General features: G+C 72.0%; 53 protein-coding genes and 1 pseudogene (1 of these 54 running past the window's edge). 19 read left to right on the top strand and 35 right to left on the bottom strand.

Translation table 11 applies throughout. From position 1 onward, the window contains the following. The 11 genes from ACIBUY_RS25840 to ACIBUY_RS25790 all read right to left on the bottom strand — a co-directional run. Positions 1–738, bottom strand: partial view of a phosphatidylinositol-specific phospholipase C/glycerophosphodiester phosphodiesterase family protein gene (locus ACIBUY_RS25840; RefSeq protein ID WP_399153856.1) — the 5' portion only. Its footprint begins 120 nt before the window's first position; only the first 738 of its 858 coding nucleotides appear in the window; it begins with the start codon at positions 736–738; its stop codon lies off the left edge, out of view. Between the two features lie 247 nt (positions 739–985). Next, positions 986–1357, bottom strand: a complete 372-nt coding sequence (locus ACIBUY_RS25835) for a VOC family protein (RefSeq protein ID WP_365575683.1) — start codon at positions 1355–1357, stop codon at positions 986–988. A 13-nt stretch (positions 1358–1370) separates the two neighbouring features. After that, positions 1371–2075, bottom strand: a complete 705-nt coding sequence (locus tag ACIBUY_RS25830) for an ATP-binding cassette domain-containing protein (RefSeq protein WP_365575685.1) — start codon at positions 2073–2075, stop codon at positions 1371–1373. Then, positions 2068–2979: an ABC transporter ATP-binding protein gene (locus ACIBUY_RS25825; protein WP_399154039.1), complete on the bottom strand. Its 912-nt coding sequence runs from the start codon at positions 2977–2979 to the stop codon at positions 2068–2070. Before ACIBUY_RS25825 ends, ACIBUY_RS25830 begins: the two co-directional genes overlap by 8 nt. Before the next feature lie 41 nt (positions 2980–3020). Beyond that, on the bottom strand, positions 3021–3893 hold the full coding sequence (locus tag ACIBUY_RS25820) for an ABC transporter permease (RefSeq protein WP_365575687.1): 873 nt from the start codon (positions 3891–3893) through the stop codon (positions 3021–3023). Further along, positions 3886–4878, bottom strand: a complete 993-nt coding sequence (locus tag ACIBUY_RS25815) for an ABC transporter permease (protein WP_399153855.1) — start codon at positions 4876–4878, stop codon at positions 3886–3888. Before ACIBUY_RS25815 ends, ACIBUY_RS25820 begins: the two co-directional genes overlap by 8 nt. Continuing rightward, a complete protein-coding gene (locus tag ACIBUY_RS25810; protein ID WP_399153854.1) occupies positions 4875–6458 on the bottom strand; it encodes an ABC transporter substrate-binding protein in 1584 nt (527 codons plus the stop codon). The genes ACIBUY_RS25815 and ACIBUY_RS25810 overlap by 4 nt, the downstream gene beginning before the upstream one ends. A gap of 97 nt (positions 6459–6555) precedes the next feature. Next, positions 6556–7650 carry an acyl-CoA dehydrogenase family protein gene (locus tag ACIBUY_RS25805; RefSeq protein WP_399153853.1) on the bottom strand — a complete coding sequence of 365 codons (1095 nt, stop codon included), beginning with the start codon at positions 7648–7650 and terminating at the stop codon, positions 6556–6558. Next, the gene (locus ACIBUY_RS25800) at positions 7647–8831 is read right to left on the bottom strand and encodes an acyl-CoA dehydrogenase family protein (RefSeq protein ID WP_399153852.1); all 1185 of its coding nucleotides are present in this window, start codon (positions 8829–8831) and stop codon (positions 7647–7649) included. Before ACIBUY_RS25800 ends, ACIBUY_RS25805 begins: the two co-directional genes overlap by 4 nt. Beyond that, positions 8828–9814 carry an NADPH:quinone oxidoreductase family protein gene (locus tag ACIBUY_RS25795; protein ID WP_399153851.1) on the bottom strand — a complete coding sequence of 329 codons (987 nt, stop codon included), beginning with the start codon at positions 9812–9814 and terminating at the stop codon, positions 8828–8830. Before ACIBUY_RS25795 ends, ACIBUY_RS25800 begins: the two co-directional genes overlap by 4 nt. A 97-nt stretch (positions 9815–9911) precedes the next feature. Next, positions 9912–10544: a helix-turn-helix domain-containing protein gene (locus ACIBUY_RS25790; protein WP_399153850.1), complete on the bottom strand. Its 633-nt coding sequence runs from the start codon at positions 10542–10544 to the stop codon at positions 9912–9914. A 138-nt stretch (positions 10545–10682) separates the two neighbouring features. On the opposite strand from ACIBUY_RS25790, the gene ACIBUY_RS25785 reads away from it, so the two are divergent. The 3 genes from ACIBUY_RS25785 to ACIBUY_RS25775 all read left to right on the top strand — a co-directional run bounded on the left by ACIBUY_RS25785 (position 10683) and on the right by ACIBUY_RS25775 (position 13607). Continuing rightward, positions 10683–11705 (top strand): NAD(P)/FAD-dependent oxidoreductase, encoded by a 1023-nt coding sequence (locus tag ACIBUY_RS25785; RefSeq protein ID WP_399153849.1) that lies wholly within the window; start codon positions 10683–10685, stop codon positions 11703–11705. A gap of 51 nt (positions 11706–11756) precedes the next feature. Then, the gene (locus ACIBUY_RS25780; RefSeq protein ID WP_365575701.1) at positions 11757–12668 is read left to right on the top strand and encodes an SDR family oxidoreductase; all 912 of its coding nucleotides are present in this window, start codon (positions 11757–11759) and stop codon (positions 12666–12668) included. Positions 12669–12767: 99 nt separating this feature from the next. Then, the gene (locus ACIBUY_RS25775; RefSeq protein ID WP_399153848.1) at positions 12768–13607 is read left to right on the top strand and encodes a hypothetical protein; all 840 of its coding nucleotides are present in this window, start codon (positions 12768–12770) and stop codon (positions 13605–13607) included. Between the two features lie 15 nt (positions 13608–13622). Here ACIBUY_RS25775 and ACIBUY_RS25770 read toward each other — a convergent pair whose 3' ends face one another. After that, complete coding sequence (locus ACIBUY_RS25770; protein WP_399153847.1) at positions 13623–14462, bottom strand: enoyl-CoA hydratase/isomerase family protein; 840 nt, start codon at positions 14460–14462, stop codon at positions 13623–13625. Between the two features lie 135 nt (positions 14463–14597). Here ACIBUY_RS25770 and ACIBUY_RS25765 point away from each other — a divergent pair, with 135 nt between their 5' ends. Both ACIBUY_RS25765 and ACIBUY_RS25760 read left to right on the top strand, forming a co-directional pair. Continuing rightward, the gene (locus tag ACIBUY_RS25765; protein WP_399153846.1) at positions 14598–15182 is read left to right on the top strand and encodes a TetR/AcrR family transcriptional regulator; all 585 of its coding nucleotides are present in this window, start codon (positions 14598–14600) and stop codon (positions 15180–15182) included. After that, a complete protein-coding gene (locus tag ACIBUY_RS25760; protein WP_399153845.1) occupies positions 15179–16648 on the top strand; it encodes an MFS transporter in 1470 nt (489 codons plus the stop codon). Before ACIBUY_RS25765 ends, ACIBUY_RS25760 begins: the two co-directional genes overlap by 4 nt. Here the strand turns inward: ACIBUY_RS25760 and hemC are convergent. The 4 genes from hemC to ACIBUY_RS25740 form a co-directional block, all read right to left on the bottom strand. Further along, on the bottom strand, positions 16536–17468 hold the full coding sequence (gene hemC, locus ACIBUY_RS25755; RefSeq protein ID WP_365575710.1) for a hydroxymethylbilane synthase: 933 nt from the start codon (positions 17466–17468) through the stop codon (positions 16536–16538). The genes ACIBUY_RS25760 and hemC overlap by 113 nt on opposite strands. 27 nt (positions 17469–17495) lie before the next feature. After that, positions 17496–18248 (bottom strand): PIG-L deacetylase family protein, encoded by a 753-nt coding sequence (locus tag ACIBUY_RS25750; protein ID WP_399153844.1) that lies wholly within the window; start codon positions 18246–18248, stop codon positions 17496–17498. 195 nt (positions 18249–18443) lie between these two features. Then, positions 18444–19748, bottom strand: a complete 1305-nt coding sequence (locus ACIBUY_RS25745; protein WP_399153843.1) for an alpha/beta fold hydrolase — start codon at positions 19746–19748, stop codon at positions 18444–18446. Between the two features lie 164 nt (positions 19749–19912). Next, on the bottom strand, positions 19913–20941 hold the full coding sequence (locus ACIBUY_RS25740) for a LacI family DNA-binding transcriptional regulator (RefSeq protein WP_365575716.1): 1029 nt from the start codon (positions 20939–20941) through the stop codon (positions 19913–19915). Positions 20942–21266: 325 nt separating this feature from the next. On the opposite strand from ACIBUY_RS25740, the gene ACIBUY_RS25735 reads away from it, so the two are divergent. Then, positions 21267–24356 carry a family 78 glycoside hydrolase catalytic domain gene (locus ACIBUY_RS25735; protein WP_399153842.1) on the top strand — a complete coding sequence of 1030 codons (3090 nt, stop codon included), beginning with the start codon at positions 21267–21269 and terminating at the stop codon, positions 24354–24356. Between the two features lie 41 nt (positions 24357–24397). Here the strand turns inward: ACIBUY_RS25735 and ACIBUY_RS25730 are convergent, their stop codons facing one another. From ACIBUY_RS25730 to ACIBUY_RS25705, 6 genes are read right to left on the bottom strand one after another with little or no spacing between them, the layout of a single operon-like run. Further along, on the bottom strand, positions 24398–25423 hold the full coding sequence (locus ACIBUY_RS25730) for a LacI family DNA-binding transcriptional regulator (RefSeq protein WP_399153841.1): 1026 nt from the start codon (positions 25421–25423) through the stop codon (positions 24398–24400). Then, entirely contained in the window at positions 25416–25736 is a 321-nt protein-coding gene (locus ACIBUY_RS25725) for an L-rhamnose mutarotase (RefSeq protein WP_365575777.1), read from the bottom strand. The genes ACIBUY_RS25730 and ACIBUY_RS25725 overlap by 8 nt, the downstream gene beginning before the upstream one ends. A 33-nt stretch (positions 25737–25769) precedes the next feature. Next, on the bottom strand, positions 25770–26855 hold the full coding sequence (gene rhaS / locus ACIBUY_RS25720) for a rhamnose ABC transporter substrate-binding protein (RefSeq protein WP_365575722.1): 1086 nt from the start codon (positions 26853–26855) through the stop codon (positions 25770–25772). Between the two features lie 44 nt (positions 26856–26899). Beyond that, entirely contained in the window at positions 26900–27952 is a 1053-nt protein-coding gene (locus ACIBUY_RS25715) for an ABC transporter permease (protein ID WP_399153840.1), read from the bottom strand. Beyond that, the gene (locus ACIBUY_RS25710; protein ID WP_365575726.1) at positions 27945–29000 is read right to left on the bottom strand and encodes an ABC transporter permease; all 1056 of its coding nucleotides are present in this window, start codon (positions 28998–29000) and stop codon (positions 27945–27947) included. The genes ACIBUY_RS25715 and ACIBUY_RS25710 overlap by 8 nt, the downstream gene beginning before the upstream one ends. After that, entirely contained in the window at positions 28997–30508 is a 1512-nt protein-coding gene (locus tag ACIBUY_RS25705; protein WP_399153839.1) for a sugar ABC transporter ATP-binding protein, read from the bottom strand. The genes ACIBUY_RS25710 and ACIBUY_RS25705 overlap by 4 nt, the downstream gene beginning before the upstream one ends. 303 nt (positions 30509–30811) lie before the next feature. On the opposite strand from ACIBUY_RS25705, the gene rhaI reads away from it, so the two are divergent. The 7 genes from rhaI (at position 30812) to ACIBUY_RS25670 (ending at position 39905) form a co-directional block, all read left to right on the top strand. After that, entirely contained in the window at positions 30812–31987 is a 1176-nt protein-coding gene (gene rhaI, locus ACIBUY_RS25700) for an L-rhamnose isomerase (RefSeq protein ID WP_365575730.1), read from the top strand. 55 nt (positions 31988–32042) lie between these two features. Then, the gene (locus ACIBUY_RS25695; protein WP_399153838.1) at positions 32043–34088 is read left to right on the top strand and encodes a bifunctional aldolase/short-chain dehydrogenase; all 2046 of its coding nucleotides are present in this window, start codon (positions 32043–32045) and stop codon (positions 34086–34088) included. A gap of 214 nt (positions 34089–34302) precedes the next feature. After that, complete coding sequence (locus ACIBUY_RS25690) at positions 34303–35745, top strand: rhamnulokinase family protein (protein ID WP_399153837.1); 1443 nt, start codon at positions 34303–34305, stop codon at positions 35743–35745. A 72-nt stretch (positions 35746–35817) separates the two neighbouring features. Beyond that, a complete protein-coding gene (locus ACIBUY_RS25685; RefSeq protein ID WP_399154038.1) occupies positions 35818–36591 on the top strand; it encodes a (Fe-S)-binding protein in 774 nt (257 codons plus the stop codon). Beyond that, positions 36588–38066: a LutB/LldF family L-lactate oxidation iron-sulfur protein gene (locus tag ACIBUY_RS25680; protein ID WP_399153836.1), complete on the top strand. Its 1479-nt coding sequence runs from the start codon at positions 36588–36590 to the stop codon at positions 38064–38066. The genes ACIBUY_RS25685 and ACIBUY_RS25680 overlap by 4 nt, the downstream gene beginning before the upstream one ends. Next, positions 38063–38719 carry a lactate utilization protein C gene (locus ACIBUY_RS25675; protein WP_399153835.1) on the top strand — a complete coding sequence of 219 codons (657 nt, stop codon included), beginning with the start codon at positions 38063–38065 and terminating at the stop codon, positions 38717–38719. Before ACIBUY_RS25680 ends, ACIBUY_RS25675 begins: the two co-directional genes overlap by 4 nt. A 22-nt stretch (positions 38720–38741) precedes the next feature. Further along, positions 38742–39905, top strand: a complete 1164-nt coding sequence (locus tag ACIBUY_RS25670; protein ID WP_365575739.1) for a betaine/proline/choline family ABC transporter ATP-binding protein — start codon at positions 38742–38744, stop codon at positions 39903–39905. 27 nt (positions 39906–39932) lie between these two features. On the opposite strand, the gene ACIBUY_RS25665 is transcribed toward ACIBUY_RS25670, so the two are convergent. The 4 genes from ACIBUY_RS25665 to ACIBUY_RS25650 form a co-directional block, all read right to left on the bottom strand. Beyond that, on the bottom strand, positions 39933–41126 hold the full coding sequence (locus ACIBUY_RS25665; RefSeq protein ID WP_399153834.1) for an NAD(P)/FAD-dependent oxidoreductase: 1194 nt from the start codon (positions 41124–41126) through the stop codon (positions 39933–39935). 84 nt (positions 41127–41210) lie between these two features. Continuing rightward, on the bottom strand, positions 41211–42161 hold the full coding sequence (locus ACIBUY_RS25660) for an ABC transporter substrate-binding protein (protein WP_399153833.1): 951 nt from the start codon (positions 42159–42161) through the stop codon (positions 41211–41213). Next, positions 42158–42832: an ABC transporter permease subunit gene (locus ACIBUY_RS25655; protein ID WP_365575745.1), complete on the bottom strand. Its 675-nt coding sequence runs from the start codon at positions 42830–42832 to the stop codon at positions 42158–42160. Before ACIBUY_RS25655 ends, ACIBUY_RS25660 begins: the two co-directional genes overlap by 4 nt. After that, positions 42829–43533: an ABC transporter permease gene (locus tag ACIBUY_RS25650; RefSeq protein ID WP_399153832.1), complete on the bottom strand. Its 705-nt coding sequence runs from the start codon at positions 43531–43533 to the stop codon at positions 42829–42831. Before ACIBUY_RS25650 ends, ACIBUY_RS25655 begins: the two co-directional genes overlap by 4 nt. 145 nt (positions 43534–43678) lie before the next feature. Here ACIBUY_RS25650 and ACIBUY_RS25645 point away from each other — a divergent pair, with 145 nt between their 5' ends. Then, entirely contained in the window at positions 43679–44644 is a 966-nt protein-coding gene (locus ACIBUY_RS25645) for a pirin family protein (RefSeq protein WP_399153831.1), read from the top strand. A gap of 70 nt (positions 44645–44714) precedes the next feature. Here ACIBUY_RS25645 and ACIBUY_RS25640 read toward each other — a convergent pair whose 3' ends face one another. Then, positions 44715–44954 (bottom strand): hypothetical protein, encoded by a 240-nt coding sequence (locus ACIBUY_RS25640; RefSeq protein ID WP_399153830.1) that lies wholly within the window; start codon positions 44952–44954, stop codon positions 44715–44717. 151 nt (positions 44955–45105) lie between these two features. Between ACIBUY_RS25640 and ACIBUY_RS25635 the strand changes: the two genes are divergently transcribed. Together ACIBUY_RS25635 and ACIBUY_RS25630 are read left to right on the top strand one after the other, a co-directional pair. Then, positions 45106–45288: a hypothetical protein gene (locus ACIBUY_RS25635; protein ID WP_365575751.1), complete on the top strand. Its 183-nt coding sequence runs from the start codon at positions 45106–45108 to the stop codon at positions 45286–45288. Between the two features lie 609 nt (positions 45289–45897). Then, complete coding sequence (locus tag ACIBUY_RS25630; RefSeq protein ID WP_365575753.1) at positions 45898–46287, top strand: STAS domain-containing protein; 390 nt, start codon at positions 45898–45900, stop codon at positions 46285–46287. Positions 46288–46432: 145 nt separating this feature from the next. Here ACIBUY_RS25630 and ACIBUY_RS25625 read toward each other — a convergent pair whose 3' ends face one another. Next, positions 46433–47293, bottom strand: coding sequence for a DUF1206 domain-containing protein (locus ACIBUY_RS25625; protein WP_399153829.1), 861 nt, complete (start codon positions 47291–47293; stop codon positions 46433–46435). 103 nt (positions 47294–47396) lie between these two features. On the opposite strand from ACIBUY_RS25625, the gene ACIBUY_RS25620 reads away from it, so the two are divergent. The 3 genes from ACIBUY_RS25620 (at position 47397) to ACIBUY_RS25610 (ending at position 51032) form a co-directional block, all read left to right on the top strand. Continuing rightward, on the top strand, positions 47397–48767 hold the full coding sequence (locus ACIBUY_RS25620) for a diacylglycerol/lipid kinase family protein (RefSeq protein ID WP_399153828.1): 1371 nt from the start codon (positions 47397–47399) through the stop codon (positions 48765–48767). 196 nt (positions 48768–48963) lie between these two features. Then, positions 48964–49566: a hypothetical protein gene (locus tag ACIBUY_RS25615; RefSeq protein ID WP_399153827.1), complete on the top strand. Its 603-nt coding sequence runs from the start codon at positions 48964–48966 to the stop codon at positions 49564–49566. Between the two features lie 35 nt (positions 49567–49601). After that, positions 49602–51032 (top strand): PP2C family protein-serine/threonine phosphatase, encoded by a 1431-nt coding sequence (locus ACIBUY_RS25610; RefSeq protein ID WP_399153826.1) that lies wholly within the window; start codon positions 49602–49604, stop codon positions 51030–51032. 143 nt (positions 51033–51175) lie between these two features. Here ACIBUY_RS25610 and ACIBUY_RS25605 read toward each other — a convergent pair whose 3' ends face one another. The 7 genes and pseudogenes from ACIBUY_RS25605 to ACIBUY_RS25575 all read right to left on the bottom strand — a co-directional run bounded on the left by ACIBUY_RS25605 (position 51176) and on the right by ACIBUY_RS25575 (position 55377). Continuing rightward, entirely contained in the window at positions 51176–51520 is a 345-nt protein-coding gene (locus tag ACIBUY_RS25605) for an ANTAR domain-containing protein (protein WP_365575763.1), read from the bottom strand. 108 nt (positions 51521–51628) lie between these two features. Then, positions 51629–51772 (bottom strand): annotated as a pseudogene (locus tag ACIBUY_RS25600) (PRC-barrel domain containing protein); the annotation flags it as partial. After that, positions 51769–52173: an ANTAR domain-containing protein gene (locus tag ACIBUY_RS25595; protein ID WP_365575765.1), complete on the bottom strand. Its 405-nt coding sequence runs from the start codon at positions 52171–52173 to the stop codon at positions 51769–51771. The gene ACIBUY_RS25595 and the pseudogene ACIBUY_RS25600, both read right to left, overlap by 4 nt. A 77-nt stretch (positions 52174–52250) precedes the next feature. Further along, positions 52251–52529, bottom strand: a complete 279-nt coding sequence (locus ACIBUY_RS25590) for a hypothetical protein (RefSeq protein ID WP_365575767.1) — start codon at positions 52527–52529, stop codon at positions 52251–52253. 529 nt (positions 52530–53058) lie between these two features. Further along, complete coding sequence (locus tag ACIBUY_RS25585; protein ID WP_399153825.1) at positions 53059–53592, bottom strand: flavodoxin domain-containing protein; 534 nt, start codon at positions 53590–53592, stop codon at positions 53059–53061. A 30-nt stretch (positions 53593–53622) separates the two neighbouring features. Further along, positions 53623–54636: a type I glyceraldehyde-3-phosphate dehydrogenase gene (gene gap, locus ACIBUY_RS25580; protein WP_365580915.1), complete on the bottom strand. Its 1014-nt coding sequence runs from the start codon at positions 54634–54636 to the stop codon at positions 53623–53625. 114 nt (positions 54637–54750) lie between these two features. Beyond that, positions 54751–55377 (bottom strand): hypothetical protein, encoded by a 627-nt coding sequence (locus tag ACIBUY_RS25575; RefSeq protein ID WP_399153824.1) that lies wholly within the window; start codon positions 55375–55377, stop codon positions 54751–54753. Positions 55378–55693: the final 316 nt, after the last annotated feature.

Genomic DNA, 55693 nt, shown 5'->3' with positions numbered 1-55693 from the left:
CGGCGTGGCCCAGAACCGTACCTGCTGACCGCGCGCGTGCGCCGCGGAGACGATGCCGCGCAGCTTGTCGCGCTCGGCCGCGGGGATCGCTCCTGCGCCCTGCCAGGTGAAGTTGAGGGTCCAGTTGTCGCTGATGAGCGGGACGAACGAGGCGGGGGCCGCGGTGCCCAGGTCGGTCAGCCGCCCGTCGTAGAAGGCGCTGCGGGTGCGCTGCGCCTCCATCGGGGTGCGGGCCGCGCGGTCGCCGGAGACGACGGCGGTGACGGGTCCCTTGTGCACGCGCCCGTGGGCGTACGTCGTGAACAGGCCGCGGTAGCGGCGCAGTTGGCGGTCGAGCTCGACGTACGTCGCGGCACCCTCGGTCTTGATGTCGATGAGCAGTTGGAGCGGGGTGTGCCACCCCCGGTACACCGAGCCGTGCTGGGCGCGGACGCGGGCGGCGAGCGGGGCGAGGTAGAGCGAGTCGAGGGTGCGGCTCGGGTCGAGGTCGACGGGGTCGTGGGCGACGAGGAGGTCGCCGTCGACGAGGTAGATGTCGGCCTCGACGCTGTTGAAGCGGTGGTCGAGGGCGTCGAACAGGGGCCGCGGGTGGTCGTAGTCGTTGTGGGCGTGCGCCCTCAGCAGGGGGCGTGGACCGCGTCCGCGCCCTGTGGCGTGGGCGAGTTGGGGTGCGGCGACACCGGTGGCGAGTGCGGCGGCGAGGGTGCCGAGGGCTCTGCGGCGGGTGGTCGGGGCCATGTGTGCCTCCCGTGGTGGGCGGGTGGGGACATGGGCGAGTATGCGGGGCCTGTGGCGCCAAGGGGCAGTGGGTGGGCGGGAGTTGGCCGGACTGCCGCCCCCGGTTCACTGCGCGGTCATGGACGCGGCGCGATCGGAACGACCCGACCCCACGCTGACCATCTGCGCACGGACCATCTGCGCCGGGCCGGCCGCGCTCCGTCCGGGCGCGCCCGGACCTGCCGCGCTCCGACCAGCCGCGTTCCGACTAGCCGCGTTCGGACTTGCTGCGCTCGACGCAGAACTCGTTGCCCTCGGGGTCGCGCAGGGTGGCCCAGCCGAGCCCGTCGGGGCGCCTGTGGTCCTCGTGGAGGGTGGCGCCCAGGGCCAGCAGGCGGTCGACCTCTTCGTCGCGGGTGCGGTCCTGCGGCTGGAGGTCCAGGTGCAGGCGGTTCTTGACGACCCTCGGGTCGTCCACCCGGATGAACAGCAGCGCGGCGGCCTCGCTCTCGACCAGCACCTCCGGGTCGCCCGGCTTGTCCTCGTCGGAGACGCGCCCGCCGAGCACCTCGGCCCAGAATCCGGCGAGGGTGTAGGGGTCGGAACAGTCGAGGGTGATGTGCCTGATCAGTGACGTCATGGCCGTCAATCGATCACGAACGCACGCTGCTGTCCAGCGATTTGCCGCGCGACGGCCGGGCGCCGGCGTCCGGCCCGGTCGTCGGATGGTCCACGGTCCGGTCGCACCACCGCTCGAGGAGCACCCGGTCGTGGCCGACGGCGAGCAGGCCCGCGCCGGACGCGCGGCGGTAGTCCTCCACCGCGCCCACCAGCGCCGCCGTCGTGGACGCGTCGAGCATCGCGGTCATCTCGTCGCAGATCAGCCAGCGCGGGCGCAGCGCCAGTGCCCGGGCCAGGCAGGCGCGTTGCAGCTGCCCGTCGCTGACCTCGTGGGGGCGGCGGGCGAGCAGGTCGGGGCCGAGTCCCACCGCGGCCGCCAACTCCTCGACGCGTGCGGCGTGTTCGAGCCGGTTCGCGCGCAGGGGCTCGGCCACCAGGTCGACGAGGCGCAGGCGCGGGTCGGCCGACAGGCGGGGCTGCTGGAAGACGACGCCGAACGCGGTGCGCTGGGCGCGGGGTGCGCGGTGCCGCCAGCCGCGGGCCGGTTCGCCGTCGACGACGACGTGTCCGGCGTACGGCTCGTGCAGCAGGGCGGCGACCCGGGCGAGGGTCGACTTGCCGCAGCCGCTGGGCCCCAACAGGCCGACGCTCTCGCCGGGTTGGATGGTGAGGCTGACGTCGCGCAGGACGGGGGCGCGTCGGTGGTAGCCCGCGGTGATCGCCTTCAGCTCAAGCACGGGCGGCCTCCTGTGCGCGTACGGGGTGGTGGCAGGCGACGCCGTCCGTCAGGCCGGGCAGGCGCCCGCAGGGCTCATCGGCGCGGGTGCAGCGGGCCGCGAACGCGCAGCCGTCGGGCAGGGCGCCCAGTTCCGGCGGCATGCCGGGGATCGGGGTGAAGGCGCGGTCGGGCAGCGCGTCCAGGAGCCCACGGGCGTAGGGGTGCTGGGGCCCCGGCGTACCGAAGAACCCGTCGGCGTCCGCGAGTTCGACGATGCGGCTCGCGTACATCACGGCGACCCGGTCGGCGATCCGCTCGGCGGCGGCCAGGTCGTGCGTGATGAGCAGCAGGGCACGGTCGGTGCCGATGTGGCGGCGCAGTTCGTCGACGGTGCGCTCGACCAGGTCGCGGTCGAGGCCCGTCGTGGGTTCGTCGGCGAGCAGCAGGGGCGCGTCGCCGACGAGGGCGAGGGCGGTGGCGGCGCGCTGGGCGAGGCCGCCGGAGAGTTCGTGGGGGTAGCGGTCGAGGTGGCCGGGCGGGAACGCGGCCCGCTCGGCGGCCTCCGTCACGGCCCGCCGCAGATCACCCCGGCGCAGGCCCCTCAATTCCCTGATGGTCTCGGCCAGTTGGGCGCGGACCGTGCGCACCGGCGTCAGATGGGCGGCCGGGCTCTGCGGGACCAGGCCGACGCGGCGGCCGCGCACCGAGCGGGCCAGGGTCGCCTCGTCGGCGCCGATCAGGTCGGGGCCTTCACCGAGCCGCGCCGAGCCCGCCGTCTCGGCGTTGCCCGGGAGCAGCCCGAGCAGGGCCGAGGCGAGCACCGACTTGCCGCAGCCGCTCTCGCCGACGAGGGCCAGGCACTCCCCCGCCGCGAGGTCGAAGGAGACGTCGCTGACGGCCCGTACGTACGCGCCGTCGCGCATCCGGAACCGTACGGACAGGCCGTCCACCGAAAGCACTGTGGTCACAGGGTCAGCTCCGATCGGCGGCGCGGGTTGAGGCGCTCGCGCCACGCTCCGGCGAGGCCCGCGATCGCCAGCGTCGGCACGATGATGAACAGGCCGGGGAAGAGCGTCGGCCACCAGTCCCCCGCGAGCAACGAGCCGCGGGCGCTCTGCACGAGGCTGCCGAGGCTCGCCCGGTGGGCGGGCAGGCCCAACCCGAGGAAGGACAGGGCGGATTCGTGCCAGATGGCGTGCGGCACCATCAGGACCGCGGCGAGTGCGGCCTGCGGCAGGACGCCGGGCAGCAGGTGCCGCAGGGTCACCCGCCATCGGGAGGCGCCGCCGGAGATCGCCGCGTCGACGTACGGGCGGGCGCGCAGCGACAGGACCTCGGCGCGCACGATGCGGGCCGTCGACAGCCAGTGCGTCAGGGCCACGGACACGACGACCGGCCAGACGCCGGGCCGGAACATGGCCACGATGAAGATGCCCAGGAGCAGGTGCGGCACGGACGAGAAGGTGTCGACGACGCGCATCACGACGCGGTCCGTCCAGCCGCCGAGGGCGCCCGCGAGCGCTCCGACGGCCGTGCCGATCACGGTGGCCACGACCGCGGCGACCACGCCGACGAGCAGCGAGACGCGCAGCCCGTACACGCAGCGCAGCAGCAGGTCGCGGCCGACGTCGTCGGTGCCGAACGGGTGGGCCCAGGACGGCGGTTGGAGCTTGGCGGCGAGGTCGACGGCCTGCTCGTCGAGGCCGGCCAGCGGCGGCACGAGCAGCACGGCGAGGACGACGAGGCCCACGATCACGGCCGAGGACCGGATCCGCCACGTGCGCGTGGAGCGGCGCCGCGCCCCGTGCGTACGCCACGGGAGTGCCTGGTCAGCCATCGAAGCCCACCCTCGGATCGGCGAGGCCGTACAGCAGGTCGGCGGCCCAGTTCCCGGCGAGGACGGCGAGCGTCGCGAGGACCGTGAGGGCGGCGAGCAGCGGGAAGTCGACGGACGTGGCCGCTTGCACGGTCGCGGCGGCGATGCCGGGCCAGCTGAACACGGTCTCCACGAGCAGGGCTCCGGTGATGAGTTCGGGCACCCGTGAGCCGATCAGGGTGAGCACGGGCAGCGTGCCCGAGCGCAGGGCGTGCCCGAACAGGACGGTGCGCGGGGCGAGTCCACGGGCCTTGGCGCCGCGCACGGGGTCCTCCTCCAGCGCGTCACCGACGCCCTGACGGACGTACAGGACGAACCACGGCAGCTGCGAGAGGGCCAACACGCCTGCGGGCAGCACGAGATGAGGGAGGACCTGCGAGGCGGTGACGGTCGCGGAGCCGGTGTCGGTGAGGCCGCCCGCGGGCAGCACGTCGAGCTTGAGCGCGAACAGCCAGACGGCGAGCAGGCCGAGCCAGAACGGCGGCGCGGCCTCCAGCGTGTACGCGAGGGAGGTGACGGCGCGGTCGAGCGGGCCGCCCTGGCGCCGCGCCGCCAGTACGCCGAGGAGGGTGCCGAGCACGATGGCGACGAGGAAGGCGGTGGCCGCCAACAGGACGGACCAGCCCAGGCGTTGGGTGATGGCGTCGAGGACGGGCTGGCGCAGGACCGCGGAGTCGCCGAGGTCGCCGGTGAGCGCCGACGTCAGCCAGTGCCACCAGCGGCCGGGCAGCGGCTGGTCGACGCCGAGGTTGGCGCGCAGCTGGTCGAGGTTGTCCTGCGAGGCGGTGAGTCCTGCCGTGCCCGCGTACGCCTTGACCGGGTCGAAGGGGGAGGCGGCGGCGATCGCGAAGACGCCGAAGGTGACGGCGGCCAGGACGGGCACGGCGAACAGGATTCGCCGGCCCGTCAGGCGCGCCATCGGCCCCCAGGGGAGCCGCCGGCTCATGCGGTCCAGTCCTCCACGTTCCACCACGGGCCGGACGCGAGCCCGTGGTCGTGCGGTTCGACCTGGGTGGAGAGGTCGCCGAACTTCTTGTCGACGACGTAGAGGTGGTCGATGTGCGTGAGGAAGGTGTAGCCGGGGTTCTTCATCAGCTCGCGCTGGATCGTGTCGTACGCGGCCTGGCGCTCGGCGCGCTCACCGCTGCGGCGGGCGTCGTCGAGGGCGGCGTCGACCGTTGAACTGTCGTACCAGGCCATGTTGTTGAAGCCGTCGCCCGCGAGGGAGGACTTGAGGAGCGTGTACTGGTCGAAGTCCGGGTCGGCGGGGGCGCCGCCGCCCGCGAGGACCGCGTCCTTGGGCATGCGCGGCTCGATGACCTCCCAGGTGCCGCTCTCGACCTTGATGTCGATGCCGAGCTTCTTGGCGTCGGAGGCGTAGGCGAGGGCGTGGTCCTGGCGGAGCTTGTCGCCGGTCAGGTACCACAGCGGGAACGAGGCGCGGACGCCGTCGCGCTCGCGGACGCCGCCGTCGCCCTCCTTCCAACCCGCCTGGTCCAGCAGCTTCTTGGCCTTCTCGACGTCGTACGTGCGCTCCGTGCCCTTGGTGAACCAGGGGCTGTCGGTGGGCACCGGGCCGTAGGCCTCCTTGCCCGCGCCTTCGAGGATCTGGTCGACCATCGCCTTGCGGTGCACGCCGATGTCGAGGGCGCGGCGGATCGCGGTGTCGCCCGCGACCTTGTTGCCGGTGGGCAGGGTGACGACGCGGTAGTCGAAGGTCTTCGCCGTGTACGTCCTCTTGCCGTCGTCGCCCTGGTACGTCTTGGCCAGGTTCGGCGGCAGGATGGCGCCGTCGAGGTCGCCGGAGCGCAGCCGGGTGGCGCGCACGTCGTCGTCCTTGATGATCGCCATGGTGAAGTTCTCGATCTTCGGCGCGCCGCCCCAGTAGTCGGGGTTCGCCTTGAAGACGAGCTTCTCTCCCTTGGACCACGTGACGAGCTCGTACGGCCCGGTGCCGATCGGCCTGGTCGTGAACTCGCCCGTGTTGACGTCCTGTTGACCGGCCACGTGCTCGGGCGCGATGGGCAGGACGGTGCGCTCGGCGAACGGCGCGTAGGGGTACTTGAGGTGGAAGACGACGGTGTCGTCGCCCTTGGCCTCGATGCTCTTGACCGCGTCGAGCTCGGTCTTGGAGGCGTTGTTGGTCTTCTTGTCGAGGATGGTCTCGTACGTGAAGACGACGTCCTTGGACGTGAACGGCTTCCCGTCGCTGAACTTCACGCCGTCGCGGAGCCGGTACGTGTACGTGCGGCCGTCGTCGGTGACCTTCGGCAGGGCGGCGGCGAGCGCGGGCTTCAGCTTCATGCCGGCGTCGTGCGTGAGCAGCCCGTCGAAGATCTTCGAGTTGCCGTCCTTGCCGTAGCCGAGCAGGGGGCTGAGCGTCTCGGGCTCGTAGGCGGTGCCGACGACCGCGCTCGCGCCGCCGCCGTTCTTCGCGCCGTCGCCCGGCGCCGCGCAGGCGGCAGCGGTCAACGCCAGTGCGCTGACCGCTGCTCCTGCTATGACGCTGTTCCCCGGCCGTGCCACGACGCCCACCCCTATTCAAGATCAACAGTTATTGCGAACAGGTCGCAATAATGCCATCTCGTCAAGGGAAGGTAAAACCGGGGTCAAGCCCGGCGCTTCAGGGCGCCCGGAGGTCGACCAGTGCGGCCAGCTCCTCCCGGTGGCGGCCCGCGGTGCCGAGCGCGATCGAGTCGGCCTTGGCGCGCTTGAGGTACAGGTGGATCGGGTGCTCCCACGTCATCCCGATGCCGCCGTGCAGCTGGAGCGCCTCCTCGGCGGCGTGCACGGCGACGGGCGCCGCGTACGCCTGGGCGACGGCCACCGCGACAGCTGTCTCCTCGTCGGTGTCGCTGCCGGTGGCGAGCGCGTCGGCCGCGTTGCGCGCGGCGGCGCGGGTGTTGACGACCTCGAGCCACAGCTGGGCGAGCCGGTGCTTGAGCGACTGGAACGAGGCGACGGGCCGGTTGAACTGGTGCCGCTCACGCGTGTAGCGCACGGTCTCCGTCAACAGCCAGTCGGCGACGCCGAGTTGCTCCGCGACCAGCAGCCCCGCGCCCGCGCGCAGGGCGCGGCGCACGGCGGGCGCCGCGTCGCCGACCCGGCGGCCGGAGGCACCGCTCAGGGTGACGGTCGCCAGCGGCCGGGTCAGGTCCAGGGACACCTGAGGGGTGACGGTCGCGTCGGCGGCGTCCACCGCGTACAGCCCGCCGTCGTCCGCGGGGACGAGCAGCACGTCGGCGACCGCCGCGTCCGCCACGGCGGTCAACTCCCCGTGCAGAGTGCCGTCTTCGAGTCGTACGGCCTTGAGGGCGTCGCCGGGGGCGGCGCTCAGGGACACGGCGAGGGCGGCGATCGTCGTCCCGGACGCCAGCTCGGTGAGCAGATCGTCGGCCCTGCACGCCAGCAGCGCCTCGGTGGCCACGACGGCGCTCGTCAGATACGGCACCGGGGCGACCGCCCGCCCCAACTCCTCGAGGACTACGGCGGCTTCGCGGTGCGAGGCGCCCTGCCCGCCGAGCTCCTCGGGGATCAGCAGACCCGCGAGCCCCATGCTCTCGGTGAGCACCTTCCACGTCGCGATGTCGTGGGGGCTGTCCGACTCGACGCGGGCGAGGACGGCGGCGGCGTCGCAGTGGTCGGCGAGCAGGTCGCGGACCGCCGAGCGGAGCGCCTCCTCGTCCTCGGAGTAGAGCAGGTCGGGCTGTGTGCTCATCGGGAGAGGTCCTTCCAGGCGACGTCCTTGTCGGTGCGCGGCTCGGGCGGCAGGCCCAGGACGCGCTCGGCGACGATGTTCAGCAGGACCTCGCTCGTCCCGCCCTCGATGCTGTTGCCCTTGGCCCGCAGATAGCGGTAGCCCGCCTCGCGGCCCGCGAAGTCGACGAGCTCGGGACGGCGCAGCGTCCAGTCGTCGTACAACAAGCCCCCCTCGCCGAGGAGTTCGACCTCGAGGCCGCTGATCTCCTGGTTGAGCCGGGCGAAGCCGAGCTTCATGCCTGCGCCCTCGGGCCCCGGGTGTCCGGCGACGAGCTGCTGGCGCAGGCGCTCGCCGGTGAGCCGGGCCACCTCGGCGTCCACCCACAGCTTGACGAGGCGCTGGTGCAGATCGGGCGTGCGCAGCTCTGGCCGCTCGCGCCAGGTCTTCACGACGGGCCCGATCAGGCCGCCCTCGCGCGGGATGCGCATGCCGCCGATGGCGACGCGCTCGTTGTTGAGGGTGGTCTGGGCGACCTTCCAGCCGTTGCCGACCGCGCCGAGCCGGTGGGCGTCGGGGATGCGGACGTCACTGAGGAACACCTCGTTGAACTCGGCCTCGCCGGTGATCTGGCGCAGCGGCCGCACGTCGACGCCCGGGTCGGTCATGTCGCACACGAAGTACGTGATGCCGCGGTGCTTGGGCACGTCCGGGTCGGTGCGGGCGATGAGGATGGCGAACCGGGCGTTGTGCGCGCCGGACGTCCACACCTTCTGCCCGTTGACGGTCCAGGTGTCGCCGTCCAGGACGGCCCGGGTGCCGAGCGCGGCGAGGTCGGAGCCGGCGCCGGGCTCGCTGAACAGCTGGCACCACACCTCGTCGCCGGTCCACAGCGGCTTGAGGAAGCGCTGCTTCTGCTCGTCGGTGCCGTACGCGAGGATGGTCGGGGCGGCCATGCCGAGCCCGATGCCGTTGCGCCGTGGGTCGTTGTCGGGGGCGCCGGCCGCCTCCAGCTCGGCGTCCACGACGGCCTGCAGGGCGCGCGGCGCGTCGAGCCCGCCGAGCCCCTCCGGGTAGTGCACCCAGGCCAGGCCCGCGTCGAAGCGAGCGCTGAGGAAGTCGGCGCGCGGCGTCGTGGCGGGCGGGTGGGCGGCGAGGAACTCCTGGGTGAGCGTGCGCAGTTCGGCGGCGTCGAGCGTCATGCGGTGGCTCCTTCCGTACGGGCGCCCAGGCCGGGGATCACGACGACGCGGCCCGTGGTGACGCCGTCGGCGACGCGCTGGACGGCGGCCGCGGCGTCGGTCAGGTCGACGCGCTCGCTGACGAGGGGCTTGATGGCGCCGCGCGCGGCGAGCTCGGTGAGCTCCTGGTGGCAGCGTCCGATCAGCTTCGGGTTCTTGGTGGCGTACAGGCCCCAGTGCAGGCCGAGGATCGAGTAGTTCTTCACCAGGGCGTGGTTGAGGGCGGGGGCCGGGATGGTGCCGGAGGCGAAGCCGACCACGACGATCCGCCCCTCGAAGGCGACGGTCTTCGCGGACTGCGTGTACGCGTCGCCGCCGACCGGGTCGTAGACGACGTCGGCGCCGCGGCCGCCGGTGGCTTCCTTCACGGCGGCGATGACGTCCTCGCCGCGCCGGTCGATGACGACGTCGCAGCCCAGCTCCTGGGCGACCTTGGCCTTTTCCGGCCCGCCGACGACACCGATGACGCGGGCGCCCGCGGCCTTGCCGAGCTGGACGGCGGCGCTGCCGACCCCGCCCGCGGCGGCGTGCACGAGCAGCGTCTCGCCCTCCTGGAGGTGCGCACGCTGGTGCAGGCCGAACCAGCCGGTCTGGTAGCCGATGTGCAGGGCGGCCGTCTCCGCGTCGTCGAGCGACTCCGGCGCGGGCAGCAGGGTGCGGGCGTCCGCGAGGGCGTACTCGGCGAGACCGCCGTGCGGCAGCGCCGGGTTGGCGATCACCCGGCGCCCGTCCTCGGTCTCCCCGCAGATCTCCACGCCGGGCGTGAACGGCAGCGGCGGCCTGATCTGATACTGCCCCTTGCACAGCAGCGCGTCCGGGAAGTTGATGTTGGCGGCGCGCACCTTGAGCAGGATCTGCCCCTCACCGGGCACGGGGCGCTCGACCTCTTCGAGGCGCATCACCTCGCTCGGCTCGCCGTTCTCGTGCACTTGCCATGCCTGCATGCGGGGCCTCCACGGACTGCTGCGTCGGGACTCGCTCGCATACTAAGCGGTCGCTTGCCCTCCTGTGAATGCCCCTGGCGGCCTCAAAGGCAGGCTCTCACTCCCCGCCGCCGCGGACGGGCCGCGCCCTGACGTGCATGCGCTCGCCCTGCGGCCCGAACAGGCTGAGGAACTCGACGGGCCCCTCACCCGTGGACCCGAACCAGTGCGGGACCCGCGTGTCGAACTCGGCGGCCTCACCGGGCCCGAGGACGACGTCGTGCTCACCGAGGACGAGCCGGAGCTTCCCGGAGAGGATGTACAGCCACTCGTACCCCTCGTGACTGCGCGGGTCGGGCTCGCCGGGATCCCTCTTCGGCTCGATCACCTTGTACGCCTGCAGGCCGCCGGGCTGCCGGGTCAGCGGGAACATCGTGCGGCCGTGCCGGACGATCGGCTTCGCGCGCACCCGCGGGTCGCCGACGGGCGGGGCCCCGACCAGTTCGTCGAGGGGGACCTGGTGGGCGCGGGCGATCGGCAGCAACAGCTCCAGGCTGGGCCTGCGCAGGCCCGACTCCAGGCGCGACAGGGTGCTGACCGAGATGCCGGTGGCCTCCGACAGGCCGGAGAGGGTGGCGCCGCGCTCCTTGCGCAGGGCGCGAAGACGCGGGCCGACCTCCGAGAGGACGGCGTCCATCGCCTGAGGGCCCGCCTCACCCTTCTCCTCTTGCTCCTCGCGCTTCGCATTCATGGGTCCATTGCATTTTCGGCAAACCTGTTTGTCAATCCCGACGGTTCGCGTGCACCTTCGAGGCAGAAAGCAGAGAGCTAAAGAGCAAAGAGCAAAGAGCAGAGCAGCAGCCTGCACCGGACATACGAGGGGAATGCCATGAACACGCAGATCCGCGAGGGCGCGTACGACGTCGTGGTGATCGGCGGCGGGGCCGCGGGCCTGTCGGCGGCACTGATCCTGGGCCGTTCGCGGCGCTCCGTGCTCGTCGTCGACGCCGGTGAGCCGCGCAACGCACCGGCGGCGCACATGCAGGGCTACCCGTCGCGGGACGGGATGCCGCCCGGGGAGTTCCTGGCCGTGGTGCGCGAGGAGGTCGCGGCGTACGGCGTGGAGGTCGTCCGGGGCGAGGTGACGGCGGCCGAGCCCGACGGATCGGGCGAGTTCGACGTGGCGCTCGCGGACGGCGGCCGGGTGCACGCCCGCCGACTCGTGGTCGCCACCGGCCTGGTGGACGAACTGCCCGGCATCCCCGGGGTGGCCGAGCGCTGGGGCAACGACGTGATCCACTGCCCGTTCTGCCACGGCTGGGAGGTGCGGGACCAGCCGATCGGCGTGCTCTACGAGAAGGCGTCCGGCACCCACCAGGCCCTCCTCTTCAGCGCGCTGTCGGACGATGTCACGCTGTTCCTCGACGACGCCGGGGAGGACGAACTCCCCGACGACGACTGGCAGTTGCTGGCGGCCGCGGGTGTGAGCGTGGTGCGCGGGAAGATCGCCGGGCTCGTCGTGACGGACGACGCGCTGAGCGGCGTACGGCTCGCGGACGGGCGGGTCCTCGCGCGCTCCGTGTTCGTGGTGCCCACGCGCATGGTGGTGCGGGACACCCTGCTGACCGGGCTCGGCGTGCGGCTGCGCGAGACCCCGGCGGGGCCGTTCGCGGAGGTGGATCCCACCGGCCTGACCAGCGTGCCGGGCGTGTGGGCGGTGGGCAACGCGACGGGGCCCGCGGAGCAGGTGGTGAACTCGGCGAGCGCCGGGTACCGGGCCGGGTCCACGCTGCACGCCCAGCTGCTCCACGCGGACCTGGCGCGGGAGGCCGAGCGGCGGCGGGCCGGGGTGTTCTCTCCCGAGGGCGAGCGCGCGGTGGCGCGGGCCCGGGCGCGGCGGATCCCGGCATGAAGTGGCGCGCGGGCATGGAGGGTTGAGCGCGGACGCGGTATCCATGCCCGCATGACGTCCTCCAGCAGCTCCAGTACGCCGCACGGCCTGCCCGCCCCTCCCCCGCTGGGCGCCTCGGCGCTGCCCGCGGGCACGTACGACGACCGGCTCGTCCTGGTGACGGGGGGCGGCACCGGGCTCGGCCGGGCGATCGCCGCGGAGTTCGCACGGCTCGGCGCCGCCGTGATGATCGTGAGCCGGAAGACGGAGCATCTGGCCCCGGCCCGCGAGGAGTTGGCGGCGGTCGAGGGCTCGGGGAAGGTCACCGCGGCGACCTGCGACATCCGGGACGCGGGCCGGATCGCGGAGGTCTTCGACGCGGCCGAGGCGGCGCACGGCCGCGTCCCGGACGTGCTGGTGAACAACGCGGCCGCCAACTTCCCCGTCCCGGCCGAGGAGTTGAGCCCGAACGGCTGGCGCTCGGTGGTGGACATCACGCTCAACGGCACGTTCTTCATGACCCGCGAGTTCGGCCGCCGCCACCTCGCGGCGGGCACGCCCGGGTCGGTGATCGCCGTCGGCGCCTCGTACGCGTGGACGGGCGGGCCCGGGTTCGCCCACAGCGCGGCGGCGAAGGCCGGCGTGAAGAACCTGGTGGAGACCCTCGCCGTGGAGTGGGGCCCGTACGGCATCCAGGTCAACGGTCTGGTGCCGGGCCTCGTGCCGCACGAGGACATGACGCCCGACATCCGCGGCAACCTCGACCGCGCCGAGGACCCGGCCGCCCGCCAGCCCGCTCTCCGCGTGGGCGCACCAAGGGAGTTGGGCTGGGCGGCGACCTATCTCGCCTCTCCCTACGCCCGGTTCGTCAGCGGGCACACGCTGGTGGTGGACGGGGCGAACTGGCAGCGCCGCGGCCTGGTGAACCCTCCGGTGACGACGGTGCGCGCACAGCTGGGCCGGGGCCCCTTCGCCCCCGGGTGAGCGAACTTCCCTGTATGTCCTGGGCATACGCCGATATCCTGCACCTGACGCACGCGCCCTACGACGGGCCTTCGAGCGGTCCTGCCGACGGGGGGTCCCGTGAAATCCACCATCGAGCCCTGGCACATACCGGCCGGTCCCGAGGGTGACACCGTCGGCTGGCAGTTCCGCGAACCGGGCCTCGCCTGGCGGGCCGCTCCGTTCGCGCTGGTCGCCGTGGCGGCCACGGTCAGCGTGCTGGTGCCGTACGGCGCCATGGAGTCCTGGTCCCAGTACGCCGCGAGCGTGGCACTCCTGCTGCTGTGCGCGGGGGCGTTCCTCCTGCCGTGGCAGCGGCTGCCGTCGTGGACGCCGGTGCTGGTGCCCCTGCTGTACACCTGCTCCGTACTGCTGTTGATCCTGGCCTCGGGCGTGGCCTCGGGCGTGGGGCTCGTGCTGCTGGTCCCGCTGATGTGGACGGTGCTGTTCCACCGGCCCTGGGAGTCCGGGTGCGTGGTCGTGGCGGTGGTGGCCGTCCAGGCGGTGACGTCCGTCGTGCAGGCGACGCCCGGTGCCGTGGTCGTGCGGCGCGTGGTGCTCTGGAGCGTCCTCGGTGTGCTGATCGCGGTCGCCGCGCATGGGCTGCGCGACCGGATCAGCGGCTCGCTCGTGGCCAACGCCGCGCTGCAGGCGGAGGTGCGCGAGCTGTCCCTGGTGCGCGAGCGGGACCGGATCGCGCACGACCTCCGCCAGAGCGTGCTGCGGAAGATCTTCGACGTCGGCCTGCATCTGCACAGCACGGCCGCGATGATCGGGGACGGGCCTACGCACCGCAGGCTCATGCACAGCGTGGCCGAGCTCGACGAGGCGATCCAGGCGCTGCGGGACAGCGTGTTCGACCTCGGCGACTCGGACCCGGCGGGCTCCGCCGTCGACGGGTCCGCCCCCGACGAGCGTTGATCCCGCGCGCCGGGCTCACGCTCCCCGGAACTCGGGGGGCCTGCGTCCGGCCTGTGCGCGATATCCCTCCCCCGCGTCGTCGGACGTGAGCGTGAGCCCGGCGCTCATGGCGACCCGGTCGAGGGCCGCGTCCAGGCCTGCATCGGCGTAGGCATCGATGTCCCGCTTGACGGACTGCACGGCGAGCGGCGCGTTCGCGGCGATCTCGGCGGCCAGGTCGCGGGCGGCGCGCTCCAACTCGACGGCGGGGACGACCTGTTGGAGCAGATGCAGCCGCTCCGCGGTGGCCGCGTCGATCCGGCGCCCGGTGAGCGCGAGGAACTTCGCCCAGCCCGCGCCCGCCTCCCGCGCGATCCGCAGATCGCCGCCCGCGTCCACGGCGACCCCGAGGCGGGCCTCGGGCAGGGCGAACACGGCGTCATCGGCGGCGATCCGCACATCCGCCATGAGAGCCAGCTCGAACCCGAAGCCGAGGCAGTAGCCCTGTACGGCCGCGACCACCGGCTGCGGCAGCCGGGCGAACGCGGCGAACCGCTCGTGCACCCAGCGGATGCCCTCGTAGTAGGCGCGGCTGCGTGCCGAGCCGCTCTCGCCCTCGATGCCGCCGCCGGGCGCGGTCACGTCGATGCCCGCGCAGAACGCGCGGCCCTCGGCCCGCAGCAGGACGACGCGGATCCGGTCGTCGAAGCGGATCCGGTCGGCCATCACGCCGAGCTGCCGGCTCGACTCCCAGCTCCAGGCGTTCAGCTTGGCCGGGCGGCAGAGCGTGAGGACGCCGATGCCGTCCTTCTCGACGTCGAGGCGCAGCCGCTGCGCCTCACCCTCGGGGATCTCGGTGTCGGTCGTGTCGATCATGCGGCCCCCTGCCGGTCGTGGACGGTGCGGCGTCGCTCGCGGCGCGCAATGTAGCCGCGATGCCGCACACCCTGAAGGGGCAGCACCGAACGAACGGGGTAGACACTGTCTACGCCCATCGGGTAGACAGCGTCTATGCAGACCGAAAGCAGCGGTGGCGGGCTCCGCGACCGCCTCATCGACACCGGCGTGGCCCTCGTCGACGCGGAGGGCGCGGCGGCCCTGACCCTGCGGGAGATCGCCCGGCGCGCGGGCGTCTCGCACGGTGCGCCCCGCCGCTACTTCCCGACCCATCTGGAGCTGCTCTCGGCGATCGCCCGGCGCGGCTTCGCGGAGCTCGGCGCGCGGGCGGCCGAGGCGACGGAGGGCGACTCACAGGACGCTCGGGCCCAGGTGGGTGCGCTCGCCCGCGTGTACCTGGACTTCGCGGCGCGTCATCGCGGCATGTACGAGTTGATGTTCCGTCACGATCTCTTGGAGAGCGGGGAGTTGGGGCTCCGCGACACCAGCCTTCCGCTCTTCAGGACGCTCGCCGAGCTGATCGCCGAGGTCCGTCCCGACAGCGAACCGGCCGTCGTGGCGGGCGCGTTGTGGGCGAACCTGCACGGGGTCGCGCAGCTGTGGGGCTGGGGCAGCCTGCAGCTGGCCACCGGCGCGGACGGCGTCGAGCCGCTGCTCGCCTCGGTGCTCGACGCGCATCTGGGCCTGGTGCAGCGATGAGGGCCCCGGCACACCGCCGCGTCGCCCTCGCGGGCAGTGTCGTCGGCGCCGTGCTCGTCGCCCTCGACGGCACGGTCCTGACCGTGGCGCAGCCCGCGCTCCAGCGCGACCTGGGCGCATCGCTCCCCCAGGTCCAGTGGACGAGCACCGGCTATCTCATCGCCGTGGCGAGCCTGCTGGTGTTCGCGGGACGGCTCGGCGACCGGTACGGGCACCGGCGCCTGTTCGCGTACGGGATGCTCGGGTTCGCGGCGGCGTCGGCGGGCATCGGGTGCGCGCCGGGCATCGGCTGGGTGATCGGCCTTCGCGTGGTCCAGGGCGTCTGCGGTGCGCTGCTGCAGCCGGCCACGCTCGGTATGCTCCGGGCGGCGTACCCGCCGGACGAACTGGGCATGCCGATCGCCCTGCGCACGAGCGCGATCGGCGTCGCGGCGGCCACGGGGCCCCTGGTCGGTGGCGTCCTGACGGCGCACTTCGGTTGGCGCTCGGTGTTCTTCCTCGGTGTGCTGCCCGCGGTGGCCATCGCGCTCCTCGTCCTTCTCGTACGGGATCCGGCGCCTCGGGCGGCGACGCGCGCGGGCGGCCTGGACGCGGGCGGTGCGCTGCTGCTCGGCACGGCCCTGGCCTGCCTGGTCGCCGTCCTCGTCGTGGTGCCCGGCAGCGGCTGGACGGCGGCCGCGGTGCTCGCGGCGGGCGGCGCAATCGCGGCGACGGTGGTGCTGGTCGGGCACGAACGGCGCGCGCCGAGCCCGCTGTTGCCGCCGTCCGTCGTCGGCTCACGGATCGTCGTCGCGGCGCTCGGGGTGCTGCTGGCCGCGTCGGCCGCACTGTCCGGCTCGCTGTTCGTGGCGACGTACTTCCTGCAGGACGTGCTCGGGCTCGACGCCCTCGACACCGCGCTGCGCATGGTGCCCGCCGCCGTGTGCATCGTGCTGGCGGCGCCGCTGAGCGCCGTGCTGACGCGGCGGGTCGGGGCGCGCGTGACGACCGGCGCCGGAATGGCGCTCATGACGCTCGGCGTCTTCGCCTTCGGCCGCCTGGACACGTCGGCGACGGGGCTGGCCGTCGGGGTCTGCGCGTTCGCGATCGGCGCGGGCTTCGGCACGGTCATGGTCAGCGCGACGGAGGTGCTCGTCCGCCGGGCGGGCGTGGCCGACGCCGGAGTGGCGGGCGGCCTTCAGCAGACGGCGATGAACGTCGGCCCGACGCTCGGGGTCGCCCTTTCGACGACCCTGCTGGCGACCGGGACCGGGTTCGTCACGTCCATGGCGACGGCCCTGACGGTCCTGGCCCTGGCGACCGGCGCGGGAGCCGTGGCCTGTCTCCTCATGCCGGGACGGGCGCGGGACGGCGTCAGTGCGGAATCCCGTCGATCAACTCCCGTGCCCCCTGCCGCAGCAGCGCCACCGCCACCGACATCCCGAGCGTCGCGGGGTCCAACGGCCCCGCCCACTCCTGGGCGTTGAGGACCCGCTTGCCGTCGGGTGTGAACACGCAGGCGCGCAGCGACAGATCACCGCCCCGTCCGGCGCGCGCGTACCCGGCGACCGGCGAGTTGCAGTGCCCCTGGAGCACGTGCAGGAACATGCGCTCGGCGGTCGCCTCGCGCCAGGTGTCGCGGTGCCCGAGCCCGCTCACCACGTCCAGGGTCGCCTCGTCGTCGGCGCGGCACTGCAGGGCCAGAATGCCGGCGCCGATGGGCGGACACATCACGTCCGGCGACAGCACGTCCGTGACGACGTCCGTACGCTCGATGCGCTCGAGCCCGGACAGGGCGAGCAGCAGGGCGTCCGCCTGGCCCTCGGCGAGCTTCTGCAGTCGCCTGTTGGCGTTGCCGCGCATCGGTACGCACGTCACGTGCGGGTGACTGGCGGCGAGTTGGGCAATGCGGCGGACGGACGACGTGCCGATCCGGGTGCCCTCGGGCAGCTCGTCGAGGGTGCGGCCCGCCGGATCGATCAGCGCGTCCCGTACGTCGTCGCGCTTCAAGTACGCCCCGAACGTGCACCCTTCGGGCAGCGGACGGTCCGCGGGAATGTCCTTGAGGCAGTGCACGGCGAGATCCGCGCGCCCGTCGAGCAGCGCCTGGTCGACCTCCTTGGTGAAGGCGCCCTTCCCGCCGAGGCGGGCGAGGTCGCCCATCCACTTGTCGCCGCTGGTGGTGACGGGCACGACCTCGGTGCGGATGTCCGGGTGGAGGGCGGCGAGTTCTTCCCGCACGCGCTCCACCTGGGCCAGCGCCATGGGTGAGGAACGGGAGACGATTCGGATCAACTCGGTGGGCATCCGGCCACGATAGTGGCCCGCGCTCGCCTACCGGTTGAACAGTTCGAAGGGCACGGCGGGCTTCCCGCCGAAGCGTTCGGCCGCCACCTGCACGTTCTGCGTCAGGAACGTACGGCAGTAAGTCTCCGGATCCTCATCGGTCAACACCTCGATGTACGTACGGTGTTCGAGCAGGGAGAGGATGGACCGTTCAAGGCCCGCCGTGGCGTCGACCGCGTGCGTCGGCTGCGCGGACCCGGCGACGGCGACCCACCGCACACCGTTCCAGGGCTCGAGCCCCTGCTCGGTCAGCTCCGGGAAGATCCACCGGTTGCCCGCGTCCGCGGCGGCGTCCAGGGTGGCGCGGCCGACGGCGACGTGATCGGGGGTGTTCCAGTAGACACCGCCCCAGGTGTCGCGGTGGTTGAGGGTGATGACCAGTTCGGGGCGGTGGCGGCGGATCGCGGCGGCGATGTCGCGGCGCAGCGCCGTGCCGTACTCGACGACACCGTCCTTGTGGTCGAGGAACTCGACGGTGTCGACGCCGACCACGGCGGCGCTCGCCCGCTGCTCCTGTTCGCGCAGCGGGCCGCATTTGGCTGGTTCCAGGGTGTCGATGCCGGCCTCGCCGCGGGTCGCGAGGACGTACATGACCTCGCGTCCGGCGTCGGTCCATGCGGCGATGGCCGCGGCGCAGCCGTACTCCAGGTCGTCGGGGTGGGCTACGACGGCGAGCGCGCGCTGCCAGTCCTCCGGCATGGGCTGGAGGGGGGCTTCGTTCTGCTGTGCGGGCGGGTTCATGCGGGGCAGCGTATGCGCCTACCGGGCGGGGGGCTCGTGTTTTGTGGGCGGCTGCGGGCCGGTGGGGGCTGGGCGCGCCCCGCGGCGGAGCCGCTAGTGACACAGCCCCGCGCCCCTGAAGGCTTGCGGCTGCGCCGCTCAGCCTTCATCGGGCAGCACTCGCCCGACACCATCAAGTGGCATCCCCCCAAGGCGCTACACCTCGCCCCGCACCATCCCCAACAACCGGTCCAGGACCCGCGGCCCACTCGCCCGGAGACCATCGTGCTCGAACTCGTTCGTCACCCAGGGCCGCAGCCCCCGCACGGCCCGCGCGGTCGCGACCGCGTGGCCCGTGTCGACGTACATGTCGTCGTGGTAGACGGCGGCGGCCACCGGCACCTCGTTGGCCGCGAGCCGGGCCGGGTCGTACAGCGGCTCCCAGTCGGTACGGGACGCGAGGAGGTGTGCGGTGTCGCGCAGCGGACGCAGCGCGGGGTCGGTGTCGAACTGCCAGGGGTGGACGGTCTCGCCGGTGAACAGCAGCGCCGCCCCGGAGGCCAGGGACTTCTCCCCGTCGAACTGGGGGAACTCGGCGCGGACGCGCTCGGCGGCCCAGTCCGTGGCCCGGCCGCCCTGGGCGTAGATCGCCTCGTGCACGAGGGCGTACAGCGGATGTCCGGCGTACGAGAGGGCGGCCGCGGCCTGCTCCTGGAAGGCGTCGGACAGCACGCGCCCGGCGGGGGACGGGACGAAGGCGTCCTCCAGCAGGTGGTGCAGCCGGTCGCTGCCGTCGCTCGCGCCGAGCCAGATGCCGAGGGACTGGAACGCCTCGAGGGTCAGCCGGTAGCCGTTCGGCAGGACGGGCTCGTGCTCGAGGACGTATGCGGCGATCTCGCGGGCCCGCTCGACGTCCATCGGGTAACGGGCGTAGTGCGCCCGGACCTTGCGCTCGATGCGCGGGTACGCGGCCCGGTACACGTCGTCGGCGTGGGCGTCCAGGGACGGCAGGCCGCCCGTGATGAGCGCCGCGTCCAGGCCCTCGGGGGCGGAGGAGAGGTAGCGGACGGCGCAGAACCCGCCGAAGCTCTGGCCGAGGACGGTCCAGGGCGCGCCGCCGGTCAGCTCGCGGCGGACCAGTTCGCAGTCGCGGACGATGGAGTCGGCGCGGAAGTGGCCGAGGTACGCGGCCTGGGCGTGCGCGTCGCCGCGCAGCGGGAGCGTCTGCCGGTTGGCGGGGGTCGAGGCGCCGGTGCCGCGCTGGTCGAGGAGGAGGACGCGGTAGTCCTGCAGGGCGCGGCCGAGCCAGGCCTGCTTGCCGGAGAACCGGTTGGCGCCGAACCCGGGGCCGCCCTGGAGGTAGAGCAGCCAGGGCAGCTCGTCGTTCTCCCGGCCCGTGGCGACGGCTTCGCGCGCGTACAGCTCGATGCGTTCGCCGTCGGGGGCGTCGTGGTCGAGCGGGACGACGAAGCGGCGGTCGGTGAGGACCACCCCGGCCTGTCGGTACTGCGCGGCGCTCAAATCGACTCCAGTGCGGATGTGCGGGTGTGCGGGTGTGCGGGTGTGCGGGTGTGCAGGTGTACGGGGATACCCGGGTGTGCGCGTGTACAGAGGTGCGCGACTGTACGGATCGCGGTGCGGGTGGGCCGCATTCCGGACAGTTCAGCACACGGCCCGGGGCGGGGTCAGCGCGGGCCCAGGCTGGAGCCGCGGACGACGAGCTCCGGCTGGAGCACGACGCGGCGGTGCTCGTGCGCGGTGTCCGGCCGGTCGGCGGCCTCGATCTCCTCCAGGAGCAGCTCGGCGGCGAGCGCGCCCATGGTGACGGCGGGCTGGCGGACCGAGGTCAGCGGGACCGCGGCGGCGGCCGCGAACTCGATGTCGTCGTAGCCGACGATCGCCACGTCCTCGGGGACGCGCACCCCGGCCGCGTACATGGACTGCAGGACGCCGAGAGCGAGGAGGTCGTTCGCGCAGAACACGGCGGTGGGGCGGTCGGCGAGGCCGAGCAGGCGGGCACCCGCGTCGCGTCCCGCGGCCACGTCGAGCCGCTCGGTGGGCAGTTCGCGCAGCGCGCTCGCGGGCAGCCCGGCCTCCTTCAGGGCGCGCAGGGCGCCCTGCCTGCGGTCCTTCACCTGGTTCAGGGCGGGCGGCCCGCTGACGTAGGCGATCCGGCGGTGGCCCGCGTCCACGAGGTGGCGCACGGCGAGCTCTCCGCCGTTCACGTCGTCGACGGAGACCGAGCACTCGCTGGCGCCCTCGGCGACCCGGTCGACGAGCACGAACGGGATGTCGTGGCGCCGGAATCCCTCGACGGTGCGGCCGGTCGCCTCGGCGGGTGTGAGGAGCACGCCGCGCACCCGCTGCTCGGCGAAGAGGGAGAGGTACTCAGCCTCCTCGCTGGTGCTCTGCGCGCTGTTGCACACCATCACGCCGAGCCCGGCGGCGCGGGCCGCGCGCTCGGCGCCGCGGGCGACGTCCACGAAGAACGGGTTGCCCATGTCCAGGACGAGCAGGCCCATGATGCGGCTGCGTCCGGCGCGCAGCTGGCGCGCGGATTCGCTGCGGACGTAGCCGAGGCGGTCGATGGCGGCGAGGACGCGGGCCCGGGTCTCGTCGGCGACGGTCTCGGGCCGGTTGATGACGTTCGAGACGGTGCCCACGGACACGCCTGCGACGCGCGCGACGTCCTTGATCCCCACGGACTGTGCCATCGGGCGTGGACCTCCTGGTGAGCGGGTGCGGCAGGGCGAGTGTACGTGGGGGCGCTCGGCCGATGTTCGACCGGTCGGACGGGCGGGAGCACCGACTTCCCTGACCTTGAATCGTTTCGTAGACGCCTCGACGTAACTCTGCGGGCGTCGCAATCTCGTGTCAATCGGCGTGCACAGGAGCTCTCGTTGCACACCTCTTGCCACCCGTCTCAGGGGCACGTAGGTTCCTCCACCGCTCATTGAATCGTTTGAAACCGTTCAACTGCCCCACCAGAAGAGCCACTTCAACGACACACGCCTTCAACGCCGAAGGGACACCCGAGAGATGAGCAGCGACATCCGCCGCAGAACCGTGCTCGCCGCGACCGCGGGCGCCGTGCCCGTCCTTGCCGGAGCCGGTGCGCTCGGCTCCGCGGCCCCCGCGCAGGCCGCCCCCGCCCCGCCCGCCGCGAGCGGTCCGGTGACCGGCCTGACGGTCGAGCACCGCACCTCGCCCCTGGGCTCGGACGCCGTCCGCCCCCGCTTCGGCTGGCGCCTCGACTCCACGCGACGCGGCCTGGCACAGGGCGCGTACCGGATCCAGGTCGCCTCCTCGCCCGGCCGGCTCGCTCGCGCCGACGTCTGGGACAGCGGCAGGGTCACGTCCGCCGACTCCGTCGCCGTGCTGTACGACGGGCCTCGACTGCGGCCGTCCACGCGGTACTTCTGGACCGTCTCGGTCTGGGACACCAAGGGCCGGCCGGTCGGGACCGCGTCGGCCGCCTGGTTCGAGACGGGTCTGCTGAGCAGTGACGGCAGGACGAACTGGGACGGCGCCCAGTGGATCGCCATGAAGGGCAAGGCCCCGAACTCGGCGGGTGCGCCGCTGCTGCGCAGCGAGACGCCGCTGCGCGAGGGCCGGGTCGGCGAGGCCCGCCTGTACGTGACCGCGCTCGGCGTCTACGAGGCGTACGTGAACGGTGAGCGCGTGACGGTCCCCCAGGACGGCGGCCGCACGCCCGAGCTGCTCACGCCGGGCTGGACCAACTACGACATGACCGTGAACTACTTCGCGTACGACGTCACGGACCTGGTCGCGGGCGGCGGCCGGTCGGTGACGCTCGCGGCGGTGCTCGGCAACGGCTGGTACAACGGCCGGATCTCCGAGAACAGCACGTACTGGTCGAAGGACGGCAACGCGCTCGCGCTCAAGGCGAAGCTGCTGATCCGGTACGCCGACGGCGCCACGCAGACCGTCGTCACCGCGCCCGGCGGCGGCTGGCGGGCCACGGACACCGGCCCGTACCGCGCCGACGACATCTACGACGGGCAGACGTACGACGCCCGGCAGGAGCTGGACGGCTGGAGCGCGAACGGCTTCGACGCCTCGGGCTGGGCGGACGTCGAACTGTCCGGCTACTCCGCGAAGTTCCCCGACGCGAAGCTCACCGCCTACCCCGGTGAGTCGGCCCGTCTGATGCCCGCGTGGGACCGGCGCCCGCAGTCGGTCACCGTCTACGACACGGTCGAGGGCGCGTCGTCGAGCGCCAACGGGAAGGGCCGCATCGTGCCCGACCCGGCCCGCTCGACCACGAAGGAGCCGGGGCCCGTCGCCCTGCGCGCCGGCGACACGGCCGTCTTCGACCTCGGGCAGAACATGGTCGGTGTCCCCCGCTACACCCTGCGCGGCCCGGCGGGCGCCCAGGTCGTCTGCAGGTTCGGGGAGATGCTCAACGACGACAGCGCGGGCGCCGACGGCCCGGTCGGCTCCCTGTACCGTGCCAATCTGCGCAGCGCCAAGGCCACGAGCACGTACGTCCTCAAGGGCGCGCAGGACGGCGAGACCCATCAGGACTCGCTCACCTTCTACGGCTTCCGCTACGTCTCGGTGGAGGTGACGACGCCCGACGCCGAGGTGACCGTCTCCGGCCTCACCGGCAGGGTCGGCACGTCCGCGATCCGGGACATCGGCAGCGTCACGACCGACGACGACAAGGTCAACCAGCTGATCAGCAACGTCCGTTGGGGCCAGCGCGGCAACTACCTGTGGGTGCCGACCGACTGCCCGCAGCGCGACGAGCGGCTCGGCTGGACCGGCGACACCCAGGTCTTCTCGCACACCGGCCTCTACAACGTGGACGCCGTCGCGTTCCTCAGCCACTTCGAGGACATCCTCGTCGAGTCGCAGAAGATCTACGGGGTGGACGGCGCCCAGTTCACCGCGGTGGCGCCCGGGAACCGGTACAACGCGGCGGCCCCGTGCAGCGGTTGGGCGGACTGCGGTGTCATCGTGCCCTGGACGGTGTGGCAGATGAGCGGCGATCCCACGGTCGTGGACCGCAGTTGGGACGCGATGGTCCGCTACATCGACTGGATCCGGGCCAAGGGCGGCGACACGTACGCGGGGCAGGGCGCGATCTTCGCCGACTGGCTCGCGTTCCAGAACACCGGCACCCAGCTGATGAGCGACGTCTACTACGCCTACAGCGTGCGCCTGATGGCCCAGATGGCGCGGGCCACCGGACGCGCGGGCGAGGCCACGGCGTACGACGACCTGCTCGGCAACATCCGCCGCGCGTTCCTGGCCAAGTACGTCCGGGTCGACGGCGACACGATCACCGTGAAGTCGAGCATCGGCGGAAAGCCGCCGATGGGCGGCGACCCCGAGGACGACAGTCAGTCCGCGCTGCTGTGGGTCCTCAAGCTCGGCTTCTACGACACCGAGGCCCAACGCCGGTCATTGGTCGGCCTGTTGGCGGACAACATCGGCAACGACGCGGCGTACAAGGCCGCGCACCCGAACAGCGCCCGCGTCCAGTACGCGGAGAACACCCTGTCCGTCGGCTTCCTCGGCGTGAACGTCCTCGCCCCCGTCCTCACCGACGAGGGCCGCGCCGACCTCGCGTACGAGCTGCTGCACCAGAACGCGATGCCGTCCTGGCTGTACTCGGTGGACAACGGCGCCACGACCGTGTGGGAGCGCTGGAACTCGTACTCGAAGGAGGACGGTTTCGGGCCCGTCGAGATGAACTCCTTCAACCACTACTCGTACGGCGCGATCATGGAGTGGATGTACGCCTACATGGCGGGCATCGCCGGTGACCCGGAGCACCCCGGGTTCCGGCGGTTCCGGCTCCAGCCGCAGCTCGATCCGACCGGGGCCGTGACGCGCGTGTCGGGGCGGCACCTGTCCCCGTACGGCGAGATCACCAGCGAGTGGTCGCTCGCCAAGGACGGGACGCTGACGTACGAGGCGGTCGTGCCCGCGGGGACCGAGGCGACCCTGAGCCTGCCGGCCGTGGCGGCGTCCGCGGTGCGCGAGGGGCGCACGCCGCTCGCGCAGGTGGCCGGGGTGAAGGCGGTCGGCTTCGGCGGCGGGACGGCGACGTTCCGGCTGCCGTCGGGGCGGTACCGGCTGACCAGTACGGTGCGCTGACCCCCTGTCGCACGGATGCGGGACCCCCGCATCCGTGCGACTCAGGCGCGCGCCCTGCTGGAGCCGCGGACCACCAACTCCGGTCGCAGCACGACGTGTTGATGACGGTGCCGCGCCGCACGCTCGCCCGTCTCCTGCAACAGGAGGCCCGCCGCGATGGCGCCGAGTGCGACGGCGGGGCGGCGGACGGAAGTGAGCGGGACGGTGGCCGCGGCGGCGAACTCGATGTCGTCGTAGCCGACGAGGGAGATGTCATCGGGAACCCGCACCCCCGCCGCGTACAGGGCCTGCAGCACGCCGAGGGCCAGCAGGTCGTTCGCGCAGAACACGGCCGTGGGACGGTCGGTGAGGCCGAGCAGCCGCGCGCCCGCGTCGCGCCCCGCGGCCACGTCGAGCCGCTCCGTGGGCAGTTCGCGCAGCAGCCTCCCGGGCAGTCCGGCCTCGGTGAGCGCCTTGCGGGCGCCCTCGCGGCGGTCCCGCACCTGCTGGAGGTGCGGCGGCCCGCTGACAAAAGCGAGGGAGCGGTGTCCCCCGGCGACGAGGTGCCCGAGCGCGAGGGCGCCGCCCGAGACGTCGTCGACGGCGACGGAGCAGCCCTCCTCCGTGTCCGTGGTCCGGTCCACGACGACGTACGGGATGCCGTGCCGCCGGAAGTCCCGCAGGGTCGCGCCGCTCGGATCGGCCGGGGTGATCAGCGCGCCGCGGACCCGCTGTTCGGCGAACAGGCCCAGGTACTCGGCCTCTTCGGCCGGGTCCTGGGCACTGTTGCAGACCATCACGCCGAGCCCCGCGTCGCGGGCGGCCCGCTCGGCGCCGCGCGCGACGTCGACGAAGAACGGGTTGCCCGCGTCGAGGACGAGCAGCGCCACGATCCGGCTGTGCCCGGCCCGCAGCTGACGGGCGTACTCGCTGCGGACGTAGCCGAGGCGGGCGATGACCTGCTGGACGTGGCGGCGGGTCGGCACGGAGACGCGGTCCGGCTGGTTGAGGACGTTCGAGACGGTGCCGACGGAGACCCCTGCCTCGTGCGCGACGTCCTTGATGCCGACCGCCCGCCGCTCAGGCAAGGTGGAAGACCTCGCTGAGCGGGCGCATCGCGGCGTCCGGCGCCTGCCCCGCCAACTCCTCGAAGAATTCACCCATTTCGGCCTGCCAGCGGGCGTTGACGTCGGTGGCGTCCATGGCGGCACGGGCCGCCTCGAAGTCCTCCGTCTCCAGGTAGCCGACGAGCAGGCCGTCCTCGCGCAGGAAGAGCGAGTAGTTGTGCCAGCCGGTGGCGGTCAGGGCCTCGCGCATCTCCTGCCACACGTCCTCGTGGCGTACGCGGTACTCGTCGACCCGGTCGGCCCTGACCTTCAGCAGGAAACAGACGCGCTGCACAGGCACCCCCAAGAACTGGAACGAGAACTGGAACTAGAACTTGAACTGGTCGATGTTCGACTTGTCGAAGACGGTCGGCTTGCCGAGGGTGACGACGCCGTCCTTGCCGATGGTGAACGAGCCCATGTCACCGGCCTTGTACGTCTCGCCCTCCTTCCCGGTGATCCGACCGGACTCCAGGGCGACGGCCGTGTGCGCGGCGAGCGCGCCGAGCTTGGCCGGGTCCCACAGCTCGAAGGCCTCGACGGTGCCGTTCTTGACGTAGGCCCGCATGTCGTTGGGGGTGCCGAGGCCGGTCAGCTTGACCTTGCCCTTGTACTTGGAGCCCGACAGGTACTGGGCTGCGGCCTTGATGCCGACGGTGGTCGGGGAGATGATCCCCTTCAGGTTCGGGTGCTCCTGGAGGAGGCCCTGGGTCTGCTGGAACGACTTCTGGGCGTCGTCGTCCCCGTAGGCGGTGGTGACGAGCTTGATGTCCTTGTACGCGGGCTTCTTCAGTTCGTCCTTCATGTAGTCGATCCACGTGTTCTGGTTCGTCGCGGTCTGCGCCGCCGACAGGATCGCGATCTCGCCCTTGCCGCCGATCTGCTGGGCGATCTGCTGCACCTGGGTGCGGCCGAGGTCCTCGGCACTGGCCTGCGAGACGAACACCTGGCGGCAGTCGGCCTTGGTGTCGGAGTCGTACGTGACGACGCTGACGCCGTTCTTCATGGCCTGCTTCAGCGCGGTGCACAGGGCGCCCGGGTCCTGCGCGGAGACGGCGATCGCGTCGGCCTGCTGCTGGGTGAGGGTGTTGACGTAGGAGACCTGTCCTGAGGTGTCGGTGCCGCTGCTGGTGCCGACCTCCTTGTACGTCGAACCGAGCTCCTCCAGAGCCTTCTTGCCACCGTTGTCGGAGGTCGTGAAGTACGGGTTGTTGACCTGCTTGGGCAGGAACGCGACCGTGAGGCCCTTCTTGGTGGCGGCGTTCGGGTCGGCCTTGCCCGCGGCCGCGGACTTGGCGTCCTCCTTGTTCGCGTCGTCCTTCGTGGTGCCGCCGCACGCGGTGGCACCGATGACCAGGGCGGTGGTGACGGCGAGCGCGGCGGTGAGGCGGCGGGCCGTGGCTGTTTTCGACATGGCGGTTCCTTAGGAGGGGGTGGGGTATCGGTGCGGGATGCGGGTCAGGCGGTGGTGGCGGGCGCCGCCGGGGGCGCCGCCGCTGTCCGCCTGCGGGCCCTGGCCCAGGCGAGCTGCCGGCCGACGCGCGGGGCGAGCACGGAGACGATGAGCAGCACGCCGGTGACGACGATCTGGGACTGCGCGGAGACGTTCAGCAGGCTCATCACGTTCTGCAGCGAGCCGAGCAGGAAGACGCCGGCGATCGCGCCGCCGAGGGTGCCCCTGCCGCCGTCGAAGTCGATGCCGCCGAGCAACACGGCCGCGATGACGGAGAGTTCGAGCCCGGTGGCGTTGTCGTAGCGGGCGCTGGCGTAGTGCAGCGCCCAGAACACGCCGGTGAGTGCGGAGAGCAGCCCGGTGGTCACGAACATGGACAGCTTGAGGCGCTTGACGCGGATGCCGGAGAACCGGGCCGCCTCCTCGCTCGCGCCGATCGCGAACAGGGAGCGGCCGAGCCGGGTCGCGTGCAGCACGACCACGGCGATCGCGAGCAGCACGACGAAGGGCAGCGCGGCGTACGGGAGGAACGTGTCGCCGATGCGGCCCGCCCCGAAGTCCAGGTACTGGGAGGGGAAGTCGGTGACGGAGTCGGAGCCGAGGACGATCTGGGCGATGCCCCGGTAGGCGGCCATGGTGCCGATGGTGACGGCGAGCGAGGGCAGCCCGAGGCGGGTCACGAGCAGCCCGTTGACCAGGCCGCAGACGACGCCGAGCAGCAGGCACAGCGGGATGATCGTCTCGATCGCCATGCCGTTGTTCCACAGGGCGCCCATCACGGCGCCCGACAGTCCGGCGGTGGACCCGACGGACAGGTCGACCTCACCGCTGATCACGAGCATCGTCATCGGCAGCGCGATCAGGGCGATGGGCAGCGTGTTGCCGATGAGGAAGGAGAGGTTGAGCGCGTTGCCGAAGTTGTCGACGAACGAGAACGAGCTGAGCAGCAGCACGATCAGCAGGGCGCCGACGGCTGTGTCCCAACGGACCGCGTTTCTCAGGGATTCGGCCTTGCGGGAATCGGCCTTCAAGGGTTCGGCCTTCAGGGATTCAGGCATGGCGGGCGCTCCTCATCTGGGCTGCCTGCTTGCGCAGCACCGCGGCGACGCGCAGCGCGAGGATCCGGTCGACGGCGATGGCGAGCAGCAGCAGGATTCCGTTGATCGCGGTGACCCAGACGGAGCTGACGCCGATCGCGGGCAGGACGCTGTTGATGGAGGTCAGCAGCAGCGCGCCGAGCGCCGCGCCGTAGACGGTGCCGGAGCCGCCGGTGAAGGCGACGCCGCCGACCACGACGGCACTGACGACGGTGAGTTCGTAGCCGTTGCCGGTGCCGGAGTCGACGTTGCCGAAGCGGGCCAGGTACAGGGCTCCCGCGAGTCCGGCGAGGGCGCCGCACAGCACGTACGCGGTCATGATCCGCTTGCGGACCGGGACGCCGGCGAGCGTGGCCGCCTCGGGGCTGGAGCCGAGCGCGTACAGGTCGCGTCCGCTGCGGTAGCTGCGCAGGTAGTAGCCGACGCAGAGCAGCACGGCGAGGGCGAGCAGGGCCAGGTACGGGACGGCCCACAGGCCGTCGTGCCCGAAGTCGACGAAGCCGGTGGGCAGGTCGGCGGCGACGATCTGCTGCGAGCCGACCCAGATGGAGTCGATGCCGCGGACCACGTACAGGGTGCCGAGCGTGACGACGAGGGCGGGGACCTTGCCGAGGCTGACCAGGGCGCCGTTCAGGACGCCGAAGGCGGCGCCGACGACCACGGCGACCAGGACCGCGACGAGTGAACTGCCGCCGCCCTGGAGGTAGTTGCCCGAGGCGAAGGCGGAGATGCCGAGGACGGATCCGACGGACAGGTCGACGTTGCGGGTGATGACGACGACGGCCTGTCCGGTGGCGACCAGGACGAGGATGGTGGCGTTCAGGAGGAGGTCCTTGACGCCCTGCTCGGACAGGAACTCCGTGTTGGACACCTCGGTGGCGAGCAGCATCAGCAGCAGCACGCCGGCCACGGCCAGCTCGCGGACCTTGAACACCTTGTCCAACAGGCGGCGCCCCGCGGTGGGTTCGGGCGCGGACTGCTCGCGTACGGGGTGGGTGGTGACGGTCATGCGGCCCTCCCGGTGGCGGCGGCCATCACGGTCTCCTCGGTCGCTTCGGACCGCTGGAGTTCGGCGGCCAGGCGGCCCTCGTGCATGACGAGGACGCGGTCGGCCATGCCGAGGATCTCGGGCAGGTCGGAGGAGATCATCAGGACGGCAACCCCTTCGGCGGCCAGCGACGACAGCAACCGGTGCACCTCGGCCTTCGTGCCGACGTCGATGCCGCGGGTCGGCTCGTCGACGATCAGCACCTGCGGCGCGGTCGCCAGCCACTTGGCGAGCACGACCTTCTGCTGGTTGCCGCCGGACAGCGTGCCGACGACATCGGCCAGCCGCGCGTACTTGACCTGGAGCTTCACGGCCCAGTCGACGCTGCGGCTGCGCTCGGCCCTGCGGTTCATCAGCCCCGCGCGGCTGGTCTCGGCGAATCCGGTCAGCCCGATGTTGCGCTCGATGGACATGTCCATCACCAGGCCCTGTGCACGCCGGTCCTCCGGGACGAGGGCCAGGCCCGCGTGCATGGCGAGGCTCGGGGCGCCGGGCTTGAGCCTCCGACCGAGCACCTCGACCTCGCCGCCGTCGAACCGGTCGACGCCGAACACGGCGCGGGCCACCTCGCTGCGCCCCGCTCCGACGAGTCCGGCGAGGCCGACGATCTCGCCGCGCCGCACCTCGAAGGAGACGTCGGTGAACACGCCCTCGCGCGTCAACCGCCTTACGGTGAGCGCCACTTCGCCAGCCTCGGTGTCCTGCTTGGGGTACAGCTCGTCGAGGTCGCGGCCGACCATGCGGCGCACGAGATCGTCCTCGGTCAGCCCTTCCAGGAGCTCACTGGCGACCCAGGCGCCGTCGCGCAGCGTGGTGACGCGCTGGCACAGCTCGAAGATCTCCTCGAGGCGGTGCGAGATGAACAGGACGGCGGCGCCCTGTTCGCGCAGGGTGCGGACGACGCCGAACAGGCGGGCCACCTCGCTGCCGGTGAGCGCCGCGGTCGGCTCGTCCATGATCAGGACACGGGCGTCGAAGGACAGCGCCTTGGCTATCTCGACGAGTTGCTGGTCGGCGATGGACAGGCCGCGGGCCGGCTGGTCCGGGTCGAGCGCGACGCCGAGCCGCCGGAACAGGGCGGCCGTCGCCTCCTTGACCGCACGGTGGTCGACGCGGCCCAGCGAGCGGCGCGGCTGGCGCCCCATGAAGATGTTCTCGGCGATGGACAGGTCGGGAAAGAGCGTCGGCTCCTGGTAGATGACGGCGACGCCGGCGTCCCGCGCGTCGGCGGGGCCGTGGAACTCCACGGGCGCGCCGTCGAGGAGCACCGTGCCCGCGTCGGGGCGGTGCACTCCGGCGAGGGCCTTGATCAGGGTCGACTTCCCCGCGCCGTTCTCACCGGCAAGGGCGTGCGCCTCGCCCGCGTACAGGCGCAGGCTGACGCCGCGCAGGGCGCGCACGGCACCGAAGGACTTGCTCACCTCCTCCAGCGCGAGCACCGGAGTCGTCTCCGGTTCAGGATGCGTCATGGCATGTCTCCGAGAGTGGGGGCCTTAAGACAAGACGCCGGGCCGATCAGGTGGATCACCCGACATGAAATGTTTCAGTGAAGTTGCCCGGAAGCTAGCCCGGCCCCTCAGGAGAGGTCAAGGGGTCGTACGCGGACCGATTCCCTCAGAGCACGTCGTGATGACAACGTTGTACTCCCGTACGCCAGCAGGGAGTTGAGTTCGCGTCGAACCCCTTGACGGGCACCGCCCCCGGGATTACCTTCCCCAGCGAAGTGAATCGATTCACGCACGATTCGCACGGACCCGCACTCAGAGGTGGACATGCCCGACATCGCTGCCGTGAAGGCCGCACTCGCCAACCAGCGGATCGAGACGCCGTCGTGGGGCTACGGCAACTCCGGCACCCGGTTCAAGGTCTTCGCGCAGCGCGGTGTGCCGCGCACGCCGCAGGAGAAGCTGGACGACGCGGCGAAGGTGCACGAGTTCACGGGCATCGCCCCGAAGGTCGCGCTGCACATCCCCTGGGACAGGGTCGACGACTCCGACGGGTACACCGGCCTCGCGGCGTACGCGAAGGAACGCGGCCTGGAGCTCGGTGCGATCAACTCCAACACCTTCCAGGACGACGACTACAGGCTGGGCAGCGTCACGCACCCGGACCCGAAGGTGCGCCGCAAGGCCGTCGACCACCTCCTGGAGTGCGTCGACATCATGGACGCGACCGGTTCCAAGGACCTGAAGCTGTGGTTCGCCGACGGCACCAACTACCCGGGGCAGGACGACATCGTGGCCCGCCAGGACCGGCTGGCCGAGTCCCTCGCCGCGGTCTACGAGCGGCTCGGCGACGACCAGCGGATGCTCCTGGAGTACAAGCTCTTCGAGCCGGCCTTCTACACGACCGACGTGCCGGACTGGGGCACCTCGTACCTGCAGTGCCTGAAGCTGGGCGAGCGGGCGCAGGTGGTGGTCGACACCGGGCACCACGCGCCCGGGACCAACATCGAGTTCATCGTGGCGCTGCTGCTGCGCGAGGGCCGGCTCGGCGGCTTCGACTTCAACTCCCGCTTCTACGCCGACGACGACCTCATGGTGGGCGCCGCCGACCCGTTCCAGCTCTTCCGGATCCTGCACGAGGTCGCGGGGAACGGCGGCTTCGACCCGGCGACGAACGTGGCGTTCATGCTCGACCAGTGCCACAACATCGAGGCCAAGATCCCCGCCGTCATCCGGTCCGTGATGAACGTGCAGGAGGCCACCGCCAAGGCCCTGCTCGTCGACCGCGAGGCGCTCGGCGCGGCCCAGGCGTCGGGTGACGTCCTCGCGGCCAACGCCGCGCTCATGGACGCGTACAACACCGATGTACGCCCTCTGCTGCGGGAGTTGCGCGAGGAGCAGGGGCTCGCCCCCGACCCCGTCGCGGCGTACGCGGCCAGCGGCTGGCAGGAGCGGATCGTGGCCGAGCGGGTGGGCGGGGAGCAGGCGGGGTGGGGGGCGTGACCAGACCGAGCCTCACGCTCTGCACCCGCACCCCGAACCCGCAAAGGACCCTGACATGACCTCCGCCCCCCATCCGGCTGTCGCCGCACTCCTCGCCCGCTCGAACCGGCTCGGCGCCGACCCCCGCAACACCAACTACGCCGGCGGCAACACCTCCGCCAAGGGCGTCGAGACCGACCCCGTCACCGGCGGCGACGTCGAGCTGATGTGGGTGAAGGGCTCGGGCGGCGACCTCGGCACCCTCACCGGGCCCGGGCTCGCCGTGCTGCGTCTGGACCGGCTGCGCGCGCTCACGGACGTGTACCCGGGGGTGGAGCGCGAGGACGAGATGGTCGCCGCGTTCGACTACTGCCTGCACGGCAAGGGCGGCGCCGCACCCTCCATCGACACCGCGATGCACGGGCTGGTCGACGCCGCGCACGTCGACCACCTGCACCCCGACTCCGGCATCGCCCTGGCCTGCGCGGCCGACGGGGAGAAGCTGACCGCCACGTGCTTCGGCGACAAGGTCGTCTGGGTGCCGTGGCGGCGGCCCGGCTTCCAACTCGGCCTGGACATCGCCGAGATCAAGGCGGCCAACCCGCAGGCCGTCGGCTGCATCCTCGGCGGCCACGGCATCACCGCATGGGGCGACACCGCCGAGGAGTGCGAGGCCAACTCGCTGTTCGTCATCCGCACCGCGGAGACGTACCTGGCCGAGCACGGCAAGGCCGAACCGTTCGGACCGGTCCTGGAGGAGTACGGGGCACTGAGTGCGGCCGTGCGCCGGGCGCGGGCCGCCGAACTCGCCCCGTACATCCGCGGGTTGGCGTCCACCGACCGCCCGCAGGTCGGCCACTTCGACGACTCCGGGGTCGTCCTGGACTTCCTGGCGAGCGCCGAGCACCCGCGGCTCGCCGCGCTCGGCACGTCGTGCCCCGACCACTTCCTGCGCACGAAGGTGCGCCCGCTGGTCCTCGACCTGCCGCCGACCGTGCCGGTGGAGGAGGCGGTGTCCCGCCTCAAGGAACTGCACGCGGCCTATCGCGCCGAGTACGCCGCCTACTACGACCGGCACGCGACGCCCGACTCCCCCGCGATGCGCGGTGCGGACCCGGCGATCGTGCTCGTCCCCGGCGTTGGCATGTTCTCGTTCGGCAAGGACAAGCAGACGGCGCGCGTGGCGGGCGAGTTCTACGTCAACGCCATCAACGTGATGCGCGGCGCCGAGGCGGTGTCGACGTACGCGCCGATCGAGGAGTCCGAGAAGTTCCGCATCGAGTACTGGTCCCTCGAAGAGGCCAAGCTCCGGCGGATGCCGAAGCCCAAGCCCCTCGCGACCCGGGTCGCGCTGGTGACCGGCGCGGGCAGCGGCATCGGCAAAGCGATCGCGCACCGGCTCGTCGCCGAGGGGGCGTGCGTCGTCGTCGCCGATCTCAACGCCGAGGGCGCGGCCGCGGTCGCCGAGGAGCTGGGCGGCCCGGACCGGGCGGTGGCGGTGACGGTGGACGTCACGTCGGAGGAGCAGATCGCGGAGGCGTTCCGGGCCGCGGCGCTCGCCTTCGGCGGTGTCGACCTGGTGGTCAACAACGCCGGGATCTCCATCTCCAAGCCCCTGTTGGAGACGACGGCGAAGGACTGGGACCTGCAGCACGCCATCATGGCGCGGGGTTCCTTCCTGGTCGCGCGCGAGGCGGCGCGGGTCATGCGGGCGCAGGGCATGGGCGGCGACATCGTCTACATCGCCTCCAAGAACGCGGTCTTCGCCGGCCCGAACAACGTGGCGTACTCCGCGACCAAGGCCGACCAGGCCCACCAAGTGCGGCTGCTCGCGGCCGAGTTGGGCGCGGACGGCATCCGCGTGAACGGCGTCAACCCCGACGGCGTCGTCCGCGGCTCCGGCATCTTCGCGGGCGGCTGGGGTGCGCAGCGCGCGGCGACGTACGGCATCGAGGAGGACAAGCTCGGCGAGTTCTACGCCCAGCGGACTCTGTTGAAGCGGGAGGTGCTCCCCGAGCATGTCGCGAACGCGGTGTTCGCCCTGACGGGTGGGGAGTTGACGCACACGACGGGGTTGCACGTGCCGGTGGATGCGGGGGTCGCTGCCGCGTTCTTGCGGTGACGGGTGCGGCTGGGTGAGCGGGGTCGGCGCGTTCTCGTATGCCGGGTTGCGCGCTCGTCGGCGGCTACCGGCCGGTGGTCCTGCTTCGCGCAGTTCCCCGCGCCCCTGAGGTGCCTCAGGCATCTCAGGGGCGCGGGACGCGACCAGTCACGACGAAACCCTCACCCGCCAACGAAACCCCACCCCACTACGGCGCAAAGGCGAACGAACCCCCATGCCCAACACCCCCTACGCCGCGATAGACCTGGGTGCCTCGAGCGGCCGCGTCATGACCGCCCGGGTCACACCCGACACCCTGGACCTCACGGAGTGCCACCGGTTCACCAACAGACCCGTCCGCATCCAAGACGCCCTCCACTGGGACATCCTCAGCCTCTACACCGGCATCCTGGAGGGCCTGCGCAGGGCCGGTCGGGTGCGGTCCCTCGGGATCGACAGCTGGGCGGTCGACTACGGGCTGCTGGACGCGGACGGCGCTCTCCTCGGCAACCCCTTCCACTACCGCGACCCCCGCACGGACCACGTCGCCGAGCGGGTCTGGGCGACGCTCCCCCCGGCGGAGCTGTACGCGGCCACGGGCATCCAGTACGCCCCGTTCAACACCCTGTACCAGCTCACGGCGGCCCGCGGCACGGCCCAACTCGACGCCGCCCGACGCCTGTTGATGATCCCGGACCTGCTCACGTACTGGCTGACGGGCCGACAGGGCACGGAGCTGACGAACGCCTCGACCACCCAGCTCGTCGACCCGCGCACCGGCGACTGGGCGTACGGCGTCGCGGACCGGGCGGGCATCGACCTGAAGCTCTTCGCGCCGCTGCGCCGACCAGGCGACCCGGCGGGTGAACTCCTGCCGCACGTCCTGGCGGAGACCGGCCTGACCGGACCCGTGCCGGTGACGGCGGTCGCCTCGCACGACACCGCGTCGGCCGTGGCCGCGGTCCCGGCGACGGAGCCGCACTTCGCGTACATCTGCACCGGCACCTGGTCCCTCGCGGGCCTCGAGCTGGATGCTCCCGTGCTGACCGAGGAGAGCCGCGCCGCCAACTTCACGAACGAGCTCGGCATCGACGGCACAGTCCGCTACTTGCGCAACATCATGGGCCTGTGGCTGCTCCAGGAGTGTCAACGCGCCTGGGGCGACCCGGACTTGACCGAGCTGCTGAGCGCGGCCGACCGGGCCGACGCGCTGCGCTCCGTCGTCGACGCGGGCGACGCCGCGTTCCTCGCCCCGGGCGGGATGCCGGAGCGGATCGCGGCCGCCTGCCGCGCCACCGGGCAGCCGGAACCCCGCAGCCGCGCCGAGACGGTCCGCTGCATCCTCGACTCGCTGGCCCTCGCCCACCGGCGGGCGGTGGCGGACGCGGCCCGGCTCGCCGACCGGCCCGTCGACGTCGTGCACATCGTCGGCGGCGGCGCCCGCAACGCCCTGCTGTGCCAACTGACCGCGGACGCCTGCGGGCTGCCGGTCGTCGCGGGCCCCGCCGAGGCCGCGGCCCTCGGAAACGTCCTCGTGCAGGCCCGCGCCGACGGCGTCCTCGGCGATCGCGCGGCAATGCGCCAACTGGTCGCCCGCACCCAGCCGTTGACCCGCTACGAGCCGCGCGGCACCGGCGCCGCATGGACGGCGGCCGCGGCCAGGATCACCTCCCCGTGACCGGGAGGCCCGCACGACGTACGCTGCACCCATCCGATGATCGAGCCGAATCAGCTGACCGAAGGGGCCACGATGCGTGTCGCGCTCTTCCTGACCTGTGTCAACGACACGCTCTACCCCGACACGGGCCGTGCCGTGGTGAAACTCCTGACCAGACTGGGCGTCGAGGTGGACTTCCCACCCGCCCAGACCTGTTGCGGGCAGCCTCACTACAACACCGGCTACCGGAAGGAGGCCGAGCCGCTCGCCCGACATTTCTCCGATGTATTCGGGCCCGGCATCGCGTCGGGTGATTACGACGCAATCATCACGCCGTCCGGTTCGTGCGCGGCGATGGTGCGCGAGCTCTACCCGCGGATGGGCGAGCGGGCCCGCGCGGAGGGCCGGGGCGACGGCCTCGCGACGACGCTGGCGCCGGTGATCCCGAAGACGTACGAACTGACGGAGTTCCTGGTCGACGTACTGGAAGTGACCGACGTCGGCGCGTACTACCCGCACAAGGTGACGTACCACCCGACGTGCCACGGCCTGCGCTCCCTCGGCCTCGGCGAGCGCCCCACCCGGCTGCTGCGTGCCGTCAAGGGGCTCGATCTGGTCGAGCTGCCGGGCGCGCAGGAGTGCTGCGGCTTCGGCGGCACGTTCGCGGTGAAGAACTCCGATGTCTCGGCGGCGATGGGCACCGACAAGGTGCGCAACGCCGAGTCGACGGGCGCGGACGTGCTGTGCGCCGCCGACAACTCGTGCCTGATGCACATCGGCGGCACGATGAGCCGCCTGCGGACGGACATGCGCCCCGTCCACATCGCGGAGATCCTGGCGAGCACGGAAGAGGAGCCCTGGTCATGAGCGGAACCTTCGTGGGCATGCCCGCCTTCCCGAAGGCCGCGCACGACGCCGTGCGCGACACCACGCTGCGCGCCAACCTGCGGCACGCCACCCACACCATCCGCGACAAGCGCGCGCGGGCCGTCGCCGAACTCGACGACTGGGCGCAGCTGCGGGAAGCCGGGCGGCAGATCAAGGACCACACGCTGCGCCATCTCGACCACTACCTCGTCCAGTTGGAGGAGTCGGTCACGGCCGCGGGCGGCACCGTGCACTGGGCGGCCGACGCCGACGAGGCCAACCGGATCGTGACCCGCCTCGTGCGGGAGACGGGCCAGTCGGAGGTCGTCAAGGTCAAGTCGATGGCCACGCAGGAGATCGGCCTCAACGAAGCGCTCGAAGAGGCCGGGATCTCCGCGTACGAGACCGACCTCGCCGAGCTCATCGTGCAGCTCGGCAAGGACCGCCCCTCCCACATCCTGGTCCCCGCGATCCACCGCAACCGCGGCGAGATCCGCGACATCTTCCGTAAAGAGATGGGCAGTTGGGGACGTCCGGCGCCCGACGGGCTGACCGACACCCCGGCCGAGCTCGCCGAGGCGGCCCGTCTGCACCTGCGGGAGAAGTTCCTGCGCGCCAAGGTCGGCGTCTCCGGGGCGAACTTCATGGTCGCCGAGACCGGCACCCTCGTCGTGGTCGAGTCCGAGGGCAACGGCCGCATGTGCCTCACCCTCCCCGAGACGCTGATCTCGGTCGTCGGCATCGAGAAGATCGTCCCGACCTGGCGGGACCTGGAGGTCTTCCTCCAGACCCTCCCCCGCTCCTCCACGGCCGAGCGCATGAACCCGTACACGTCGATGTGGACGGGCACCACCGACACCGACGGTCCGTCCACCTTCCACCTGGTCCTGCTCGACAACGGCCGCACCGACACCCTCGCCGACGAGGTCGGCCGCCAGGCCCTGCGCTGCATCCGCTGCTCGGCCTGCCTGAACGTCTGTCCGGTCTACGAGCGGGCCGGCGGCCACGCCTACGGCTCCGTCTACCCCGGCCCGATCGGCGCCATCCTCAGCCCCCAACTCCGCGGCACAGAAAGCGAGATCGACGCCTCACTGCCGTACGCGTCCTCGCTGTGCGGCGCCTGCTACGAGGTCTGCCCCGTCGCCATCGACATCCCCGAGGTCCTCGTGCACCTGCGGGAGCGGGTCGTCCAGGGCGGCGAAGTGACCCGGCGCGGCGCGAAGGTCACCCTCAAACCGGCCAAGGGACACGCGGCGGAGCGGGCGGCGATGCGGGCGGCCCGCTGGGCGTTCACCCACCCGGCGGCACTCGGCACGGGCCAGCGCCTGGCCGCACGCACCCGCCGCTTCCATCCGCGGACGCTGCCGGGTCCCGGCAAGGCCTGGACGGCGACGCGGGATCTGCCGAAGGTACCGGCGGAGTCCTTCCGCGACTGGTGGCAGCGGACCGACGGCGGCAAGGAGGCCGGAGCATGAGCAGCAGGGACGTGATCCTGGGCCGGGTGCGGCGCGCGCTGGGCACCCCGGCCGGGCCTCCGGTGACGTACGAGAAGTACGCCGACGAGATCGACCGCGGCTATCTGCGCGAACACGGTTCCCGTACGACCGAGGAGACGGTCGAGCTGCTGGCGGAGAACCTCGCGGACTACCGGGCGATCGTGCACCGCACCGCCCGCCAAGAAATTCCGGCGACAGTGGCCCGCCTCCTGGGAGAACACGGCTCGCGGTCCGTGGTCGCCCCGCCGGGGCTGCCCGAGGCATGGCTGGCGCGGACCGAGGCCACCCGCGTCGCCGACGACGCCGGGCACACCCCCTCCGCACTGGACGGAGTCGACAGTGTCGTCACCGCCTGCGCCCTCGCCATCGCCGAGACCGGCACGATCGTCCTCGACGGCAGTCCCGACCAGGGCCGTCGCCGCATCACCCTCGTCCCCGATCACCACATCGTCGTGGTCCGCGTCCCCGACCAGGTCGTCTCCTCCGTCCCCCAGGCCCTCGAACGGCTCGCCCCGACGCGCCCGCTGACCTGGATCTCGGGCCCGTCCGCGACCAGCGACATCGAGCTGGACCGCGTCGAGGGGGTGCACGGGCCGCGCACCCTGGAGGTGGTGCTGGTGAGCGAGGAGTGAACCGCGCGGTTACGTTGAGGGCATGATCCGGTTCGATCAGGTCACCAAGCGGTACGCGGACGGCACGACGGCGGTCGACGACCTGTCCTTCGAGGTCGCCGAGGGCGAACTGGTCACGCTCGTCGGCCCGTCCGGCTGCGGCAAGACCACGACGATGATGATGGTCAACCGGCTCATCGAGCCGACGTCGGGACGCATCTACGTCGAGGGCCAGGACATCGCGACGGTCGACCCGGTCAAGCTGCGCCGCCGGATCGGTTACGTCATCCAGCAGGTCGGCCTCTTCCCGCACCGCACGATCCTCGACAACACGGCGACCGTCCCGGCGCTGATCGGCTGGAAGAAGGCGAAGGCACGGGCTCGCGCGGCGGAGCTGCTCGACCTCGTGGGCCTCGACCCGAAGACGTACGGCAGTCGCTATCCGGAGCAGCTGTCGGGCGGTCAGCGCCAGCGGGTCGGCGTGGCGCGGGCGCTCGCCGCTGATCCTCCCGTCCTGCTGATGGACGAACCGTTCGGCGCGGTCGACCCGGTGGTGCGCGAGCAGCTGCAGGACGAGTTCCTGCGGATGCAGGCGGCAGTGCGCAAGACGGTCCTGCTGGTCACGCACGACATCGAGGAGGCGGTGCGGCTCGGCGACCGGATCGCGGTGTACGGGCAGGGGCGCATCGAGCAGTTCGACACCCCGGGCGCGGTGCTCGGGACGCCCGCGACGCCGTACGTGGCGGAGTTCGTCGGCGCGGACCGTGGGCTCAAGCGGCTCTCGGTCACCGAGATCGAGGTGGACGACCTGGAACAGCCGTCGGTGGCCCGCCTCGACGAGCCGGCCGCGCAGGCGGCGGCCCGGATGCGGGACGAGGACGTGCGCTGGGCGGTGGTCCTGGACGAGCAGGGCGATCTGCACGGCTGGGTCGGCGTCGACGAGGTCGCGCTCGCCGGGCAGGACGGCCGGGTCGGCGATCTGGCCCACCGGATGAACGCGTGGGTGCCGATCGGCGCCCCGCTCAAGCAGGCGTTCGGCGTGATGCTCCAGCACGACGCGGGCTGGGTCGCGGTCCTGGACGGCTCCCGCTTCCTGGGCGTGCTGACCCCGGCGAAGCTCCACGAGGCGCTACGGCGCTCGGTCGACGCGGACGCGCAGGGCGTGGCGCGTGACGAGGTGGAGTTCGACTCGGTCGCCGACGCCTGAGCCGCGCCCCACCCAGGGAACCTCACCCTAAAGTTCAGCTTGAGGGTCTTGAGGGTCTTGAGGGTGAGGTCTCCGTCCGTTCACCGCGCGCCGGTTCATCGCCCGCAGGTTCGCGTCGTGCACGTCGCCGTCGACGGCGCGGTCCGGCCGGTACGCGGCGAGTTCCGGGGCGGGTCGCCCGGTGCCGATCTCCTGTGCGGCGAGCCGGCCGAGGACCGGGGCGAGCGTCACCGCGCTGTGCGAGACGAGGTGGTACAGGCCGGGTGCGCCCGCCGCCTCTCCCACCAGCGGCAGTCCGTCGCTCGGCACGGGGCGCACCCCGATCCGGGCGTCCTCGATGCGGGTCCGCGCCAGGCCGGGGACGACGACGCGGGCCCGCCGGTGCAGTTCCTGGGGCAGCCCGTCGACCGACCCGTTCAGCCGTGCGTCGACGTCCCAGGACAGGGCCAGTACGCCGCCGCCCCGGGTGGGCCGAAGGTCGATGCCGGGAGCGGCGACGATCGCCGTGAGCGGCCTGCCGGGCAGCGGCTCGCTCTCGGTGACGAGCCCCGGCACGCGGCGCAGCGGCAGCCGCACCCCGGCGAGGGCGGCGATGCGATCGGCGCCGGGTCCCGCGCAGTTGACGACGACGTCGGCGTCCCAGGACCGCTCCCCCGCGACGACACCGGCGATCCGGCCGCCCGCACGGACGAGGCCGGTGACGGCGGCCCCGAAGTGCGTCTCGACTCCGCCGAGGCGTACGGCGGCGTCGAGCAGGGTGCGGACCAAGCCCGGTGCGTCGAACCAGGCGGTGCTGTCGTTCACCACCACCTCGTCGGCGCGGCACGCTGCGGGGTCCACTGCGGGAGCCAGTTCCCGCAGCAGGGACGGCGGGACCAGCCGGCAGTCGTGCCCCCAGCCACGGACCCGCAACGCCTGTGCCCGCAACGCCTGTTGGGCCTCCTCCCCCTCGGCCCACTGCAGCAGCGGCGCGGGGTGCCGCCATGCGGGCCCGTCGAGCTCTTCGCCGAGGCGGCGGTGCTCGTCGGAGCCCTGCCGGTTCAGGAGGTAGTACGCGTACGGGGTCTTCAGATGGGTCACGTCCGCTGCGAACGTGGCGCCGGACGTGCCGCAGGCGGGCCGCGCCCGCTCCACGACGACGACGCGCACGCCCGCTCGCGCAAGGTGGTAGCCGACGCAGGCGCCGAGCACGCCCGCACCGACGACGACGGCGGAAGTCATACGCGCTCCTGCGGGTCAGGAGGGAGGGGTGGAGGCTGTTTCACGTTCCCATGAACCGGCCTGGCCATGCCCACCGGAGCCGCCCTACTTCAGCAGCCCCTTGTCCTCCAGGTAGGTGCGCGCCACGTCCTCGGGCAGCCGCCGCCAGCTGTCGACCTGCTCGTTCATCGAGGCCAGGTCCTCGGTGGTGAGTACGGAGTTGAGCGTGCCGAGGGCCTTGGCCACCTTGTCGCTGCCCGCCCGGGAGCGGTTCACGACCGGGACGATGTAGTCGGCGTTCTGGAGGTGCTTGTCGTCCTCGAGCAGGACGAGCCCGAAGTCGGACAGGGTGGCGTCGGTGGACGTGGTCAGCACCATCTGGTCCTGTCCGCTCTGCACGGCCTTCTTGGACTGGGTGGTGCCGACGCCCTTCGGGTCGACGCCGGTGATGTCGATGCCGTAGACCTTCTTCAACCCCGGTTCGCAGTACGGGCGTTGTACGCATTCGTCCCCGGCGGCGAGTCGCACCTTCAGGCCCGAGGCGCCGAGGTCGCTGAGCGTCTTGAGCCGGTGCTCGGTGGCGTACGACCGCGCGACGGCGAAGGCGTTCTGGTCGACGGCCCTGCCGGGGTCGAGGACCACGAGGCCGCGGGGTCGTGCGAGGTCCCGCAGTGCCTTCATGGTGGCGTCGAGGTCGGGGGAGCCGACGGGCGCCGCGTCCGCCCCGTTGGTCTTGGCGTTCAGCCAGTCGGCGAAGGTGGCCGCGTATTCGGGGACGACGTCGATCTGCCCGGATTCCAGGGCGGGTTCGTACAGCTCGCGGTTGGCGACGGACAGGATCTCGGTGCCGTAGCCGGCGTTCTTCAGGAGCAGTGCGTACATGTTGGCGAGCAGGTCGCTCTCGGTGAATCCGGCGGACCCGATGACAAGGTGCTTGCTGTCGCCGGGCGGCGCGGTCACCTCGCCCTGGTTCTCCAGGGAGGGCCCGGAGGAACATCCGGCGATCAGCAGCAGAAGCCCGAGCAGGGCGGTCAGCCTGCGTGCCGTACCCGTCATCCGACCCTCCCCCGGGCCCAGGACGGTGCGAGCCGCTCACCGATCTCGAAGAGCCCTTCGACGACGAGGGCGAAGACGGCGACGAGCACGGCGCCCGCGACGACCTGGGGCGTACTGGCGAGGTTGAACCCGGCGGTGATGATGCGGCCGAGTCCGCCGCCGCCCGCGAGTGCGGCGATGGTGGCGGTGGCGACGAGTTGCACGGCGGCGATCCGCACCCCGTTGAGGATCATCGGCAGCGCGAGCGGCGCCTCCACCTTCAGCAGCATCTGCCGCCCGGTCATGCCCATCCCCCGCGCGGCCCGGACGACTTCCCGGTCGACGCCGCGCATGCCGACGTACGCGTTGGTGAGCAGCGGCGGCACGGCGAACAGGACGAGGGCGACGACGGTGGGCCCTTCGCCGTACTGTCCGAGCGGGGTGAGGAGCAGGAGCACGAGGACGGCGAAGGTGGGCACGGCCCGTCCCACGTTGGAGATGTTGACGGCGAGCGCGCCCCCCTTGCCCAGGTGACCGAGGACCAGGGCGATGGGCAGGGCGATCAGGCAACTGATGACCAGGCACACGACGGTGAGCACCAGGTGCTGGGTGAGCCGGTGCCAGATGCCGTCGTCGCCCGACCAGTGCGCCGAGTCGGCGAGCCAGTTCCAGGCGTCGGTGAGGGTCTTCACGCGCGGCTCGCTCTCGTCCAGGGGGTGAGCAGCCGTCCCACGGCGAGCAGCACCAGATCGGCGGCGATGGCGATGACGACACAGAGCACGGAGGCGGTCAGCACCTGTGCCTTGAAGTAGGTGTTCATCCCGGCGTAGATCAGGTTCCCCAGGCCTCCGTAGCCGACGATGGCGCCGACGGTCACGAGCGACACCGCCGACACGGTGGCGATCCGGAGCCCCGCCATGGCGGCGGGCAGCGCGAGGGGCAGTTCGACGGTGAGCAGCAGCCGGACCGGCCCGTAGCCCATGCCGCGCGCGGCCTGCCGGGTCTCTTCGGGGACGGCGCGGAGCCCGGCGAGGATGTTCCGTACGAGCAGGGTGAGCGAGTACAGCACGAGCCCGGCGACGACGAGGGTCGCGGACAGGCCGTAGACGGGCAGCAGCAGCGAGAACATCGCGAGCGACGGGATCGTGTACAGCACGGTCGTCAGCGCGAGCACCGGTCCCGCGGCCCAGCCCCAGCGCCGGGCGAGGACGGCGAGCGGCACGGCGATGACGAGCGCGAGCGCGACGGCGATCAGCGTGATCTGCAGGTGCTGCACGACGGCGTCGAACAGGATGTGCCGGCGCGTGCTCAGATACTCGCCGCAGATCCAGTCGTTGCGGGCGAGGCAGTCGTCCGGCGGCGGGGTGTCGACCGCCGCGGTCACGTGGGGCACTCGTCCATTCCAGTGGCTGCTGAGGCCGGGGGCGCGCTGGGTGACCCGTACGGGCGGCGGGCGCGGGGGCCCGCACGCCGTCCGACGGGGGCGACTTCCTGCCACGGGCCTGACGGGACGGGGCCGCGCGGCTAGGTTGTCGGGCATGAGCAATCTTGATCGCGAGGCGGCCGTCTCCGTGTGCGGCGGACGGGGATTCGTCGTGGCGGAACCGGTCCGCGAACTCCTCAGCCCGCGCCGCGTCCGACTCGGCGCGTCCACGGAGGTCCGCAGGCTGCTGCCGAACCTGGGCCGCCGGATGGTGGGGGCCTGGGCGTTCGTCGACCACTACGGTCCCGACGACATCGCGGACGAGCCCGGCATGCAGGTGCCGCCGCACCCGCACATGGGCCTGCAGACGGTGAGCTGGCTGCACGAGGGCGAGGTGCTGCACCGCGATTCGACGGGCAGCCTGCAGACGGTCCGCCCGCGCGAGCTGGGCCTGATGACGTCGGGTCGCGCGATCTCGCACTCCGAGGAGAGCCCCAAGTCGCACGCCCGCTTCCTGCACGGGGCGCAGCTCTGGGTGGCCCTGCCCGACGCCCACCGCCACACCGAGCCGCACTTCCAGCACCACGCGGACCTGCCGACGGTGACGGCCCCCGGCCTGACCGCCACGGTCGTCCTCGGCACGCTCGACGGGGCGACGTCACCCGGCACGACGTACTCGCCCCTGGTCGGCGCGGACCTGACCCTGGCCCGCGGCGCCGACGTCCGCGTGCCCCTGGACCCGGACTTCGAGTACGCGGTCCTGTCCATGTCGGGCGAGACCCACGTGGACGGCGTCCCGGTCCTGCCCGGCTCGATGCTCTACCTGGGCTGCGGCCGCACGGAACTTCCGGTGCGGGCGGATTCGGACGCGGGCCTGATGCTCCTGGGGGGTGAGCCGTTCGAGGAGGAGCTGGTCATGTGGTGGAACTTCATCGGGCGGTCGCAGGACGACATCACGCAGGCCCGGGAGGACTGGATGACCGGGTCGAGGTTCGGTGAGGTGAAGGGATACGACGGCGACCCGCTGGCCGCGCCCGAGCTGCCGCCCGTGCCGCTGAAACCGCGGGGCCGGGTGCGCTGATCTGTTCATTTGTGACAGCGATCGAATGACGACCGCATAGGGAACGCCGCTGTCGTCCGACCTTCGGTCCTCACTGGAGCACATGCTCGCAGGACGCGACGATGGTGGGCGCCCAGAGGTGATCCACCTCGGTCCCCTGGCGGATCTGGGATTCGCCGGCGTGCAGGATCGCCTTGAACGTCAACCCGATGGCCCACGGCAGGCCGGTGCGCTCGCTGCCATCCGGCGCGTACGTCGGTCCGGCCGATCCGCGGACCGACGGTGCGGGCCACGCCTGCGTGGAGTACGCCCGCCGATGAAGTCTGATCAAGCAGTTCCCGTCGATCGGGATGCTCTACGTGATCGAGGGACGTTCCTGTGGATTCCACGTGCCTGATCGCGGCTTCGTGGGGAACACGGCGGGCAGCGGTGCTGCCACAGGGACCACCCGTGGGACGCCCTTCCTCGGCAGGAGAAGTCAGATGCTGGCATTCGTAGCGGCCGTGCTGTTCGTCATCGCCTTCGTCATCCACGCAACCAAGACGTCGACCGAGGTGGTCTTCGACCCGACGAGTCTCATGCTCGTCGGGCTGGCCTTCCTCGCCGTGCACTCCGCCGGCGTGGGTTCCGGGTGGTCACCCCGCAGCCGCGGGCATCGGCGCTGAGCACGCTCGCCCATGCTCCGACACCGGACCTCTGCACCGTCGCCGTGAGCGCATCGACTGCTCCCGGCCCTCGCTGGTCTCTGTCGTGTCCTCCTCCGGCGAGTGAACGTCATTGACGGAGACGGCCACTTCGACACTTTCGTGATGCCCGCGTCCAACTCCACTGCGTCCTTGGGGTCCACGGCCTTCCGGACGCAGGCGGCCACCGGTCGCCGCATGTCGCGCCGGCCTCCACGTTCCTTGTGGCGCACGGGACGTGCGCACGCGGAACCTCCGATACCCGGTCGGCGTTCAGCCCTGGAGAATGGGCGGCTTCCGGCCGTCTTCTGGGGCGGGATGGGGGCTACCCTGAGGTACAGACGTCCTGGACCCCGGCGGACCTGTCGCTGATCGACACAGATGGTCGCGGGGAGCGGACCCCTTCATCCGGTCGCCCGGCCCATCCCCAGGAGGAACTGAGCGGCTCCCCCGTCCTCGTGGACGGATGCCCGGACCGCCCGTTCGTCTTCCTCTGCCGAACGTATGCCTATGCCGGCAGCGACCGGACAGGAGCCGAAGTCCGGCTCCTGCCGGTGGTTGCGCCCGGCAGGTCACTGGAACCGAGGCGCCATGCCCCTACCGCAGTTGAACCTCTACCGGCACGACAGGAAGACCCGAACTCTGATCACCCTGGCCGGTGAGATCGATCTGGAGACGGTGCCACTGGTGCGTGCGGCGCTCGAACGGTGCCTCCGGGACGGCACGCGCACCATCGACGTCGATCTCACCCCTGTCACCTTCTGCGACTGCACCGGGCTCAGCGTCTTCATCGAGGCGTACCTGCACTCCAGCGCGGCTGGGGGGACCCTGCGACTCCACTACCCGCCTCCCCTGCTGACCCGGATGATCGGCCTGACAGGATGCGGCTTCCTCCTCACGGGACTGCCTGCGGTTCCGTCGCCGGCGCCCCTCCAGGCACTGCCGCGGCTCGAACCTGCCGTCCCGGGCGGTGCGCTGTGACGGCCTGGCCCCGGCGGGGGCACTCGCGGAAGCCCACCTGCGACGAGTCGTCCGATCTCGGCGCGGCGCGGCTGCGTCGGGTGAACCGCTGGCTGGTGGCACCCGTCGCGCTCAGAGCGTCACGTCATCGACGCGGCCCGCGCGTTCACAGACGACGCCATCGCGCGGAGGCGAAGGAGAAGGCGCCGAACAGGATCAGCCCGATCGCGACGGCGACCAGCAGCCCCGGGCCGGCGGGGGTGTGCGTGAAGCTGCGGAGCGTGGCGTCCACTCCCTTGGCCTCGTTCGCGTCGAAGCGGACGGCCGCGACCAGGATGAAGACGCCGGCCGCGGCGAACACTATGCCGCGCGCCACGCCCCCGCCCACACCGAGACCGGTGACGACCTGCCGGGTGCGCCGGCTCATCGCGCCCAGGTCCAGCTGCCGCAGGAACTTGCGCAGGGCCGCCCGTGTCGCGAGCACCGCACCGATGCCGATCAGGAGGCAACCCCCGGCCCCCACCAGGACTTGGCCGTACGACAGCTTCAGCACGGTCGCCGTCCAGTCCTTGGACTTCGCGTTACCACTGGAACCCTGACCACCACCGGCGGCGAACACGGCAGTTCCCCAACAGACGAAGCCGTAGAAGATCGCCCGGCCGCCGTCGAGGAGTCGTGAACCGGCCTTCCGTTTCGGGCCCCTGCTGAGGACCGCACGAGATGCCCGCCACAGCGCCATGCAGCCGAAGCCGGCGACCAGTGCCCACAGCATCACCTTTCCGAAGGGCTGCGCCGCTACCTGGTCCAGGGCACCCTGACGGTCCGCCGACTGCCCGCCGCTGCCGAGGGCCATCTGGATGGCCAGGGCGCCGATGAGGACGTACACGACGCCCCGTGCCACGAACCCCGCCCGCCCCGCAGCGTTCAGCGTCTCCTTCTCTGCGGACCGGCCCGCGGAACTCCCCGCGCCCCGGCCCCGGCTCCGGCTCCGCGCATGAGACGACGTCACAAGGCCTCCCCACAGCATGGGCGCGCGATGCGCGTCCTGGCCCCCGATTGCCCCCGTGCGGACGTCCGATGCGCCGTGCGGGCAGCAGTCTGTTCACCTCCGGCGGGGGTACTCGGCCGGCATGCGAACCCGTGAACCGCGTCTCGGCGAAAAGGCAGTGCAGCCCGCAGGCCAGGGCCTGCCGAAACTGGCCGCTTCGGCCGCGAAAGGCCTGACCGGTCACCGCAGCACGCGCCGGGCCGCCCTGCGCGGCACCGGCTCGCTCGCCCTGGCCTCCGCCGTCATCCATGTCGCCACCAAGCTGCTCGACAGCCGTCGGCCGCTGCGGCACCCGCCGAACGCAGTGCCGTCGTCCCGGCGGACCTCCGGCACCGCCGCCTTCGTGACGGCCGCCACCTTGGAGTCTCCGCGACTGGCGATCCTCCTGCTCCCCGTCGCGGCAGGCGTCGCCGCCGCCCGCGTACGCTCAGGCGCGCACGCCCCCGGCCGCGTTCTGGTCGATGTCACGCTCGGCGTGGGGATCGCGGCGGCCACGTGCCGCTGGTGGCCTCTGCGCCGCGACGAGCCTGCGGCAGGCGCCCGGCCCGGCCTCCCGGTTCCTGCCCTGCCCTGCGGCGAGGGGCTGGTCGTGGTCGTCAACAGCGATGCGGGCGGCGGGGTCCCGGCCGACGCCGAGCTGTGTACTCTCCTGCCGAAGGCGGACGTGCGACTCTGCGGAGCGGGTGAGGACCTGCACACCGTGCTCCGGCAGGCCACCGCGTACGTATCCGCGCACGGCGGCGCGCTGGGCGTGGTCGGGGGCGACGGCACCGTCAACGCGGCGGCCGTACTGGCCGCCGACAACCGCCTGCCTCTCGCCGTGTTTCCCGGCGGCACCCTCAACCACTTCGCCGCCGACCTCGGACTGCCAACCCTGAAGGACACCGCCGAAGCCGTCGAGGCGGGCCGCGGCGGAGCCGTCGGCCTCGGCCGGATCACCGGCGACGGCACCAGCACCTACTTCCTCAACACCTTCAGCATCGGCGTCTACCCCGAACTCGTCCGGGCCCGCGAAGCCCGGGAGGCGTCCCTCGGCAAGTGGCCAGCCCTCGCCATCGGAATGCTCCGGGTCCTCGCTGACGGCAGCCCCATCGACGTCACCGTCGACGGGCAACCCCGGCGGCTGTGGCTGCTCTTCGCCGGCAACAGCCGCTACGACCCGCCAGGCTTCGCCCCCTCCTACCGCCCCACCCTCGACGACGGCCTCCTCGACCTCCGCCTCGTCGACGGAAAGCACCCCTTCGCCCGCACCCGTCTCGTCACGGCCTTCCTCACCGGCACTCTCGCCCGCTCCCGCGTCTACCAGGAGACCACCGCGGTCCGACTGCGCATCGACGGCGTGGGAAGGGCCGGTGACTACACCCGCGACGGCGAAGTGAGCCCCGCCTGCGACACCCTGGTCCTCGACAAGAGGGTTCGCGCACTCACCATGTACCTCCCTCCGGCACGGTGATCTCACCCCGCTGACGGACCGACACCGCCGTGCCGGTCCCGGGACTATGCTGCGGTGCAGACGCCCCGGACCCCGGCAGCGCATTGCCAGTCGGCCACGATGCCCGTCCCGCACGTCCACCCGGTCTCCTGAACCGAGGCGCCCCATGCGAACTCCCCGGCACCCCCGTGAACCCGACAGCTCCAGGCCGGCCGCCATGGATTCGGTACGCCTGCGCCGCCTGAACCGCTGGCAGGCAGAAGGCCTGCGGGAAGACCTGGCGGATCTGTACGTCGAGTCCACTCCCGCTCCGCCCGGCGAGGACTTCCCTGCACGAGAGGCGTTCCTGCGCCGCCTGGCGAACGAGGTGCAACTGCCGGGATTCGACATGCTCGTCGCCGAAGCAGAGACACTGACCGGGTGCGCGTACGGAGTCCCAGTGGCGCGCGACGGTTCCTGGTGGGAGGGGTTCGACGGCGCCCTCCCACAGAACCTCGAGCAACTCACCGCGTCCGGGCACGTCTTCGCGATCACGGAAACCGTCGTCCACCCGCACCAGCACGCACACGGACTCGCCCGCCGGCTGCAGGAGCGTCTGCTCGCCGACCATCAGGCATCCCTCGGCGTCACCCTGGCCGATCGGTCCGACCACTCCGTCCGCGCCGCCCTCACGGCCTGGGGCTGGCAGGAGATCGGGCAGGTCCACCGACAGCCGCCCGGCCCAACAACCCTGCGGGTACTGGTACTTCCCCTCGGTGAACGCACCTCGGAGCACCCCGACGGACTCGCGCACAACGACCGGACCCAGCGGCCCGAATAGCCGACCGCGCCGCCGGACGCGGAGCGTGTGGAGGCGTGGAGGAGCGTGTGGAACTGTCGCCGGAACAGGAGGCGCGGCGGATCGCGGCGGTGCGCCGGTACGACATCCTGGACACCCCGCCGGACGGGGCGTTCGACCGGATCGCCGCCCTGGCCGCCCGCCTCTTCGACGTCCCGGTGGCGACCGTGACGATCGTGGACACCGACCGCGTGTGGTTCAAGGCCGCCTACGGCCTGACCGGGGTCACCCAGATCGGCCGGGATCCGGGGCTCTCCACCTCGGCGATCCTCACCGAGGGGCCCTTCGTCGTCCCCGACACCCTCCAGGACCCCCTCGCGCGCGCCCATATTCTGGTGACCGGCCGGACGCGGGCGCGCTTCTACGCCGCCGCCCCCATCACCACCCGTGACGGGCACCGCCTCGGCACCGTCGACGTCATGGACACCGAGCCGCGCCGCATCACCTCGGAGCAGGCCGGTGCCCTGGCGGACCTGGCGGCGCTGGTGATGGACGAGTTGGAGCTCCGCCTCGCCTCGTTGCGCATGCTGCGGGTGGAGCGGGAACTGGTGGAGATCGAGCACGCCGCGCGGCAGCGCGCCGAGCGGGACCGGGCGGAGATCGCCGCCTACGCCTCCACCCTGCAGCGCACCCTGCTCCCTCCGGCCCTGCCCGAAGTCCCGGGCCTGGAAGCGGCCTGCCACTACACCACCGCCTCGGTCAGCGACGTCGGCGGTGACTTCTACGACGTCTTTCCCCTCGGCGACGGCCGGTGGTCGTTCTTCCTCGGCGACGTCAGCGGCCGGGGCGCACCGGCCGCCGCACTCACCTCACTGATCCGCTACACCCTGCGTTCCACCGCCCTGCTGCAGCCGGACCCGCAGGCCGTGCTGCGGGCCCTGAACTCCGCCCTCCTGTCGGAATCGCCCGACGGCAGCCGGTTCTGCACACTGGTCCTCGGCACCCTCACCCCCGCCCCCGTCGGGGGTTTCACCATCACCTTGACCGGCGGCGGCCACCTCCCCGCCTACCACCTGCACCCGGCCCGGCGCGACGGGCCCTCCCGCACTCCCGCCCGCGCCGAGCCGGTGGTCCTGCCCGGCGGGATGCTCGTCGGCGCCCTGCACCAGGCGGACTTCACGTCCCGCACCGTCCAACTCCTGCCCGGCCAGGCCCTCTTCCTCTACAGCGACGGACTCATCGAGGCACGCACCTCCCGGGGCGCACGGTTCGGCGAGAGCGGACTGACCGCTCATCTGGCCCACCACGCCGCCACCAACCGCGCCCTCGGCGCCGCCGCGATCATCCACGACCTGACCGCGCTCCTCGGCTCCTTCCCCACGGGGCCCGCCGACGACGTCGCGCTCCTCGCCCTGAGTGCCGCATCCACGAGGCCCGCCGCAGCGACCTCCGGCGCGTCGGGCACCGCCCACACCAGCCTGCCGTTCCCCGCCTCCCACAGCACGTGACCAGGATGGCAACCGTGGACCTGCCGTGTTTGCGATCCGCACCGCGGGCTACCCGAGAGGCGCGTCCCGACGTCGACCGGGACGAAGGCACCGGAGAGTTGAGGACACAGCTCCCGGTGCCGCTCGCGCCGAGCGAGCGGTCACTACCGGCTGTGGAGGCACTTCAGCGCGCGGCGCAGCTCGCGGCGCAGCTGCGCGGGGAGCCGCTCGTTCTGCGTCGTGGCGACCAGGGCCGCGGCCACGTCCCGCACTTTGATGTTGCAGTGCTGCGACACGTCGACCAGCACACCCCATGCCTTCTCGCTGGAACAGGGCGCCAGGGCCATGATCATGCCGCGCGCCTGGTCGATCACCGCGCGGCTCGACAGTGCCTTGCCCAACTGCTCGTTCTCCAGGCGCAGTTCGCGGATCTCGGTAATGAGAGCCGCATCCGTTGCCGCAACCTTCAACAGCCGCTGTCCACCGCAGGACGTGGCCGATTGATGCATGGGTGCCTACCTCATGACGCAGCGACGAGAGCCGCAGCCCGTGCCCCAGGGGGCCACATGCGGCTAGCGGCGGGCGAGTTGTCGCTCCACGCCCATGCCGGACCCGTAGGGCAGCCCGCCTCGCACGGTGGCCACGGCCGGTTCATCGGTGGTGGTGTCCACATGGACCGCTTCGAGGGCACCGATCTTGTGTGCCGCGGTGTCGACGACCGCGCGGTCGCGCCACTCCCGGACATCGGCCGAGTGAATCACGATGTCTCCCTCCCTGAAGGCCTGTCCGGTCGGCGCACGGTCATCCGTCGGTCGCCCGCGTGAAACTGCCGCAGAGCGCGGCGCAGGGCTCGGTGCAACCGTAGGGGTAGCGGCACGTTCACCGTGGTGGCGACCAGGGCCGCGGCGACCTCTCGCAGCTTGAGATCGGACTGCCTCGCAACGTCCACCAGCAGGCTCCTGGCCGCTGCGCGACGGCAGGGGGTCAGCGCCATCACCATGCCGCACGCCTGGTCGACGACCGCCCGGCCGGCCATCGTCCGGCGCAGCTGATCGATCTCGGCGCGCAGGGCCGCGACGTCCTGCCCCGGGGGCGTGCTCCCCCAGGCAGCCTCCGCCGTCAGGTTCCACCGCTCCTCTTGGACCATGGTCGTCCGCTGCATGACAGGTGCCTCTCGCCGCGTTCCTCGTTTCCCGTCTGGCGGCGCCATCCGGTGGGTCATGACAGGCACATCCCGGCTCACCTGTGGCGTTCGTCGTCCCGGCGATCCTGGCGCAGCCACCGACCTCGGTTCTGACGCCGGTAGCGGCGGTCCCAGCGGTCCTCACGATCCCGGCCGTCCCGGTACTCCCCGTAGTCCTCGTACCGGGAATTGCTTCGACGTCCCCAACTCCCGGTACCGCCCCGGCCGTAGTGGACGAGCCCGAAGATCAGCACGGCCGCGGCCACCCACCACAGAGCGTTGAGGAAGCCGAGCCCGAACATGACCACGAGGAGAACGAGCGGCAGGACCAGCACGGCGGGCCTCCCGGGAACGGAACGAGTCATCGCTGCCGGGGACCGGGGCCTCATTCAACAGCGTAGTCCTGCTCGCGGGTTGCGGATACAGCATGACGTCGCCCGTATCCTGCCCGGTACCCGCTGATGGCCCACTGCGCCTGACGGAGGGCGTTCGCCATGGCGCACAAGGTACTTGTCGCCTACCCAACGAGTCCGACGTCGTCGATGTGCAGGCCTGCCAGGCCGTGATCCCCGGCAGCCCCCTCTACGAGGGGCGCTGGCTCGAGGAAGCGCACCGGTTCCTCAAGGATCACGGTGCGGCCCTGCACATACGGCCGCTGTGGCTGTTCAGCAGCGCGCGCTCATCCGGCTCAACGCGCGAGAGCACATCACCTTTGGTGGCTGCCTGCGGGACGACGCCAGGGGCTGGAGGCCGGTCGCATCGCCACCACACTGCTCGACAACACCCCGGGCCCGTCGGAGGCCTACGCCACAGGCCGGTCGACACCACCCCTCAGGCCGTCGGCGTGCCCGCTCGCGGTCCTTCTCACCTGCGCCGGTCCGGCCGCTGCCAGGAGGCGAGGAGGATCTCGTCGGCCACGTGCTCCGCCCACTGCTCGATCGCCGGGAAGTCCCGGAAGTCGCCGCCCTTGCCGGACCGCACCAGCATGCGGGCGCCCCGGCTCTGCGCGTTCTCCTTGAGGCAACCGCCGAAGGTGACGTGCTCACGGGCGTGCAGCTGGTCGGCGATCCGGCGCACGCTCGGAGTCGGCGGGATGTCGCCCCGCGACGCCGAGTCGTCGAGCGGTCCGCTGCTGAACAACCACAGCGGGCGCTCGGACAGGGCTCGGCGATGGCGTCGGACGAAGCGCCGCACGTACCGGTGCCAGTGTCCGGCGTACAACCCGCTGCCCAGGACCACCGCGTCATAGGGTTCCACGCTCGCCACGAATCGGGCCAGGCGCGGTTCGGCCCGCAGCCCGGCCTTGTTCAGGACGTCGGCGATGGCGCCGGCGATCTGCGGCGTCGAGCCGTTCGCCGTGCCGTAGGTGACCAGAACGCGTTCGATGTGCTCGTGCATGCGGATCAACTCCCTTCGCAGCCACGACTGTCAGCTGTCGGTGACCAGCGCCGTGAGATCCAGCAGCCGCTGGGTGTAGCCCCACTCGTTGTCGTACCAGCCGAAGACCTTGGCCAGCGTGCCGTGAGCCAAGGTGAGGCCCGGGTCGAAGACGCAGGAGGCAGGGTTGCCGATGACGTCGCGGGAGACGATGGGCGCCGGGGCGATGTCGATGATGCCCTTGAGCGCGCCCCGGGCCGCCGTCGCGAACGCGGTGTTGATCTCCTCTGCGGTGACGTCGCCGCCGAGCACCACGGCGAGGTCGGTGAGGGAACCGTCCTCGACCGGGACCCGTACGGCGATCCCGTCGAGGACTCCGTCCAGTTGCGGCACGACCAGGCCGACCGCGCGGGCGGCGCCGGTGCTCGTCGGGATGATGCTCAGGGCCGCCGAGCGGGCCCGGCGCAGGTCCTTGTGCGGGCCGTCGAGCAGGGCTTGATCGTTGGTGTAGCCGTGGATGGTGGTCATCACTCCGCGGTCGATGCCGAAGTTCTCGTGGAGGACCTTGACCATGGGGGCCACGCAGTTGGTGGTGCAGCTGGCGGCCGAGATGATGCGGTGGTGGTCGCGGTCGTACGTGTCGTCGTTGACGCCCATGACGATCGTGGCGTCCACGTCCTTGCCCGGGGCGGACAGCACTACGGTGCCGGCTCCGGCCTTCAGGTGCAGGGCAGCCGCGTCGCGGGTGCGGAAGCGGCCTGTGGACTCGATGACGACGTCCACGCCGAGCTCTCCCCAGCGCAGGGCGGCGGGGTCGTGTTCGGCGCTGACGGCCATCTCGCGGCTGTCCACGATGAGCGTGGTGTCGGTGTGGCCGACGTCGCGGCGCAGCGGCCCGAACGTGGAGTCGTAGGACAGCAGATGAGCCAGGGTGGCGGGTGAGGTGATGTCGTTGATCGCGACGACCTCGAGGTCGAGGTCGGATTCCTCGACGCGTTCCAGCGCGGCGCGCAGATAGGTGCGGCCGATGCGGCCGAAGCCGTTGATCCCGACGCGGACGGTCATGTCGGTGGGCTCCTTCGTGGGTGTACGCGGGTGTGTCAGGGCCTCTGTCGCACCACGGATCGGCGGCCTTCGACCGGAGCTCCCCGGCCGAAGGCGTCCTGTGCCGTGGGGTGGTCAGCGCAGCCAGGCGTGGTCACGGACGACGGGCAACTTCGCCCACAGCCGGCCGAGTCCGAACGCCTCGCCGGCCGCCGCGGCCGCGAGCACGATCAGGGCAACGGCGTAGATCACGTGGTAGTCGGCGAACGGGTTCGTCGACATGCTCGGCGAACCGTCGGACAGGTGCTTGGCGGGCGGCCACTCGGCCAGCCACATCAGCGCCATCATCGCGGTGCCCGCCACCGCGGCCAACCGCAGCGCCACACCGCTCATCACGGCAAGCCCGACGCCCAGCAGACCGAGCATGAACAGCCAGTCCGCCCAGGGGTCCCCGGCCCAGGAATGGAACGTCGACTCCATCGGCCCGGCAGCGACATTGCTGAGGAAGCCCTTGGTCGGCGATCCGCCGTCGATCCAGCCCTTCCCCGAAGGAGTCGCGTAACCGAACCCGAAAGTCTTGTCGAGGAACGCCCACAGGAAGACGAAGCCGGTGAGCACACGCAGGGTTCCGAACGCATAGGCCTGCGCGCTGTAGGTGTCGGTCCGCACCGACACATCGGTGTCACGGGCGGGGGTCGTGTGCCTGTGGAACACGGGCATCCTGAAGCCTCCGCGGCGGTGGGAATGATCGTGCACGGCCATGACACTCGTCCTTTCGGAAACGAGCAGGGTTGTCGTGACACCACTGACTCTCGCGTCCGGGGCATGCGGACGCCGGGTGCCGAAGGTCCGTCCTGCAACGGAGAACAGCCCCTGCTGAAGGGCCGATTGGTCCCCCGTGCCACACGGGTTCGGCCCCGGAGCTCGCACGGCGGGCCGCACTCATGCGTATCGCCGAAGTGCGGCCGACGCACGGGGCCGCGTTGCTCGTCGTTGCTCGGCGCCCCGACGATTACGGCCGCCGCGCTCTCGGCGCGCCCAAAGCGCCCGCTCGACAGGGGCCGGTCAGCCTCGGCCG

The sequence above is a fragment of the Streptomyces sp. NPDC050085 genome, assembly GCF_044460595.1.
Classification (GTDB): Bacteria; Actinomycetota; Actinomycetes; order Streptomycetales; family Streptomycetaceae; genus Streptomyces.
This window is presented reverse-complemented; position numbering and strand designations above follow the sequence as displayed.

Excerpts from the sequence above, each read along its gene's own strand:
- ACIBUY_RS25760 (WP_399153845.1), top strand. The coding sequence starts at position 15,179 with ATGAGGGCCCCGGCACACCGCCGCGTCGCCCTCGCGGGCAGTGTCGTC.
- ACIBUY_RS25815 (WP_399153855.1), bottom strand. The coding sequence starts at position 4,878 with ATGAGCCGGCGGCTCCCCTGGGGGCCGATGGCGCGCCTGACGGGCCGG.
- ACIBUY_RS25735 (WP_399153842.1), top strand. The coding sequence starts at position 21,267 with ATGAGCAGCGACATCCGCCGCAGAACCGTGCTCGCCGCGACCGCGGGC.
- rhaS (WP_365575722.1), bottom strand. The coding sequence starts at position 26,855 with ATGTCGAAAACAGCCACGGCCCGCCGCCTCACCGCCGCGCTCGCCGTC.
- gap (WP_365580915.1), bottom strand. The coding sequence starts at position 54,636 with ATGACCGTCCGCGTCGGGATCAACGGCTTCGGCCGCATCGGCCGCACC.
- ACIBUY_RS25765 (WP_399153846.1), top strand. The coding sequence starts at position 14,598 with ATGCAGACCGAAAGCAGCGGTGGCGGGCTCCGCGACCGCCTCATCGAC.
- ACIBUY_RS25680 (WP_399153836.1), top strand. The coding sequence starts at position 36,588 with ATGAGCGGAACCTTCGTGGGCATGCCCGCCTTCCCGAAGGCCGCGCAC.
- ACIBUY_RS25685 (WP_399154038.1), top strand. The coding sequence starts at position 35,818 with ATGCGTGTCGCGCTCTTCCTGACCTGTGTCAACGACACGCTCTACCCC.
- ACIBUY_RS25575 (WP_399153824.1), bottom strand. The coding sequence starts at position 55,377 with ATGGCCGTGCACGATCATTCCCACCGCCGCGGAGGCTTCAGGATGCCC.
- rhaI (WP_365575730.1), top strand. The coding sequence starts at position 30,812 with ATGCCCGACATCGCTGCCGTGAAGGCCGCACTCGCCAACCAGCGGATC.
- ACIBUY_RS25740 (WP_365575716.1), bottom strand. The coding sequence starts at position 20,941 with ATGGCACAGTCCGTGGGGATCAAGGACGTCGCGCGCGTCGCAGGCGTG.
- ACIBUY_RS25705 (WP_399153839.1), bottom strand. The coding sequence starts at position 30,508 with ATGACGCATCCTGAACCGGAGACGACTCCGGTGCTCGCGCTGGAGGAG.
- ACIBUY_RS25625 (WP_399153829.1), bottom strand. The coding sequence starts at position 47,293 with ATGCTGTGGGGAGGCCTTGTGACGTCGTCTCATGCGCGGAGCCGGAGC.
- ACIBUY_RS25695 (WP_399153838.1), top strand. The coding sequence starts at position 32,043 with ATGACCTCCGCCCCCCATCCGGCTGTCGCCGCACTCCTCGCCCGCTCG.
- ACIBUY_RS25690 (WP_399153837.1), top strand. The coding sequence starts at position 34,303 with ATGCCCAACACCCCCTACGCCGCGATAGACCTGGGTGCCTCGAGCGGC.
- ACIBUY_RS25675 (WP_399153835.1), top strand. The coding sequence starts at position 38,063 with ATGAGCAGCAGGGACGTGATCCTGGGCCGGGTGCGGCGCGCGCTGGGC.
- ACIBUY_RS25660 (WP_399153833.1), bottom strand. The coding sequence starts at position 42,161 with ATGACGGGTACGGCACGCAGGCTGACCGCCCTGCTCGGGCTTCTGCTG.
- ACIBUY_RS25605 (WP_365575763.1), bottom strand. The coding sequence starts at position 51,520 with ATGCATCAATCGGCCACGTCCTGCGGTGGACAGCGGCTGTTGAAGGTT.
- ACIBUY_RS25820 (WP_365575687.1), bottom strand. The coding sequence starts at position 3,893 with ATGGCTGACCAGGCACTCCCGTGGCGTACGCACGGGGCGCGGCGCCGC.
- ACIBUY_RS25670 (WP_365575739.1), top strand. The coding sequence starts at position 38,742 with ATGATCCGGTTCGATCAGGTCACCAAGCGGTACGCGGACGGCACGACG.
- ACIBUY_RS25790 (WP_399153850.1), bottom strand. The coding sequence starts at position 10,544 with ATGAATGCGAAGCGCGAGGAGCAAGAGGAGAAGGGTGAGGCGGGCCCT.
- ACIBUY_RS25750 (WP_399153844.1), bottom strand. The coding sequence starts at position 18,248 with ATGAACCCGCCCGCACAGCAGAACGAAGCCCCCCTCCAGCCCATGCCG.
- ACIBUY_RS25630 (WP_365575753.1), top strand. The coding sequence starts at position 45,898 with ATGCCCCTACCGCAGTTGAACCTCTACCGGCACGACAGGAAGACCCGA.
- ACIBUY_RS25620 (WP_399153828.1), top strand. The coding sequence starts at position 47,397 with ATGCGAACCCGTGAACCGCGTCTCGGCGAAAAGGCAGTGCAGCCCGCA.
- ACIBUY_RS25800 (WP_399153852.1), bottom strand. The coding sequence starts at position 8,831 with ATGACGCTCGACGCCGCCGAACTGCGCACGCTCACCCAGGAGTTCCTC.
- ACIBUY_RS25825 (WP_399154039.1), bottom strand. The coding sequence starts at position 2,979 with ATGCGCGACGGCGCGTACGTACGGGCCGTCAGCGACGTCTCCTTCGAC.
- ACIBUY_RS25665 (WP_399153834.1), bottom strand. The coding sequence starts at position 41,126 with ATGACTTCCGCCGTCGTCGTCGGTGCGGGCGTGCTCGGCGCCTGCGTC.
- ACIBUY_RS25645 (WP_399153831.1), top strand. The coding sequence starts at position 43,679 with ATGAGCAATCTTGATCGCGAGGCGGCCGTCTCCGTGTGCGGCGGACGG.
- ACIBUY_RS25635 (WP_365575751.1), top strand. The coding sequence starts at position 45,106 with ATGCTGGCATTCGTAGCGGCCGTGCTGTTCGTCATCGCCTTCGTCATC.
- ACIBUY_RS25795 (WP_399153851.1), bottom strand. The coding sequence starts at position 9,814 with ATGCAGGCATGGCAAGTGCACGAGAACGGCGAGCCGAGCGAGGTGATG.
- ACIBUY_RS25595 (WP_365575765.1), bottom strand. The coding sequence starts at position 52,173 with ATGCAGCGGACGACCATGGTCCAAGAGGAGCGGTGGAACCTGACGGCG.
- ACIBUY_RS25710 (WP_365575726.1), bottom strand. The coding sequence starts at position 29,000 with ATGACCGTCACCACCCACCCCGTACGCGAGCAGTCCGCGCCCGAACCC.
- ACIBUY_RS25785 (WP_399153849.1), top strand. The coding sequence starts at position 10,683 with ATGAACACGCAGATCCGCGAGGGCGCGTACGACGTCGTGGTGATCGGC.
- ACIBUY_RS25780 (WP_365575701.1), top strand. The coding sequence starts at position 11,757 with ATGACGTCCTCCAGCAGCTCCAGTACGCCGCACGGCCTGCCCGCCCCT.
- ACIBUY_RS25835 (WP_365575683.1), bottom strand. The coding sequence starts at position 1,357 with ATGACGTCACTGATCAGGCACATCACCCTCGACTGTTCCGACCCCTAC.
- ACIBUY_RS25715 (WP_399153840.1), bottom strand. The coding sequence starts at position 27,952 with ATGCCTGAATCCCTGAAGGCCGAACCCTTGAAGGCCGATTCCCGCAAG.
- ACIBUY_RS25805 (WP_399153853.1), bottom strand. The coding sequence starts at position 7,650 with ATGAGCACACAGCCCGACCTGCTCTACTCCGAGGACGAGGAGGCGCTC.
- ACIBUY_RS25770 (WP_399153847.1), bottom strand. The coding sequence starts at position 14,462 with ATGATCGACACGACCGACACCGAGATCCCCGAGGGTGAGGCGCAGCGG.
- ACIBUY_RS25615 (WP_399153827.1), top strand. The coding sequence starts at position 48,964 with ATGGATTCGGTACGCCTGCGCCGCCTGAACCGCTGGCAGGCAGAAGGC.
- ACIBUY_RS25585 (WP_399153825.1), bottom strand. The coding sequence starts at position 53,592 with ATGCACGAGCACATCGAACGCGTTCTGGTCACCTACGGCACGGCGAAC.
- hemC (WP_365575710.1), bottom strand. The coding sequence starts at position 17,468 with ATGCCCACCGAGTTGATCCGAATCGTCTCCCGTTCCTCACCCATGGCG.